The sequence below is a fragment of the Motiliproteus sp. SC1-56 genome (assembly GCF_017309075.1).
Classification (GTDB): domain Bacteria; phylum Pseudomonadota; class Gammaproteobacteria; order Pseudomonadales; family Balneatricaceae; genus Motiliproteus.
On record NZ_JAEMGS010000012.1, the window covers coordinates 56,540 to 114,210 of the forward strand.

51 protein-coding genes (1 of these 51 cut by a window edge) are annotated in these 57,671 nt (G+C 61.0%); 40 read left to right on the top strand and 11 right to left on the bottom strand.

Annotated elements, in window-relative coordinates:
* The 5 genes from bcrB to had form a co-directional block, all read right to left on the bottom strand.
* Positions 1–427, bottom strand: the 5' end (the start) of a protein-coding gene (gene bcrB, locus JGZ97_RS13765; protein WP_207063224.1) for a benzoyl-CoA reductase subunit B. Its footprint begins 887 nt before the window's first position; the window shows 427 of its 1,314 coding nt (coding positions 1–427); its start codon is at positions 425–427; its stop codon lies beyond the left edge, outside the window.
* A 2-nt stretch (positions 428–429) separates the two neighbouring features.
* The gene (bcrC, locus tag JGZ97_RS13770; protein ID WP_207063225.1) at positions 430–1,590 is read right to left on the bottom strand and encodes a benzoyl-CoA reductase subunit C; all 1,161 of its coding nucleotides are present in this window, start codon (positions 1,588–1,590) and stop codon (positions 430–432) included.
* Position 1,591: 1 nt separating this feature from the next.
* Positions 1,592–2,362: a cyclohexa-1,5-dienecarbonyl-CoA hydratase gene (locus JGZ97_RS13775; protein WP_207063226.1), complete on the bottom strand. Its 771-nt coding sequence runs from the start codon at positions 2,360–2,362 to the stop codon at positions 1,592–1,594.
* A 430-nt stretch (positions 2,363–2,792) separates the two neighbouring features.
* On the bottom strand, positions 2,793–3,926 hold the full coding sequence (gene oah / locus JGZ97_RS13780; protein WP_207063227.1) for a 6-oxocyclohex-1-ene-1-carbonyl-CoA hydratase: 1,134 nt from the start codon (positions 3,924–3,926) through the stop codon (positions 2,793–2,795).
* A gap of 10 nt (positions 3,927–3,936) precedes the next feature.
* Positions 3,937–5,001: a 6-hydroxycyclohex-1-ene-1-carbonyl-CoA dehydrogenase gene (gene had / locus JGZ97_RS13785; RefSeq protein WP_207063228.1), complete on the bottom strand. Its 1,065-nt coding sequence runs from the start codon at positions 4,999–5,001 to the stop codon at positions 3,937–3,939.
* Positions 5,002–5,452: 451 nt separating this feature from the next.
* Here had and JGZ97_RS13790 point away from each other — a divergent pair, with 451 nt between their 5' ends.
* The 10 genes from JGZ97_RS13790 (at position 5,453) to JGZ97_RS13835 (ending at position 17,213) form a co-directional block, all read left to right on the top strand.
* A complete protein-coding gene (locus tag JGZ97_RS13790; RefSeq protein ID WP_207063229.1) occupies positions 5,453–6,655 on the top strand; it encodes an acyl-CoA dehydrogenase in 1,203 nt (400 codons plus the stop codon).
* Between the two features lie 59 nt (positions 6,656–6,714).
* Positions 6,715–7,920, top strand: coding sequence for a 3-oxoadipyl-CoA thiolase (gene pcaF, locus JGZ97_RS13795; protein ID WP_207063230.1), 1,206 nt, complete (start codon positions 6,715–6,717; stop codon positions 7,918–7,920).
* Between the two features lie 149 nt (positions 7,921–8,069).
* Complete coding sequence (locus JGZ97_RS13800; protein WP_207063231.1) at positions 8,070–8,984, top strand: helix-turn-helix transcriptional regulator; 915 nt, start codon at positions 8,070–8,072, stop codon at positions 8,982–8,984.
* 24 nt (positions 8,985–9,008) lie between these two features.
* Entirely contained in the window at positions 9,009–10,043 is a 1,035-nt protein-coding gene (locus tag JGZ97_RS13805; protein WP_207063232.1) for an MBL fold metallo-hydrolase, read from the top strand.
* A 43-nt stretch (positions 10,044–10,086) separates the two neighbouring features.
* Entirely contained in the window at positions 10,087–10,905 is an 819-nt protein-coding gene (locus tag JGZ97_RS13810; protein ID WP_207063233.1) for an ABC transporter substrate-binding protein, read from the top strand.
* A gap of 258 nt (positions 10,906–11,163) precedes the next feature.
* Complete coding sequence (locus JGZ97_RS13815; protein WP_207063234.1) at positions 11,164–12,162, top strand: sigma-54-dependent Fis family transcriptional regulator; 999 nt, start codon at positions 11,164–11,166, stop codon at positions 12,160–12,162.
* A 314-nt stretch (positions 12,163–12,476) separates the two neighbouring features.
* The gene (locus tag JGZ97_RS13820) at positions 12,477–14,057 is read left to right on the top strand and encodes a benzoate-CoA ligase family protein (protein ID WP_207063235.1); all 1,581 of its coding nucleotides are present in this window, start codon (positions 12,477–12,479) and stop codon (positions 14,055–14,057) included.
* 75 nt (positions 14,058–14,132) lie between these two features.
* Positions 14,133–15,173: a TRAP transporter substrate-binding protein gene (locus tag JGZ97_RS13825; RefSeq protein WP_242521779.1), complete on the top strand. Its 1,041-nt coding sequence runs from the start codon at positions 14,133–14,135 to the stop codon at positions 15,171–15,173.
* 73 nt (positions 15,174–15,246) lie between these two features.
* Entirely contained in the window at positions 15,247–15,780 is a 534-nt protein-coding gene (locus JGZ97_RS13830) for a TRAP transporter small permease (RefSeq protein WP_207063236.1), read from the top strand.
* Positions 15,777–17,213 (top strand): TRAP transporter large permease, encoded by a 1,437-nt coding sequence (locus tag JGZ97_RS13835; RefSeq protein WP_207063237.1) that lies wholly within the window; start codon positions 15,777–15,779, stop codon positions 17,211–17,213. Before JGZ97_RS13830 ends, JGZ97_RS13835 begins: the two co-directional genes overlap by 4 nt.
* Before the next feature lie 38 nt (positions 17,214–17,251).
* On the opposite strand, the gene JGZ97_RS13840 is transcribed toward JGZ97_RS13835, so the two are convergent.
* On the bottom strand, positions 17,252–17,536 hold the full coding sequence (locus tag JGZ97_RS13840; protein ID WP_207063238.1) for a hypothetical protein: 285 nt from the start codon (positions 17,534–17,536) through the stop codon (positions 17,252–17,254).
* 76 nt (positions 17,537–17,612) lie between these two features.
* The gene (locus tag JGZ97_RS13845; RefSeq protein WP_207063239.1) at positions 17,613–19,937 is read right to left on the bottom strand and encodes an aldehyde ferredoxin oxidoreductase C-terminal domain-containing protein; all 2,325 of its coding nucleotides are present in this window, start codon (positions 19,935–19,937) and stop codon (positions 17,613–17,615) included.
* 239 nt (positions 19,938–20,176) lie between these two features.
* On the opposite strand from JGZ97_RS13845, the gene JGZ97_RS13850 reads away from it, so the two are divergent.
* The 4 genes from JGZ97_RS13850 (at position 20,177) to JGZ97_RS13865 (ending at position 24,577) form a co-directional block, all read left to right on the top strand.
* A complete protein-coding gene (locus tag JGZ97_RS13850; RefSeq protein ID WP_207063240.1) occupies positions 20,177–22,258 on the top strand; it encodes a CoA-binding protein in 2,082 nt (693 codons plus the stop codon).
* A 125-nt stretch (positions 22,259–22,383) separates the two neighbouring features.
* The gene (locus JGZ97_RS13855) at positions 22,384–23,235 is read left to right on the top strand and encodes a 3-hydroxybutyryl-CoA dehydrogenase (protein WP_207063241.1); all 852 of its coding nucleotides are present in this window, start codon (positions 22,384–22,386) and stop codon (positions 23,233–23,235) included.
* Positions 23,236–23,246: 11 nt separating this feature from the next.
* On the top strand, positions 23,247–24,041 hold the full coding sequence (locus tag JGZ97_RS13860) for an enoyl-CoA hydratase-related protein (RefSeq protein ID WP_207063242.1): 795 nt from the start codon (positions 23,247–23,249) through the stop codon (positions 24,039–24,041).
* A 68-nt stretch (positions 24,042–24,109) separates the two neighbouring features.
* Positions 24,110–24,577 carry a DUF4863 family protein gene (locus JGZ97_RS13865; protein ID WP_207063243.1) on the top strand — a complete coding sequence of 156 codons (468 nt, stop codon included), beginning with the start codon at positions 24,110–24,112 and terminating at the stop codon, positions 24,575–24,577.
* Between the two features lie 92 nt (positions 24,578–24,669).
* Here the strand turns inward: JGZ97_RS13865 and JGZ97_RS13870 are convergent, their stop codons facing one another.
* The gene (locus JGZ97_RS13870; RefSeq protein ID WP_207063244.1) at positions 24,670–25,191 is read right to left on the bottom strand and encodes an SCP2 domain-containing protein; all 522 of its coding nucleotides are present in this window, start codon (positions 25,189–25,191) and stop codon (positions 24,670–24,672) included.
* Between the two features lie 160 nt (positions 25,192–25,351).
* Here JGZ97_RS13870 and JGZ97_RS13875 point away from each other — a divergent pair, with 160 nt between their 5' ends.
* Genes JGZ97_RS13875 through JGZ97_RS13895 form a run of 5 tightly spaced genes read left to right on the top strand, consistent with a single transcriptional unit; the run spans position 25,352 to position 31,039 of the window.
* On the top strand, positions 25,352–25,960 hold the full coding sequence (locus JGZ97_RS13875) for a c(7)-type cytochrome triheme domain-containing protein (RefSeq protein ID WP_207063245.1): 609 nt from the start codon (positions 25,352–25,354) through the stop codon (positions 25,958–25,960).
* Positions 25,961–25,972: 12 nt separating this feature from the next.
* Positions 25,973–26,353 carry a c(7)-type cytochrome triheme domain-containing protein gene (locus tag JGZ97_RS13880; RefSeq protein WP_207063246.1) on the top strand — a complete coding sequence of 127 codons (381 nt, stop codon included), beginning with the start codon at positions 25,973–25,975 and terminating at the stop codon, positions 26,351–26,353.
* 24 nt (positions 26,354–26,377) lie between these two features.
* The gene (locus tag JGZ97_RS13885) at positions 26,378–27,433 is read left to right on the top strand and encodes a 6-bladed beta-propeller (RefSeq protein ID WP_207063247.1); all 1,056 of its coding nucleotides are present in this window, start codon (positions 26,378–26,380) and stop codon (positions 27,431–27,433) included.
* Positions 27,430–30,015: a cytochrome c3 family protein gene (locus JGZ97_RS13890; protein ID WP_207063248.1), complete on the top strand. Its 2,586-nt coding sequence runs from the start codon at positions 27,430–27,432 to the stop codon at positions 30,013–30,015. Before JGZ97_RS13885 ends, JGZ97_RS13890 begins: the two co-directional genes overlap by 4 nt.
* A gap of 19 nt (positions 30,016–30,034) precedes the next feature.
* Positions 30,035–31,039 (top strand): hypothetical protein, encoded by a 1,005-nt coding sequence (locus JGZ97_RS13895; RefSeq protein ID WP_207063249.1) that lies wholly within the window; start codon positions 30,035–30,037, stop codon positions 31,037–31,039.
* 25 nt (positions 31,040–31,064) lie between these two features.
* On the opposite strand, the gene JGZ97_RS13900 is transcribed toward JGZ97_RS13895, so the two are convergent.
* Together JGZ97_RS13900 and ccsA are read right to left on the bottom strand one after the other, a co-directional pair.
* Complete coding sequence (locus tag JGZ97_RS13900) at positions 31,065–31,964, bottom strand: hypothetical protein (protein ID WP_207063250.1); 900 nt, start codon at positions 31,962–31,964, stop codon at positions 31,065–31,067.
* Between the two features lie 42 nt (positions 31,965–32,006).
* Positions 32,007–32,825, bottom strand: a complete 819-nt coding sequence (gene ccsA / locus JGZ97_RS13905; protein WP_207063251.1) for a cytochrome c biogenesis protein CcsA — start codon at positions 32,823–32,825, stop codon at positions 32,007–32,009.
* A gap of 138 nt (positions 32,826–32,963) precedes the next feature.
* Between ccsA and JGZ97_RS13910 the strand changes: the two genes are divergently transcribed.
* From JGZ97_RS13910 to JGZ97_RS13925, 4 genes are all read left to right on the top strand, one after another.
* On the top strand, positions 32,964–34,355 hold the full coding sequence (locus JGZ97_RS13910; RefSeq protein ID WP_207063252.1) for a hypothetical protein: 1,392 nt from the start codon (positions 32,964–32,966) through the stop codon (positions 34,353–34,355).
* Positions 34,330–35,070: a tetratricopeptide repeat protein gene (locus JGZ97_RS13915; protein WP_207063253.1), complete on the top strand. Its 741-nt coding sequence runs from the start codon at positions 34,330–34,332 to the stop codon at positions 35,068–35,070. Before JGZ97_RS13910 ends, JGZ97_RS13915 begins: the two co-directional genes overlap by 26 nt.
* Before the next feature lie 68 nt (positions 35,071–35,138).
* On the top strand, positions 35,139–36,170 hold the full coding sequence (locus tag JGZ97_RS13920; protein ID WP_207063254.1) for a DUF1566 domain-containing protein: 1,032 nt from the start codon (positions 35,139–35,141) through the stop codon (positions 36,168–36,170).
* 55 nt (positions 36,171–36,225) lie between these two features.
* Positions 36,226–37,962 (top strand): PglL family O-oligosaccharyltransferase, encoded by a 1,737-nt coding sequence (locus tag JGZ97_RS13925; RefSeq protein WP_207063255.1) that lies wholly within the window; start codon positions 36,226–36,228, stop codon positions 37,960–37,962.
* 60 nt (positions 37,963–38,022) lie between these two features.
* Here the strand turns inward: JGZ97_RS13925 and JGZ97_RS13930 are convergent, their stop codons facing one another.
* Positions 38,023–39,174 carry a hypothetical protein gene (locus tag JGZ97_RS13930; RefSeq protein WP_207063256.1) on the bottom strand — a complete coding sequence of 384 codons (1,152 nt, stop codon included), beginning with the start codon at positions 39,172–39,174 and terminating at the stop codon, positions 38,023–38,025.
* An 85-nt stretch (positions 39,175–39,259) separates the two neighbouring features.
* Between JGZ97_RS13930 and JGZ97_RS13935 the strand changes: the two genes are divergently transcribed.
* The 17 genes from JGZ97_RS13935 to JGZ97_RS14015 all read left to right on the top strand — a co-directional run bounded on the left by JGZ97_RS13935 (position 39,260) and on the right by JGZ97_RS14015 (position 57,533).
* Complete coding sequence (locus JGZ97_RS13935) at positions 39,260–40,423, top strand: c-type cytochrome (protein WP_207063257.1); 1,164 nt, start codon at positions 39,260–39,262, stop codon at positions 40,421–40,423.
* 3 nt (positions 40,424–40,426) lie between these two features.
* Complete coding sequence (locus JGZ97_RS13940; RefSeq protein ID WP_207063258.1) at positions 40,427–41,428, top strand: cytochrome c; 1,002 nt, start codon at positions 40,427–40,429, stop codon at positions 41,426–41,428.
* Between the two features lie 45 nt (positions 41,429–41,473).
* On the top strand, positions 41,474–41,950 hold the full coding sequence (locus tag JGZ97_RS13945; RefSeq protein WP_207063259.1) for a TlpA disulfide reductase family protein: 477 nt from the start codon (positions 41,474–41,476) through the stop codon (positions 41,948–41,950).
* Entirely contained in the window at positions 41,901–43,457 is a 1,557-nt protein-coding gene (locus tag JGZ97_RS13950) for a sensor histidine kinase (protein WP_207063260.1), read from the top strand. The genes JGZ97_RS13945 and JGZ97_RS13950 overlap by 50 nt, the downstream gene beginning before the upstream one ends.
* The gene (locus JGZ97_RS13955; RefSeq protein WP_207063261.1) at positions 43,454–45,565 is read left to right on the top strand and encodes a nitrogen regulation protein NR(II); all 2,112 of its coding nucleotides are present in this window, start codon (positions 43,454–43,456) and stop codon (positions 45,563–45,565) included. The genes JGZ97_RS13950 and JGZ97_RS13955 overlap by 4 nt, the downstream gene beginning before the upstream one ends.
* An 8-nt stretch (positions 45,566–45,573) precedes the next feature.
* Positions 45,574–46,929, top strand: a complete 1,356-nt coding sequence (locus JGZ97_RS13960; protein WP_207063262.1) for a sigma-54 dependent transcriptional regulator — start codon at positions 45,574–45,576, stop codon at positions 46,927–46,929.
* 182 nt (positions 46,930–47,111) lie between these two features.
* Entirely contained in the window at positions 47,112–47,627 is a 516-nt protein-coding gene (locus JGZ97_RS13965) for a hypothetical protein (RefSeq protein ID WP_242521780.1), read from the top strand.
* Positions 47,582–47,914, top strand: a complete 333-nt coding sequence (locus JGZ97_RS18540) for a cytochrome c (protein ID WP_370584071.1) — start codon at positions 47,582–47,584, stop codon at positions 47,912–47,914. The genes JGZ97_RS13965 and JGZ97_RS18540 overlap by 46 nt, the downstream gene beginning before the upstream one ends.
* Before the next feature lie 5 nt (positions 47,915–47,919).
* Positions 47,920–49,056, top strand: a complete 1,137-nt coding sequence (locus tag JGZ97_RS13975; protein WP_207063264.1) for a two-component regulator propeller domain-containing protein — start codon at positions 47,920–47,922, stop codon at positions 49,054–49,056.
* Between the two features lie 102 nt (positions 49,057–49,158).
* Positions 49,159–50,319 carry a two-component regulator propeller domain-containing protein gene (locus tag JGZ97_RS13980; RefSeq protein ID WP_207063265.1) on the top strand — a complete coding sequence of 387 codons (1,161 nt, stop codon included), beginning with the start codon at positions 49,159–49,161 and terminating at the stop codon, positions 50,317–50,319.
* Between the two features lie 200 nt (positions 50,320–50,519).
* Positions 50,520–51,413: a hypothetical protein gene (locus JGZ97_RS13985; RefSeq protein ID WP_207063266.1), complete on the top strand. Its 894-nt coding sequence runs from the start codon at positions 50,520–50,522 to the stop codon at positions 51,411–51,413.
* 85 nt (positions 51,414–51,498) lie between these two features.
* Positions 51,499–52,488, top strand: coding sequence for a peptidylprolyl isomerase (locus tag JGZ97_RS13990; RefSeq protein ID WP_207063267.1), 990 nt, complete (start codon positions 51,499–51,501; stop codon positions 52,486–52,488).
* A gap of 76 nt (positions 52,489–52,564) precedes the next feature.
* On the top strand, positions 52,565–54,343 hold the full coding sequence (locus tag JGZ97_RS13995) for a hypothetical protein (RefSeq protein WP_207063268.1): 1,779 nt from the start codon (positions 52,565–52,567) through the stop codon (positions 54,341–54,343).
* A 171-nt stretch (positions 54,344–54,514) separates the two neighbouring features.
* A complete protein-coding gene (locus tag JGZ97_RS14000) occupies positions 54,515–54,940 on the top strand; it encodes a c(7)-type cytochrome triheme domain-containing protein (RefSeq protein ID WP_207063269.1) in 426 nt (141 codons plus the stop codon).
* Entirely contained in the window at positions 54,937–55,887 is a 951-nt protein-coding gene (locus tag JGZ97_RS14005) for a c(7)-type cytochrome triheme domain-containing protein (protein WP_207063270.1), read from the top strand. The genes JGZ97_RS14000 and JGZ97_RS14005 overlap by 4 nt, the downstream gene beginning before the upstream one ends.
* Before the next feature lie 121 nt (positions 55,888–56,008).
* A complete protein-coding gene (locus JGZ97_RS14010; protein WP_207063271.1) occupies positions 56,009–57,109 on the top strand; it encodes a hypothetical protein in 1,101 nt (366 codons plus the stop codon).
* Positions 57,110–57,245: 136 nt separating this feature from the next.
* Complete coding sequence (locus JGZ97_RS14015) at positions 57,246–57,533, top strand: cytochrome c5 family protein (RefSeq protein WP_207063272.1); 288 nt, start codon at positions 57,246–57,248, stop codon at positions 57,531–57,533.
* The last annotated feature ends 138 nt before the right edge of the window (positions 57,534–57,671 follow it).

Here is a 57,671-nt window from a genome sequence, read left to right on the forward strand (position 1 = left end):
GGCGCAGCAGCTCGAACCACTTCATGAAGGTGAAGCAGCCGGTGTAGGAGAGCAGCAGCATGTCCGGGTTGGGCATCGGCTTGCCGTTGGGGGCGATGTTGCCCTTGCTCATCATGCCGATGTCGGCCTTGACGTAGGTACAGACATCCTCGGAGTGGCCCTGGCGCTCGGCGGTCTGAATCATGCCGCCGCTCTGCTGGCGCATGGCGTTCTGGATGGCGTTGGTTTCGGGCAGGTTGTTGATCATCCCGAAGCACTGGATCAGCTCGTTGAGGTTGCCGGGGACGAAGGTGGAGCACACCTTGCGACCGGTCTCCGGCGCGCTGGTCAGAGCATCGTAGTTGGAATTGATCATCCGCTTCTGCATCAGCATGGATGAGTCTTTCTGGCTCTCAACGGCCGTTGGGGTTGCGGTTTTCGTGCTCATAACTAGCTCCAAAGCTTGATGGAATCGGCGAAGGTTCCGGCCTGCTCACGGATCGGCTGCATCTGTCCGGAGTTCTCGGCGTACTTGAAAGAGATGTGCGGAATCTCGTGCTCTTTCATGCGCTCGGTCAGCATCGGGCGCTCCAGCAGGGCCGGGTCGCAGAAGCTGGGGGCAGCGAAGATGACGCCCTCGGCGCGGCGTTCGCGGACGGTGCTCAGCAGGTACTGGCCCACATCTTCTTCGCGGTCGCAGTACTTGGCGGCGGAGTCTGCGGACTCATGGAGGAAGGCCTTGGCCAGGTTCTCCAGCGGGTCGCCGTCCACCGGCACCTCGTTCAGCAGCCAGCGATTGATCAGCATGTAGTCGTCATCGACGATGTAGCAGCCGGCCATCTCCACGGAGCGGATCAGGTTGAGGGGGGGCTGTTCGCAGAAGGAGCCGTTGATGATGATCCGGCAGTTGTCGCGCACCGGGTTGTCCTGCTGGGCGGCCTTGTCCATGTACTCGCGCAGGATCTCGTTGTGCTCCTCCACCGGCAGCACCATGCCCGCCCGGTTCAGCAGGTAGACATCGTTGCTGGAGACATTGTGGGGCATCTCGGCGCGCAGGTCGTAGAGCTCGCGGATCAGCGCGCGGTTGATGTTGTAGATAGCGATGGAGTTGCGCAGCGCCTCGTCGGTGATCTTGTTGCCCGAGAGCTTCTCCAGCCCCTCGCGCAGCTCCTGCAGCTCGGCCACGTAGTAGTTGCCGCCCACGTCGTCCTTGTAGTTCTGGGGGACGTCGAAGTAGCGCACGTAGCTGCTGGGGAACATCAGCTTCCACATGCCCGACAGGTTGCGGATGACGTCGCAGATGCTGGGGAAGAGCATGCCGTCGACAAAATCCAGCCGTCCGGACTTACCCAGCTCGATGGTGGAGCGGGGGATGCGGCAGATGTAGCTCTGGTAGTAGGCGTCGCCGTGGATCACCTCCAGCTTGTCGCCGCCGCCGAGAATCCCCAGCGAGAGCATGTTGGCCGCGTGCATGATCTCCCGCGGCACGTAAACCGGCATGTAGCCAATCACCCGGCGAGAGGGATCGGCGGCCTTCCACTCCCGCGCGGCGGTAAAGTGGGTGTCTTCGTACAGCTCTTCACAACGTTTGATGATCTCTGCAGTGCTCATACTATTGGTGCTCCCAATTAGCGGCGCGCTTGTCGACGAATGCCTGTAAGCCTTCTACAGCGTCGTGGGTCGCCATGAGTTCCTGGAGGTAGAGCGCCTCTACCCGGGTGAGTTTGTCCTTGATTCGCGCCACGGCATCAAAGCTGGCCGCCTGCACGGCAAAGCGCAGTGAGCTGGCGCTGCTGGTGGCCAGGTGCTGGTCGAAATAGGCTACGGCGGCGGCGGAAGGGTCGTCGCTGAGGGCATTGACCAGACCGATGCGGTGGGCCTCGTTGCCGTCAATGCTGCGACCCGAAAACAGCAGGTCTTCAGCCTGGTAACGACCGATCCGCTCGGGCAGCAGGCAGGAGGCCGCCGGGGCGAAGACCGCCAGCTTGATCTCGGGCTGGCCGAGGCTGGCTTCGGGGTGGGCGAAAAGCAGGTTGCCGGCCAGGGCCACTTCCAGCCCGCCGCCCAGACACTGGCCCTGGATGGCCACCAGGATGGGTACCGGGCACTCCAGCATCTGGACGATGAGTGCATGAAGGCTCTTGAGCATGTCCGCACACTGGTCGGGCATATGCTCCTCGACGCTGGCGCCGAAGCTGAAGTGAGGGCCTTCGGCGTCCAGGATCACGGCGGTCAGGGTGCAACTGCCCGAATGCTTGTCCAGCGCGCTGCTGAGCGCGGCGATCATCTCGGCATCGACGATATTGGCCTTAGGGCGGGCGAGGCGCAGTCGCAGCAGCCGTCCCTCCTTCTCCACCCAGACTTTTAACGGGCTATCGCTCATTCGTTCGTCCTTTGTTGTTGTTATGGATCGTTGTTGTTGTGGATCCGCGGTGTGGCTCCGCGCCACAGCATGAACTTTAATGCATGTTATTTTAATGTTTACGTTAGCGTCAACATCAACCAGGAGGCTTTGTCGATTTTTCGCTGGCGCCGTTCCGTTAGACGGAACAGCGACCATCTACGGTGGTTTGCGCCTTGTTCTTAGTGGTTTGTGCTGTGGGTGGCAGGCCGTTAACCGGAAGGTGACCGGGTTCCGCGGGGTGATAGAGCCAGCGGAGAGGAGGCAGGTGGGTATTAATGCGTCTGCACTATAGTGCAGGGCTTGTTTCGGATCGCTAGCTGAAACCGGCCATCGGAGGTCACGGGAGGAGGTGAGGTAAGAGCGGCAGGGGCGCCGATGCGGCGGCCATGGGTAGGCCGCCGCGCAGGGGTTACTCGGGCTTGGGCATCAGGTCTTCGATGAGCTCCGGAGTCCAGGGCGTGCCCTGGGCCAGGGCCTGGCGCAGGGCCACGAAGTCGATTTCCCGGCCGACTTCGCGGTTGCCTTCGTTGAAGGCGCGGAAGCCGGTGCGGGCTTCGTTCATCATGTTGAGGGTCAGCCAGGCGCGGGAGTTCTCCTTGTTGCGGTTCCAGGCTTCGAGCTTGGGCTTGCGCAGCTCCTCCAGGGACTTGGTCATGCACTCGGGGAAGGTTTCCAGCAGCTTGCTGGCGAGGCTCTCCACCGCTTCATCCAGCAGGGAGAGGTCAATTTCGCCGCGTTTGAGCAGCGCCTTGCCCTCTTTCAGCGCTTCGCCGGTCTTGAACTCGCCGTGGATGATCCGGCCGTATTCATCGAGGTAGCGGTCGGTGATCACGGTGGGGTTGGGGACGAACTGACCGTCCACCTTCAGCGCCGGTACGATCTGGCAGCAGATCCCCAGTCGGTTGGCCTTGTGGGCGGAAAAGGGCTCGCAGAGGGTGCCGGAGACCATCGCCTGCTCGCAGCCGATCATCACCGGCAGGAAGTCGGTGGCGCCGCCGATCGCCGCCGAGCCGTGCTTGGGGCCGGCCTGGCCGAAGTTGGCCAGGTCCTGGGCCACGGTAAAGTCGGCGGCCATGCCGATCTCCTGGCCGCCGCCGATGCGCATGCCGTTGACGCGGCAGATCACCGGTTTGTCGCAGCCGAGAATCGCCGACACCATGTCGTTGAACAGGCGCATGTACTGGCGGTACTCCTGCGGGTTGCCGGCATAGTACTCGGCGTACTCCTTGGTGTTGCCCCCGGTGCAGAAGGCCTTGTCCCCGACCGCGGTGAACACGACCGCATTGACGTCACGTGACATGGACGCGCGACGGAAGGCCAGGATCAGCCCCTTGGCCATGTCGGTGGTATAGGAGTTGTACTGCTTGGGGTTGTCGAGGGTGATCCAGGCGTTGTAGACCCCCTCGGCGATGCTGCCGTCCAGGCGCCGGGCGGGGCGTTTTTCGTATAGCACGCCCGGTACTTCCTGTTCCGGTACCAGGTTGTGGTCATTGAGCTGCTTTGGAGCCGTCTCTTGGACGATGGCGTGTGTGCTTGCTTTCATGCTGGGGTCCTCAGGGTACAAGAATGGCGCGGGCGCTGAGCTTGTGGTCGTGCGCGGCGGCGAAAATTTGGTTGATCTCTTCCAGCGGGTGCTGCTGGGTGAAGGGTTTCATGGCGATCTTGCCTTGCAGAACCATCTCCAGTGCGTCGGGGTAGTACTCCGGTGAGCAGCCCCAGTTACCCTGGGCCTTGGCGTGGAAAGCCATCAGGTTGGAGAGGCGCAGTTCCTGCTTGGCCATGGTGAATCCCACCACCGCCAGGGTGGCGCCGAAGGTGAGCAGGCTGAAGGCGGTGGCCTGGCCGGCGGCCGTGCCTGAGCATTCAAAGATTTTCCATTCGGTGCTGCGCAGCCCCTGCTCACGGGCAAAGCCCTGGACCGCCTTCTTCAGCGCCCGGGCGTCGTGGTGCTTGGCATTGAGGGTCAGGGCCGCGCCGTACTGGAGGTAGCTTTCCAGCTTGGCGTCGTCCACGTCGATGGCGACCACGGTGGCGCCCATGGCGCTGGCGATCTGCACCGCATAACCTCCCACACCGCCAACGCCGATGACAATCGCCAGGTCGCCCTCCTGGATGGCGGCCTGGGCGGCCGCCTGGTAGGGGGTGGTAACCGCATCGGCGATCACCGAGACGTCGGCCAGCTCCAGCCCGGCTTGCGCCAAGCGCTCCTCGTCCACGTCACAGAGGCAGTGACCGGGAACGGTGATATGGCTGGCAAAGCCGCCCTGGATGTCGTTGCCGGGCATCTTCTGGCCGCGACAGATGTTATGCAGCCCCCGCTGGCAGAGGTCGCACTCGTAACAGGGCAGTACCGCCGGAATGATCACCGCCTTGCCTACGCTCGCCTCGCAGCCCTTGCCGGCAGCGATGACTCGACCGCTGATTTCGTGTCCCAGCGCCAGGGGCAGTTCGCTGTTGGTACGCACACCGTCGTATAGGAATCCAAGGTCGGTGTGGCAGACGCCGCAGCCGGCGACCTCAACGCACACCTCTCCGGGGCCGGGGGCTTCGAGTTGAAACTGGACCTTTTTTAAAGGCTGGCCGACTTCGGTCATCACCCATCGGTACGCTGTGGTCATCGTGTTCGCCTCACGGTTGGTTAAGTTGGACGGCGCGCCCGGCAACCTGCCGAGAGCACGGCATGGGGTACGCCGCAAAAATGAACTTTATTGCATGTTATGACGTCATTAACGTTTACGTCAACGTGTTTGCCGTGCGGGATGTTGCCCTTTCTCGGGCTTCGTTCCGTCTAGTGGAATACGGGCAGGGAGCAGGTAAAAATCTGTTTTTTCGACTTAAGCTCATGTTAAGAATGGGAAAAACTGTCTGCTGGAAGTGCTTTCCGGAAGCGCTCCTTAGACAGGGGGGATTTAGAGATGCAAGCGTGGCATGCAGTATATTGCAGTTTTTGATTGAGTCGGTTTTTTGGCTGCACTATGATGCGTTTTAGCCAGTCTGCCCGCCTGGAGTCCATCGCAGGCGATTTGCGAACTCTTCAGGTGAAGAGGAACAATCAGGAGAATAAGAACAATGACCCAAGCGTTAAAAGAGACCACTAAACCCGCCTTTGATTGGCAGGACCCCTTTCTTCTGGATACGCAGTTGAGCGAAGAGGAGCGAATGATTCGCGATGCGGCCCGGGAGTACTGCCAAAGCCGGCTGCTGCCGCGTGCGCTGGAGGCTAACCGCAAGGAGCATTTTGACGTCGAGATCATGCGGGAGATGGGGGAGCTGGGGTTGCTCGGTCCTACCCTGCCCGAAGAGTACGGCTGCTCCAACGTCAACCATGTCAGCTACGGCCTAGTGGCCCGTGAAGTGGAGCGGGTCGACAGCGGCTATCGCTCCGCCATGAGCGTGCAGTCATCGCTGGTGATGCACCCGATTCACGCCTATGGAACGGAATCCCAGCGGCGGCGATACCTGCCCAAGCTGGCCAGTGGGGAGTGGATCGGCTGCTTCGGCCTGACCGAGCCCGATGCCGGATCCGACCCCGGCAGCATGAAAACCCGCGCCACCCGGATCGACGGCGGCTACCTGCTGAACGGTGCCAAGATGTGGATTACCAACTCGCCGGTGGCCGATGTCTTCGTGGTCTGGGCCAAGCTCGACGGCGAGATTCGCGGCTTTATCCTCGACAAGGGCATGAAGGGGCTGAGCGCACCCAAGATCGAGGGTAAGTTCTCGTTGCGCGCCTCCATCACCGGGGAGATCGTCATGGAGGATGTGGCGGTTCCCGAGGAAAACCTGTTGCCCAATGCTGTTGGCCTCAAAGGCCCCTTCGGCTGCCTCAACAAGGCCCGTTTTGGCATTGCCTGGGGCGCGTTGGGTGCGGCCGAGTTCTGTTGGCAGGCGGCGCGGCAGTACACCCTGGATCGCCAGCAGTTCGGCCGCCCCCTGGCGGCCACCCAGCTGATTCAGAAAAAGCTCGCGGATATGCAGACCGAGATCGCCCTGGGCTTGCAGGGCTGCCTGCAGGCCGGTCGCCTGATGGATCAGGGACGCTGCTCCCCGGAACTGATCTCCCTGATCAAGCGCAACTCCTGCGGCAAGGCGCTGGACATCGCCCGTACCGCCCGGGATATGCACGGGGGCAACGGTATCAGCGACGAGTTCCACGTCATTCGCCATGTGATGAACCTGGAAGCGGTCAACACCTACGAAGGCACCCACGACGTGCATGCCCTGATTCTGGGCCGGGCCCAGACCGGCCTGCAGGCCTTTGCCCCCGCCTAGGGGACAGCGTGCCTGTTCGGAACCGGTCCTGACGGTGACGTCCCCAGGAGGAGAGAAAGATGCAAGATGCCTATATCTGTGATGCCGTGCGCACCCCCATCGGCCGCTACGGCGGCGGCCTGGCCGCCGTGCGCACTGACGACCTGGCGGCGATTCCGCTTCGGGCGTTAATGGAGCGGCAGTCACAGGTGGACTGGCAGAGGGTGGATGACCTGGTGTATGGCTGCGCCAATCAGGCAGGGGAGGATAACCGCAACGTGGCGCGCATGGCAGGTCTGCTGGCCGGGCTGCCGGTGGCGGTACCCGGGGTGACCCTGAACCGCCTCTGCGGCTCGGGGTTGGATGCGGTCGCCACTGCTGCCCGCGCCATCAAGGTGGGGGAGGCCAACCTGATGCTGGCGGGGGGCGTTGAGTCCATGTCCCGGGCGCCCTTCGTGATGCCCAAGGCCGGTGCGGCCTTTTCGCGGCAGGCAGAGATTCATGACACCACCATCGGCTGGCGCTTTATTAACCCGCGGATGCAACGGGAGTATGGCGTGGACTCCATGCCTGAAACGGCCGAAAACTTGGCCCGGGAGTTCGGAATCGCCCGCGAAGACCAGGACGCCTTTGCCTGGCGCAGCCAGCAGCGGGCCGCCCGGGCGCAGGCCGAGGGGCTGCTGGAGGCTGAAATCGTCCCGGTGCCGGTGGCTCAGGGACGCGGTGAGACCCGCTGGATCCGTGTCGATGAACACCCGCGACCGCAGGTGACCCCCGAAGGGTTGGCGGCCCTGCGCGGGGTGGTCACGGCCGAAGGGACGGTCACCGCGGGGAACGCCTCCGGGGTTAACGACGGGGCCTGTGCCCTGCTGCTGGCTTCCGAGGCCGGGGTCAAGGCTGCCGGGTTGACCCCGCAGGCGCGGGTTGTGGCCACCGCCTGTGCCGGGGTTGATCCGCGGATCATGGGCTTCGGCCCCGCGCCGGCCGTGCGCAAGGTGCTCGCCTTGAGTGGTCTCAACTTGGCGCAGATGGACCTGATTGAACTCAACGAAGCTTTCGCGGCCCAGGCCCTGGCCGTCACCCGTGATCTCGGGCTGGCCGATGACGCACCCCAGGTGAACCCGCTGGGCGGCGCGATCGCATTGGGGCACCCCCTGGGGATGAGCGGGGCGCGGCTGGTCACCACCGCCACTCACCAGTTGCTGCGTAGCGGGGGCCGATATGCACTATGCACCATGTGTATCGGGGTGGGGCAGGGGATCGCCATGATCTTGGAGCGTGTCTGAACTCTCTGTAGAATGTCCCGCTTTTACTAATCTGGGAGCGGGCATTCGCGCCCTCGGCGGGATCGGGGCATTATAGGAAAAGGAACTATAGAGCACGCCGAACTATCCAGGTAAGCTGTTATTTGTCAATTTATCTCCAGGGGACCCTCATGACACAAAAGGAGTCGGCGCTGACCATCGCGACCGCCGAAGACAGCCAGCACGCCTTGGACGCCTATATCAACCAGATCGCCAAGCTGGTGCGGGGAATGCGCGCCCAGCGGGGCATGACCCGCAAGGTGCTCTCCCAGCACTCCGGTATCTCCGAGCGTTACCTGGCCCAGGTGGAGCTGGGAAAGGCGAATATGTCGGTGTCCCTGCTGTGGCGACTGGCCGAAGCGATGAACGTGGGGATCAACGACATTCTGCCCTACGATTGCCGTACCTGTATTGAACACGACCCTCTGCAGCAGCTGCTCAGGGGGCTCAACCCCGAGCAGGAGCGGCGGGCCTACGATCTGCTGCGCCAGGAATTTGCCGGCGAGCCCGCGGCCAACGGTGCGCAGGCCTGTCGCGCCGTGGCCCTGATCGGGCTGCGCGGTGCCGGCAAGAGCGCCCTCGGGCGTCTGCTGGCGGAGAAGTACGGGGTGCCCTTTGTGCGCCTGGGTGCGGTCATCGAGACCCTGGGGGGGCTCGACATGCAGGAGCTGCTGACCCTGCACGGGCAGAAGGCGTACCGCAAGCTTGAGCGCCAGGCCATTGATTACGTCCTGGAGAATTACGAACGGGTGGTGCTGGAGATCGGCGGCAGCCTGGTCTCCGAGCGCGAGACCTACGACTACCTGCGCCGGCGCTTTTTCACCGTTTGGCTGCGGGCGCTTCCCGAGGAGCACATGAGCCGGGTCATGGCCCAGGGCGACCTTCGTCCCATGGCGGCCAGCCAGAAAGCGATGGATGATCTGAAGTTGATTCTCAGCGAGCGTGAGCCCTTCTACAGCGAAGCCCACGCGCAGGTCGACACCTCTGGCCGCGCCCTTGAAGCCTGCGCCGAGGAACTGATCGAGAAATGCGCCGCCCGCCTCTGAGGCGGGGCTGAAGCCGAGGTTGTCATGTCCGCAGACGCGCTCTATTTTCCTTTTTCTGAACCGCCCGCGCCGGGCGAACTGCTTGAAGTGGCACCGGGTGTGCACTGGCTGCGCATGCCGCTGCCCTTTGCGCTGGACCACATAAACCTCTGGTTGCTGGAGGACGGCGAGGGCTGGACCCTGGTGGACAGCGGAATCGGTACCGACCAGGTGAAGTCCTTGTGGAAGGCGCTGCTGGACGGTCCCCTGGCGGGGCGCCCGTTGCGCCGCATCCTGGTCACCCATTTTCACCCGGATCACGTCGGCCTTGCCGGCTGGCTGAGCCGGCTGACCGGCGCCGATGTCTGGATGAGCGAGGGTGAGTATGCGCTCGCCCAGTGGCTGCATGGAACCAGCGGCGAGGCGCGCAGTGAGCGTCAAAGGGCGTTCTTCTCGCGCCACGGCCTGGATGCCGAGGCTGCAGCGAAGCAGGTGTCCGGCGGCAATGTTTACCGCGCCCGGGTGCCGGAATTTCCGGACCACTATTTGAAGCTGAGCGACGGCGACGCACTGACCATAAACGGTCACCGCTGGCGGGTCGTCGTGGGCCGCGGCCACTCACCCGAGCACGCCTGCTTTTACTGTGAGGAGCTGGATCTGCTGATCGCCGGGGACCAGGTGCTGCCGAGCATCTCTCCCAATATCAGCGTCACTTTTCTCAATGCCGATGCGGACCCGCTGAGTGATTACCTGGATTCTTTGCAGGCGTTTTACACCCTGCCCAACAGCGTTCGGGTGCTGCCGGCGCACGGGCGGGTGTTTCACGGCCTGCATCTACGCCTGGCGGCGCTGAAGGCCCACCATGACGAGCGCCTGCAGCGGCTGCTGGCGGCCTGTAAAGAGCCCAAGAGTGGGGTGGAGGCGATGAAGGTGCTGTTTGACCGGCGGTTTGGCACCCACGAACTGTTTTTCGCCATCGGCGAATCGGTAGCGCACCTGCATCACCTGAGGGAGAAGGGCTTGGTGACTCGGCAGGAAGATGCCGAAGGCGTGACCCGCTTTTTGAGTAACGTTTCCTGAGTCGCGGTCCAATGGGTAGGCTGCCACTGAGGAGGAGCCGGTGATGAGTCGCTCTCGCAACATCAAGGCCCGGCCGGGGCGCGCTGGCGCCGCTTGGCTGCTGTGGCTGCTGGCGCTCGCCGGTTGCGTGCAGGGAGCCGAGCCGGTGCGGCTGGTTGCCGCGGAGCTTGCGCCTTATGCCTATGAAGAGGCGGGCCAGGTCAGCGGCCTGGGTGTGGCGATTATGCGCGAGGCGGCGCGCCGGCTGGGACACAACGGCGACGTCGACCTGATGCCCTTTAAACGGGCTTACCAGAATGCCCGCCAGGGACACCACCTGCTGATGACCCCCGTGGCCCGCATCGCGGCGCGCGAGGGTGAGGTGCAGTGGGCGCTGCGCTATGTTGACGATGTCTTTTTCTACGTGAGCCGTGCCGGCAGCGCGCCCCTCAACCACGAGCGGGCCCGTCATGGCGCCAGTATCGCGGTGCTGGCGGGCTCCGCGCCCCTGGCGGTGCTGCGCGCTGGCGGCGTCGAAAACTTTTCGGAACAGACCCGTGACATCGCCAATATCAACTTGCTGCGAGTGGGGCGGGTGGATGGCTGGTTTACCTCCGCGCTGCTGCTGAGCGCCGCCTTTGCCGAGAACCCCGAGCTGGATCCTGCCGACTTTATCATCGGCGAGCCCGTCAGCCGTCACTGTGTCTATATTGTCGCTTCCAATGACACGCCGGAGGCGGCGCTGCGTCCCTGGCAGAGCGCCTTTGAAGCGATGCAGGCCGATGGCACCTATCAAACCATCCTCGACCGGTTTCTGGCCCCCGAACTGCGTCGCTTGATCGCCGTGAGCACTCCGATTTCACAGGACTGCGGGTACCTCTAATCCTCTTTGAAAAAGAACCGCGGAAGCCTCCGCCCCGTTCGCACCCGGCGCCGGCTGCTGCCCTGCAGGTTGCTCTCGGCGGTGAGGGGGCGGTGCTCAAGCGCTCTTACCTGAACCTGAATAAACCTGCATAGCGGTAGTTAAGTGTGCGTATAACCTATAGTGCACTTCCTCGTCGCTGTATTTGATATATAGACGTGACAAAAGATTTCGCGTGCAATATAGTGCATAAAACTGATCGTGTAAGGTGTGCGATCCATGACTCAGCACAGACCGCCTCTCCCTGGTTGGATCGAGAATGCCGTGGGCGAAAGCCCGCGTTGGCGTCGGGCCCTGGCGTTGGTGCGCAAGATGGCGCCGCTGGATGCGCCGGTGTTGGTGACGGGCAAAAGCGGCGTTGGCAAGGAGGTGATCGCGCAAACGCTTCACCGTTTGAGCCGGCGCAATGAGGGCCCCTTTATTCCCCTCAACTGCGGCTTGCTGCAGGGAAACCTGCTGGAAAGTGAACTGTTTGGCCATACCCGGGGGGCTTTTACGGGCGCCACCTGCGCCAAGCAGGGCCTATGCGCTGCGGCCGTCGACGGGACCCTTTTTCTCGATGAAATCGGTGAACTACCTCCTTCCAGCCAGGCGATGCTGTTGCGTCTGCTGGAGACCGGTGAATACCGCCCGCTGGGCAGCACCGAGCTGCATCGAACCAACGCAAGGGTGATTGCGGCTACCCATCGTCACCTGCCGCAGATGGTGGCCGAGGGGCGATTTCGGCAAGACCTCTATTACCGTCTGAACGTGCTGTCGATCCACGTTCCCTCCCTGTATCGCCGCCCGGAGGATATTCCGCTGCTGGTGGAACATTTTCTCAGCCAGGGTTGCGCCGGGGCGCCCCGGCGGTTGACGGCGGCGGCGATAGAACGGTTGCGCCGCCATCGCTGGCCGGGGAATGTCAGGGAGTTACGGAATCTGGTGGAGCGCGTGCGGGTGTTGAGCGATAGCTCGGAAATCGACGAGTTTATGGTCGAAGAGGTGCTCGCTTCACCGTCGGCTCCCGCCAGTGCCAGGCTTGAGTCCGGGGCTGGGCAGCTGCCCGGCGGGATGCTTGGCGCGCAAGGGGTGGCGCCGTTGGCGGATATGGAAGCTGCGTATGTGCAGTGGGCCGTTGATCAGCACCGCGGTAACGTTTCGGACGCTGCCCGTTCTCTGGGGGTCGCCCGTTCAACTATCTACCGAATCCTTCATCGTGCCGGTGACGGCCGCTAGTCCAACGCGCCTCTTCCCCTTCCCCTTCCCCTTCCCCTTCCCCTTCCTCTTCTATCCACCACCCATGTTGCACAATGCGACGGCTGTCGCGAATTGCGTCACCATTAGATAATTTGTTGATTAATAGATGTTTAATTGATGGCTCAACGAAAGCTGTTGCGATGTGCAACAGTCTGCGGCCAGGCCGTGTCGCTTCCGGACTTATCGAGATCAAAAGCAACTAATTGATATATAAGCTGAACGCATATCAATAAGTGATATTGGTACGGCTCGTGCACTCAAGGGGAGACGGTTGCCCGATAGAGTGAAGGTGCATGAACGAGCAAGAACCCTACGTCGAAGGGGCGATGAATGCCGCAGATGAGATTCTGGGACCGGCCTTGGTGGAAGGGCGCGAACACCAGTTGGCCGTTATCGAAGGGGATGCAAGCCTCACCTACGGCGAGTTTATTGCCTTAGTGAACCGGTACGGTCACGGCCTGCGTGAGCGCGGTGTCGGGCCGGAAGCCCGGGTACTTTTTCTGACCGATGACAGTGCAGACCTGGCGGCCGCCTATCTGGCGACCATCAAGATCGGGGGCGTCGCGGTGGCGTATAACGTCAGGGCGTCGGCCGAGGATCTGCGCTTTGTCATCAACGAAACCCGCTGCCGGCTGATCTGTGTTGGCGTGGACTACCTCTCGCTCTACCGGCAGGTCGAGCCCTCCCTGGATCATCGGCCCGAGTGCTGGGTGGAGGGGGCTGCCGGGGAGGCGCCGCGTTGTATGCAGGATCTGGCTGTCGGCCAGCCTGATAGGCTTGAGGCGACCCCCATGTCACCGGATGACATGGCCTTCTGGGTATACTCCTCGGGCACCACCGGCAAGCCAAAGGCAGCGGTGCACCTGCACCACAATGTGATGATCGCGGACCTGCACCTGCGTGAAAACCTGGGGGTCAAGCCCGGCGACAGGCTGCTTTGCACCTCCAAGTTGTTTTTTGCTTACGCCCTTGGCCATGGCCTGCTTGCAGGGCTGCGGTGCGGGGCTACCCTGATTCTCAGTCGGGGCTGGCCGAATGCCGAACGGATCGGCCAGGTGGTGGCCCGCCACCGGCCCGACTTTTTCTTCAGTGTCCCGGCGTTTTATCGCACGCTGCTGCGCTCGGGCGTCTGCGACAGCCCTGCATTTAGGCGCATTCGGCACTTTATCTCGGCCGGTGAAAAACTCCCCCTGACACTTTACGAGCGTTGGCATGAGATGACCGGGCGGCCGATTCTAGAGGGTATCGGTACATCCGAAACCCTGTTTCTTTTTATCTGCAATACCCCCGCTCGAAATCGGCCCGGTTCGAACGGAAGGCTGGTGCCATGGGCCGAGCTGAGGCTGTTGGATGAACACGGGGAGCCGGTCAGCGAACCCGACACCCCAGGTGTTGCCTGGATTCGAATGGCATCTGTCTGTGACCGTTACTGGAACCGCCAGGATCAGTCCCGGGCCACCTTCCAGGGGACCTGGTATCGCACCGGGGATGTCTTTACCTTCGATAACGATCGCTGGTTTTACCACCAGGGACGCGCCGATCAGATGCTTAAGATTTCCGGGCAGTGGGTGAGTCCGGTGGAGATCGAGGAGTGCGCCCTGCAGGTGGCGCACGTGCGGGAGGCGGCGGCGGTCGGCATTCCCGACGGGGATGGCCTGGTGCGCACGGCGCTTTTTGTCGTGGCCGAGGGCGCGTCTCAGGAGGCGGGGCTGGCCGAACGGATCCGCAGTGCTCTGCTGGAGCGGCTGTCGATCTATAAGTGCCCGCGGGAGGTCCATTTCGTTGACGAAATACCCCGCACCGCTACCGGCAAGATTCAGCGCTTCAAGCTGCGCCCGCCTCCTGCGATCACGGCTGTGGCGCCATCCGGCTGAGAAAATTCCCACCCGGCGCCAAGCGTAGGTTCGCTCAGGTGCCGGCTTCTTTCCCCAAGACCTAAGGAAACTCGTATGACTACGCGAATAAAAACAACAATGCTTCGAGTCACCGCTGCTGCCGCCCTCTGCCTGGGGGCGACGACGGCCCTGGCGGCGGAATTTACGTTGAAAGTGCACCACTTCCTGCCGCCCCAGTCTGCCGCCCACAGCCAGTTTATCAAGCCCTGGGCCGATAAGGTGGAGGCCGAGTCCGAGGGGAGGATCGAGGTGCAGATCTATCCTGCCATGCAGCTTGGAGGCAAACCGCCGCAGCTCTTCGACCAGGTCCGCAGCGGAGTGGCCGATATTGTCTGGACGTTGCCAGGCTACACGCGTGGGCGCTTCCCGATTACCGCCGTCTTTGAATTGCCCTTCATCGCTGGCAATGCCGAGGCGACCAGCCAGGCCGCCTGGGACTTTTACCAGGAGTACCTGCGCGAGGAGTATGCCGACGTGCATCCTCTGCTGTTGCACGCACACGCGGGTGGCACCCTGCATACCGTCGACAGGCCTGTGAAAAAGCTCGAGGACCTCAAGGGGATGAAGATCCGCACCCCGACCCAGTCGGCGACAGAGCTGCTGGAGCTGGTCGGGGCCGTACCGGTGGGTATGCCCGTCCCCAGTGTTCCCCAGGCGCTTTCCAAAAAGGTGGTGGACGGCGCGATGCTCCCCTACGAGGTGACCATGCCGCTCAAGGTGCATGAGTTGGTCGGCTATCACACGGAGATGTCCGGCGATCGGCAGGTGAATACCTCCGTCTTCCTGTTCGCCATGAATAACAAAACGTACGAGCAACTGCCCGACGATCTGAAGCAGGTCATCGATCGCAATTCCGGCGCCAATATTGCCCGCGAGGTCGGGGCGCTCTGGGACCGAGCCGACCAGCCCGGACGCCAGGCAGCGTCAAAGCGTGGAAATGAAATCACGGTGCTGCCGCCTGAGGAAGTCGAGCGTTGGCGTGAGGCGACGCTGCCGGTGCGGGAACACTGGATCGCGCAAATGGAGGAGCGCGGGCTGCCCGGGCGCCAAATGCTTGAGGACGCAGATCGGCTGGTGAAGCAGTATACCCGCTGATGCTGATCGCTCCGGTGACGGAGCGATCCTGTTCCCGCCCCAAGAGGGCCCAGGAGGCCCGGGAGAGCGTACGGTGAGCGAACATTCCCCGTTTCCAAAGACCCGTTGTTCACGCGCACTGGAATACGGTTGCCGGCTCTTTGCGCTGGGCGGCGGCCTGGTGCTGGTGGCTTTCGCCTGTCTGACAGTGGTCAGCGTCCTGGGCCGCTTCTTTTTTGACAGCCCGGTGATGGGCGACTTTGAACTGGTGGAAGTCGGCTGCGCGATTGCCGTTTTCGCCGCGCTCCCTTATTGCCAGTGGTATCGCGGCAATGTAGTGGTCGACTTCTTTACCCTGCGGGCCCCCGCGCCCCTTAAGGGGATGCTGGATGCTTTGGGCAGCCTGACGTACGGCCTCCTGGCGGCGCTGCTGGCGTGGCGGCTGAGCGTGGGGGGGTATGACATGTGGCGCTACGGCGAAGAGACCATGGTGCTGGGCATGGCGCGCTGGTGGGGCTTTATTCCCATCGTCGCCTCCATGATCCTGCTGACTCTGGTCTGCTTTTATCTTGCGGGCACCCAGCTGCTGGGCCGCCGCCAGGCTGATCGGGAGGAGGGGGCCTCATGAGCGAGGGCAACGCATCGGTGGTGGGCCTCGTCGGCCCGCGAAAGTCCCTGGGGCAGGGAGGCAGCGGCCTGCTCTTGGCGCTGGGCGCAATTTTGGCGGTTGTCGCCTTCCAGAGCGAGGGGGTGGTCTTTGGTCTCGTGCTGTTTGGTGTGTTGCTGGTGCTGATGGGGCTGCGTATGCCCATCGGGGTGGCGATGCTCGCCACCGGCATGGCCGGATACGCCACCCTTTCCGGGTGGGATCCGCTGCTCAACTACCTGAACAGCGCCGCCTACTGGCGCTTTTCTACCTATGACCTCTCCGTGGTGCCGCTGTTTCTGCTGATGGGACAGTTTGCCAGCAAGGCTGGCCTCAGCCGGGCGTTGTTTAATACCGCCAGTTGCTGGGTGGGCCAATACCGGGGCGGCATGGCCATGGCGGCCGTGACCGGTTGTGCCGGCTTTGGCGCCATTTGCGGGTCTTCCCTGGCAACGGCCGCCACCATCGGCCAGGTGGCCTTGCCGGAACTGCGTCGGCACGGCTATGCCGGGGGGCTGGCGACGGGCGCGTTGGCGGCGGGAGGCACCCTGGGCATTCTCATTCCGCCCTCTGTGATTCTGGTGATCTACGCCATTCTGACCGAGGGAAACATTGTCACCATGTTCCAGGCGGCCTTTATTCCGGGTTTTTTGGCCGCGCTGGGGTATCTTCTGGCAATTTCCATTTATGTGCGCCTGAAGCCTGAGGCGGGGCCTTGCGGCCCCAGGTCCGGCTGGGGTGACAAGCTGCGCTCTCTTAAAGATGTGTGGGCGGTTACCCTGATTTTTCTGGTGGTGATAGGCGGCATCTACCTGGGGGCGTTTACCCCCACCGAGGCGGCCGCCATCGGTGCGGTGGCCACGGGGCTGCTGGCGGTGATCCATGGCGGCCTGCGCTGGAGGGGAGTGATGGAGTGCCTCTACGGCACGGGGGCCGCGACGGCCATGATCTTTCTTATCTTGCTGGGGGCGGACCTGTTCAACGCCTTTCTGGCCCTGACCCAGATGCCGGCCGAGGCGGCGCAATGGATCGCACAAAGCAACTTCTCCCCCTACCTGGTGCTGGCGATCATGCTGGGGCTTTACCTGGTGTTCGGGTGCGTGATGGATTCGCTCTCCATGATTCTGCTGACGATTCCCATCTTCTGGCCCATTGTCGGTGCGCTCGATTTCGGCATGGACCCCGAGGCGGTGAAAATCTGGTTCGGCATTATTGCGCTGGTGGTGGTCGAGGTCGGGCTGATTACCCCGCCGGTTGGAATGAACGTTTTCATTATCAATAAGATGGCTGGAAACGTTCCCATGATCGAAAGCTTCAAGGGGGTGGTGCCCTTTTTGATCTCGGACGGGGTTCGGGTGCTGCTGCTGATTCTGTTCCCGGCCTTAAGCCTCTGGCTGCCCACCGTGCTCGGGTAGGCTCTGCCGTTACAGCCTGAAACGCCCTTCAACCGGCTTCAGGTCTCCCGGGCGATGATGTTGGGGTCGGGGTCCTGGCGTGGTTTGATCTCGTACGTGGGGCAGGAACCGCCGCTGGAGCAGGGGCTGGGGGCCGGCAAGGGGGCATGGCCGATGCGCCGGCTGACCGCGTCCGCTTCGCTCCAGGGCAGCTCAAAGCCGCTCTCCTCCTCGGAGGGAAAATTGCGGACCATCCCCTTTTCACCGAAATTCTCCAGCACCTGGTAGCACTCGCCGGCGAGCTCGATAATGTCGCCCGGTACAAAGTCAAAGGTGGTGTTCATCGCTCAGTCCTCAGCAGGGTCAGGTGAGTGGGTAGGGGGAAAGGGCGCGAGCCGCGCCCTCTGTAAGGTGCTCTGTTCAGCCTCCCGAGAGGGTGGGCATCAGGGTCACTTCGCAACCGTTGGGAACCGGCCGCTGGGCTTCCCCGGAGAGCACCAGATCGCCGTCCACGGCGAGATTGAGGTGCTCGCTGTCGAGCAGTTCCGCCGCCTCGGGGAGCTTGCGGCGAAGCGCCCCGCGCAGCTCGGCGACACTGGACAGGGGCTCATCGATCACCACCGCCTGCTCCGGCGCGCCGGGCACGGTCTGGCCAAGATGGACCCGCACGGCGTAGCCGGTGGCCACCTGCGAGAGCCGGGTGTGCCATTCGAGGGCCGGTAGCCCTTCTTCGTTGAGTCCGGTGAGGTCGTAGAAGCGCGCCTTCATGGCCTCAAACTCCGCTCGGTCGATCTTCTCCCCCTTGAACGGACCGGTGGTGATCGGCTCCTGGAACCAGCGCTCCGGCAGGGAGTCGTCCCGGGCCCTGAGGCCGAGGCGGAAGTTGATCATCCGCTCGAGACCGGTGATATTGCGCCCCACCTCGTTCAGGGCGGCTTCGTCAAAAGGCAGTCCCGTGAGGGTGGTGAGCTGCGTGGCAAAGTCCTCCAGACCGGTGGTGGAGGGGGTGTTGAACAGCTTGGTGTTGAAGCGGCAGTGGCCGACGGCATCACCCACCGCGAAGGTGTTTTCGCAGCGCCGCACCGCCACTTCCTTGCCTTCGTAACGGTTGGGTTCGGGGGCTACCTTGCCGCCGTAGAGGGCGGTTTTGAAGTCGGGGTCGTCGTTGATGCGGGCGTTGATCTCCAGGGTCACCCGGTTGCGCAGGTGGTCCATGCCGCGGGTGGCGACGGCCAGGCCCAGGGCGAAGGCCTTGAGAATGCGCGCGTCGTGGGGGTCGGACTGCCCCAGTCCCTTCACCGCCATCAGGTACTTGAGGGCCTCGGGGGGATATTTGCCACGCTCCACCGCCCGGGTCGAGTCGGCGATGGTGTCGCCGAAGCCTTCGCGGCGGGCGGTCAGCTGCAGCAGCTTTTCAATGCTGGCGTAGTTGCCCCAGCTCAGGTCCAGGCCCCCGGTCTGCGCCTGGGTGATCAGCCCTCTCTGATAGAGCTCCATGGCCCAGCCAATGGCGGTTCCGGTGCCCGAGGCGTCCAGCCCCAGGTCGTTGCAGATGTTGTTCAGGCGCAGGACCTGCTCCGGTCGCTTGATGCCCAGGTTGGGACCGAATTTGCCCACGTTCACATACTCCGGCCCTTCGCCCTTGTCGTACTTGTCAAAGACGCCGTCGTTATTGATGCCGTTGTAATCCCGGGCCTTGTTGTGCTCCAGCTCGCTCTGGCGCTTGTCGTAGCTGGCGTTGCCGGCCAGCCCCTTGAGCGCGCCTGCGCCGTAGCCGCCCTCGCTCTCCGGGGTCATGTCATTGTTGGCGCGGCACTTTACCGGGCAGCGAAAGCAGCTGCTCATGCCGGGGCGATAAGGATCAAAGTTGTCCGCGTCGAGGCTGTCGACCCAGGCGGTCTCCTGGTTGTTCTTGGTGCCCAGGGCGCCGAGCACACGGGTGGGCTTATAGAGAAAGGGGGTGCCTACCTTGCTCATGGCGTTTTTGATCACGCTGGCAGAGAGGTTTTTCCTGGACAGGGCGGTCCCTTGCAATTTGTAGTCGCGGCTGACCGCCACCTCGTCGCCTTTTCCGTGCAGGATCACTGCTTTCAGGTGCAGAGAGCCCATTTTGGCGCCACCGCCGCCCCGGGCCCAGATGGCCTTCTCGCCCCCCATGATGCCGCTGGAGAGGACGCCGTTCTCCCCGGCCCGGGTGATTCGGGCCATGGCCATGTCTTTCTGTTCCTGGTAACCAAAGTCCTCGGCGATGCGGTGGCTGAACTCCAGATTGTCCAGGCCCCGGTAAGGTTCGGCGTCAAGGTACTCCACCTGGTCGCGGTCGATGCGCAGCAGCGTCCACTGTTCGCTGCGCCCAAACAGGACCAGGTGGTCGTAGCCGTGGCGCTTGAGAAAGGAGGGGAAGAAGTCGCCGCCGTTGGCGTCCAGCAACGCCCGGCTCTCCGGGGAGCGGCTGGTGACATTGCCACGGGTGGCTGACGGCATGGTGCTGGTCAGGACCCCGGCGCCGAAGATCAAGGGGACTTCTGGGTCCAGCGCCGGCTTTTCTTCGTCCAGCAGGTTGTAGAGCAGAAACATGTTACCGCCGCGCCCGGCGAGAAAGGTGCGGACCACCTCGGTGTCCAGGTAGGCCCTGTGATGACACCGGCGCTCCAGATCCACAAAAAGCACCGCCCCTTGGGTGGGATACTGGGGATTGTCGTGCATGCGCCCCAGGAGCCGTTCAACCCGTTGTCTGATATCCATAGCTGCCTTTCTCTCTCCGTGCCGCGTCCGTCGCCGTTGAGCCGAAGCCGATGGGGCGGTAGTTCCATCTGGTGGAACGTGGGGGCGCGGCGGCATTGTATTTCAAAACGTCAAGGATGCACTATATAACATGTTTTCGTGGCTTATCTAGACTTTTGATCGCTTTTGAGTGATGTGATGCTAAGCGGTGTGCACAATATTACACCTTGGCCGATCGAGGCCACCGAAGGGAATAACGCATGAACGATATGATGACCGAACCGAGCGCTCAGCCGGCCATGGCCCTGGAACATCTGGAAATGGTGCTGGAAGATGGGGACGACCTGCTGGGGTCAGAGGCGCTTGCGGAAGTGCTTCAGTTCTTGGGAATGGAGTCGTTGGCATTAAGCGACGCCGCTTCAGGTGACGGCAGGCTCGACGGCTGGATCCTGGAGGTGCGCCATACCCGCGAATTCGGCATGGTGGTCAGTGCCGGCTGGGCGGGCGTTGCGGATGGAGAGCAGGCCGACTACTTCTGCCCGCAAGGGGCCTCGGTTTCGGTACTGGCGGCCATGAGCAGTGCGCAAGAGCTGTTGAACCTGTTCCGCCGCACCCTCGGTTACCGCCTGATGGCTGAGCGGGTGGACGATGCCCAGCTGGAGCGGATCTTTGCTTCGGCCCTGGCGCTCGCCAACCGCTATGCACCCGGGCAGCCCGAGGCCCCGGCACTGATCGAGCGTCTCTGTGTCGGTCCCATCGTCGCCACAGAGGGGCGGATGGTGCCTTATAACGCCCGCTGTGAGGTCCGGGCGCAAAAGCCGGCGCCGGCGCCGAGACCCATCGAAAAGATCGGAAAACTGCTGCACCCGGCATCAATTGGCCTGGTCGGCGTTTCGGCCAGCAAGATGAATTTCGGCCGCATCATCCTCAAGAACCTGCTGGGCAGCGGCTACGACCCCGACAGAATGACCATTATCCGCCCCGGTGAAGAGGCGATCGACGGCGTGCGCTGCATCGACAGCCTGGATGCCCTGGACCGTCCCCTGGACCTGTTTATTGTCGCGGTGGGAGCCGAGGCGGTGTTTGATCTGGTCGACGAAGTGATCGACAAGCAGGCCGCCGAGGCGGTGATGCTGATTCCGGGGGGGCTTGGCGAAACCGAGGCCAGCCGCCGCCCGGCCGAGGTGATGAAGCAGCGGATCAATGCCGCCCATGCCAGCGAAGCGGGAGGGCCGGTCTTTCTCGGCGGGAACTGCCTGGGGGTGGTCTCCCACCCGGGAGGCTATGACTCCTGGTTTATTCCCGGCGAACGCCTGCCCAAGCCGCAGAAAAAGCAGCGCCGCCACAGCGCCCTGATCAGTCAGAGCGGTGCTTTCATGATTACCCGCCTGAGTAAGAACCCCTGGCTCGATCCTGCCTACATGACGGCGCTGGGCAACCAGACCGACCTCACCCATGGTGACATGCTGACCTACTACGCCGACCGGGACGAGATCGACACCATCGGCGTCTATATCGAAGGCTTCAACGAGCTGGACGGCCTTGCCTTTGCGCAGGCGGTGCGCCGGGCGGTGCGCAAGGGCAAGCAGGTGGTGGTCTACAAGGCCGGGCGCACCGATGCCGGCGCCGCAGCGGCGCGGGGTCACACCGCCTCCGAAGCCGGTGATTACTCCCTCTGCGAAGCCCTGCTGAGCCAGGCCGGGGCGCTGGTAGCCCGGGATTTCAGTGAGTTTGACGATCTTTTCTATATCGCCAGTGCCCTCCACGACAAAGTTGTGGGCGGGCGCCGGGTGGCGGGGGTCAGCGGTGCAGGTTTTGAAACCGTGGGCATCGCCGACAGCATTCGCCGTGCTGATGCGCATCTGGAGGTGGCCCCGGTGATGCCGGCCACCGCAAAACGGCTGGGACAAATCCTGGCGGCCAAGCGGCTGGATGCGCTGATGGAGGTGCGCAATCCCCTGGACATCAACCCCGGTGCCGACGACGAGGCGCATGTGGAGTGTACTCGGGTGTTTGCCGAGGCGGAGAATGTTGATGCCGTGGTGGTGGGGCTGGATCCGCTCTCTCCAATGATGCGCACCCTGGCCAGTAGCCGGCGCGCCGGGTTTGATCTGCTAAGCCCCGAGAGTGTGGCCCAGTTACTGCCGCCGCTTGTGGCGTCGCAGCATAAGCCGATCATCGGCGTGGTGGACGGAGGGCCCCTTTACGACTCGCTTGCAGAAGCTTTGATGGATCATGGGGTTTGCGTTTTTCGCACGTGCGAAAGGGCCACGGCGGCACTGGCACGCTACACTGAATCTCGTCTGTATGCCGATTTTTTGCGGCGGGCGACCCGTGATTGAAGCCGGCAGAGTCGGTTTCGACTACCGGGATTTGGGGCGATCGGCAGGGCTTGGGTTAGGAAAGCGCGGTACTTTCCGAGTATTCACCGGCGCAGATAATCTGTGCAGAGCGTAAGGGTAATGTGATGAAAATCGAACATGTAGGAGTAGTGGGCGCAGGGCAGATGGGCAGTGGAATTGCCCAGGTCTGCGCTGCCGCCGGGCTCAGGGTGACGGTATGCGATCGCCATCAGGAGGCCATCGATAACGGCATCAAGGCGATTCAGTCGAGTCTGCAGCGGATGGTCGCCAAGGAGAAGATCAGCGGTGCAGAGCTTGAAGCAATTTTGGGGCGCATCAGCACCAGCACCCGCACCGAGGACCTGGCCGCGGTGGACATCGCCATCGAGGCGGCCACGGAAGACGAGGCCATCAAAACCGTCATCTTCAAGGACCTGGACCGGACTTGCAAAGAGGGCGCCATCCTTGCCACCAACACCTCCTCGATCTCCATTACCCGGCTGGCGGCCAGTACCCGGCGCCCGGGGCAGGTGATCGGGATGCATTTTATGAACCCGGTGCCGATGATGAAGCTGGTGGAGGTGATTCGCGGGCTGCAGACCGAGGACGCAGTGTTCGAGCAGGTCACCGCGATGGCCGAGGCGATCGGCAAGGTGCCGGTGGACGTCCGGGACAGTTTCGGCTTTGTGGCCAACCGTATTTTGTTGCCCATGATCAACGAGGCGATTTTTTGCCTCTACGAGACTTTGGCCAGTGCCGAGGAGATCGACACGGTGATGAAGCTGGGCATGAGCCACCCCATGGGGCCCCTGGCATTGGCCGATCTGATCGGTCTGGACACCTGCCTGAGCATCATGGAGGTGTTGCACGAGGGCTTTAATGACAGCAAGTACCGGCCCTGCCCGCTGCTTAAGCAGATGGTGGATGCCGGTTACCTGGGCCGAAAGTCCGGCCGCGGCTTTTACCACTACGGCTAAGGAGCGTTGCCATGAGTGAAGAAACCAAAACTTACGACAACATCCTGCTGGAAGCGGTTCGCGATGGCGTCTACCTCCTGACCATTAACCGGCCCAAGGTGCTCAATGCCCTTAATGCGGCGACCCTGGAAGAGATGAATGACGCGGTGTCGGAGGTCATCAGCGACCCCGGCGCCCGGGTGCTGCTGATTCGCGGCAGCGGCGAGAAGGCGTTTGTTGCCGGGGCGGATATCGAACACATGAGCCACCTGAGTCCCATCGAGGGCAAGGCCTTCGCCGAGCATGGGATGCACCTGTTCAGGCGGCTGGAGACCCTCGAAATCCCGGTGGTGGCCCTGGTCAATGGCTATGCCTTGGGGGGGGGGTGCGAGCTGGCGATGAGCTGCGATTTTATCCTCGCTGCGGAGAATGCCAAGTTCGGCCAGCCGGAGGTGAACCTCGGCGTTACCCCCGGCTTTGGCGGCAGCCAACGCCTGACCCGCCTGGTGGGACGCGCCATGGCTATGGAGCTGCTGGTGACCGGTCGCAACATGTCGGCGGATGAGGCCATGCGCCGGGGGCTGGTGAACCATGTCTACCCTCAGCCGGAATTGCTGGACGAAGGGCTTAAGCTGGCGTCCATGATCGCCGGCAAAAGCCGCAGCGCTATTCAGCTCACCAAGCAGCTGGTGCAGCGGGGTCAGGACCTGGATCTGGACAATGCCTGTGTCATGGAGAGCGACCTCTTTGGGCTCAGCTTTTCGACCCCTGACCGCATCGAGGGGATGGCTGCATTTCTGGAGAACCGCAAGCCGAAGTTTGCCTGAGGCTTGGCTACTGGGGCGGCCGAGCCGCCCTTTTTCCTTTGGAAGTAATAAAGTAGGAGGATCGCGCCATGGCACCCGAGCAGTTTCGTAAGCTGATAGCCCCCGTGGCTGAATTGACCGCAGCCCACTCCCTGGACGGGACTCTGGAGAGGGTATTAGAGGCGCATTTTCCCGCCGCGGGGGAAACCTTCAATGCGATTGAAGCGGCTTGCCACCAAGCCATCGAGGCCGGCTGGATGTGCGCTCAGGGAGGCAATGGACGGCGTTTCGGGCGCGTGCTTGAGGCCGGGGAGGACACCTCTGGTCTCAGCGTGGACGTGGTTGACCTGGATGATATCGTCGGGCCCCACCATCGCCATCCCCGCGGGGAGGTCTGCATGGTGATGCCGGTAACCGAGGGGGCCCGGTTTGACGGCAAGGGGCGCGGCTGGTGTGTCTATCCTCCGAACTCTGCCCACCGGCCCACGGTGAGCGAAGGACGGGCATTGGTGCTGTATATGCTGCCGGGAGGAGAGATCGCGTTTACAGGCCAGTAAAGGGCTCGGCGCCGGGCATGCTGAAAAAAGCCGGTCTCGTGAGGCCGGCTTTTTTAGCTTGTATCTAGGTTGTTTCGGGCGTGACTTGAAGGTTACAGAAGCCGGTTTGCCAGCCCCGTGCCCCGGGTCAGCAGCAGGCGCAGAAAGGGGGGCAGGCTGTCGTGGTCCACGGCGTCCATCAGGTTCTTCACCTCAAGGCCGACTTCGGTATCGCCCTCGATCATCAGCCGGCGTTGGAAAAAGAGCGTGTCGGGGTCTTCGCTGCGCGAGGCGAGCAGCAGGAATTCCTTGAGGTTGCCGCGAATACAGGCATCGGCCTCTTCCTCCTGGCTGACGATCAACTGGCCCTCCTCGCTGCAGCTGAAGTACCAGCGCAGGTCCAGATCACTGATCTCCACCTTCATCCACTTGCCTTCAAGAAATTCGAAGTCACCGTCTTCCAGCGGCTCGGCAAAGGCCTGCTCCATCATTTTCAGAAGCGCAGCACGTTGCAGAGCGAAGGGGAGGCGGCGGGACTGACGTACCAGCATCAGGGGCAGCCGTCGGGCCAGCTCGGCGGGTGAGGGCAGGAATTCGAGGGATGAAGGCTGCGGGAGCGTGGGAAATTTGAGCATGATCGTCTTCACCGATGTCAAAAATTGAGGTGATTATGCCACAGACCCTGCAGCCCCCAAAATAACAGGGTGTTTTTAGCGGCTAGGGCACCGTGTTGCTGCTGCCGAGATCAACGATTACTATGGTCTGACAATTTTTGTCGTGGGAATAATGCCTTTTATGAAGCGCTGGTTTTTTGCGGGAGTTGTATTGTGGATATCGACTTTTACCGCCACCGCCGAAGTGATCGACAACGGGCGTAAGTATGTTTGGGAGCCTTTTGACGCCGACTTCCTGCACGACCCGGCAAATCCTGCCTTAGACGAACTGCAGCACCCTGAAGAGGCTTTTCGAAATTTTCCTAAGGACACCCCCACTATTGGTAATCAAGTAGACTGGGTGCGGGCCTTGGAGCAGGGTTTTATCAATCCGCGAACCAACCTTTTCCCAGATACTGAGATCGAAGTGCTGGACTTGGATATTATCATGCCTGATACAGCGGACATGCCGATGGTGCGTTTTCCCCACAGGGCCCATACGCAATGGCTCGACTGCAGCAATTGTCATGATCACCTTTTCGCCCGGGAAGCCGGCGCCACGCCCGTCAATATGTTTTCGATCTTGTCGGGGGAGTACTGCGGGCGCTGTCACGGGGCCGTCTCTTTCCCGCTGACCGAATGCCGTCGCTGCCATAGTGTAAACCGGTCGCGATTCAGGGGTAAGCCGGGAGCTCAGCAACCTCCTGGGCGTATCTATGAGCCAGTTTTGGAACAGCCGATTGTCCGGTAAAAGGTTAGCTATATGATTCACCGATTCGTCTTGGTAGCCCTGTTAACGCTATTCGGGCTAGCACCGCTTACTGCTGCCCATGCTGAGTACGCGGACGTTGTCCTCAACCGTTATGCGGAAAAAAATGGGATGCGTCCGGTGATCTACCCGCACTGGTTCCATCGAATCCGTTTTCGCTGCAAAGTCTGTCACTTTGAGCTTGGGTTCGAAATGCGGGTCGGAAGCAATGACATCACGATGGGAAAAATTATCGACGGTCAGTATTGCGGAATGTGCCACAATGGGGAAATCGCGTGGAGTGTCGAGCACTGTGACCGCTGCCACTCAGGCCTGCCTGGACTGAAAACCGGTATCCAGGGCGGTCACAAAACAGGTGGTCCCGGCATCTGGTGAGCCTGGACCCGAGGGGGCCGTTCTTTGATCAGAAAGCTTGTTATCGGCAGCCTTTTGTTTCTGAGTATCGCGGGTTGCAGCTCTCAGCCCCACGTTCTGCATTTTGAATTTCCCGAGGGTACCCAAGCGGTCTGGCCACCGCCGCCCGAGCCGGCGAAGCTGGCTTACATTGGCGACCTGACCGGAGAGACCAATTTCACCCCCGAAGGCGAGGATGGAGGGTTGTCCCGTTCTTGGGCGAAAGTGCTGTTTGGCGTCGGGCTTGACCCGGAGGCGAAAGAGGTTTTGATACGACCGCAAGGGGTGGTCACGGACGCGAACGGGCGAATTTACGTCACGGATGTGGGCAAGCAGGCGGTCTTTGTCTTCGACCCGGCGGCGGGTGAAGTGAAGATCTGGCTGCATACCGAGGGCACGCAGCGCTTTGGGCAGCCGATCGGTATTCTGGCGCTTCCAAGCGGGGAGCTGCTGGTGGCGGATGCGGAGCTCGGCCGGGTATTTCGTTTTAATGCAGAGGGCGTGTTGCAGGGAAGTTTTGGCCACCAGCTGCTCAAGCGCCCGACCGGTTTAGCCTTTGATCCGCTTCAGGGGCGTATTTTTGTCTCCGATACCCATGGGCACGATATCAAGGTGTTTGACCTACAGGGGGTCCTGGTCGATACCTGGGGCGACTTCGGCGATCAGCCGGGGCAGTTCAACTCACCGGTCTACATGGTCTACAGGGACAACCTGCTCTATGTCGTGGACACCCTGAATGCCCGGTTACAGGTGCTGGACGAGGCCGGAAACTACCTGCGGGGATTCGGTAAGCGGGGTGGATTCGTAGGCAACTTCGTGCGCCCCAAGGGGGTTGCCCTGGACTCCGAAGGCAATATTTACATCTCTGAGTCGTACCATGATTACATGCTGATCTTTGGTCAGCAGGGACGCTTTTTGCTGCCTATCGGCGGGGCGGGGAAAAGCGCCGGAAAGTTTTTCCACCCCTCCGGCATCTGGATTGACTCTCAAAACCGTATCTATGTGGCGGATATGCTGAACGGACGTGTTTCCATTTTCCAGTACCTGGGAGAAGAAGTGTGAACAGGCTGTGGATCCTCTGCCTGCTGACGGCACTCATCAGTGGGCCTGCCCTGGCCGCCACTGACCTGGATACACGGCGGCAGTCCAAGATTGCGGAAACCAAACACAACTTTTCCAGCGCCTCCGGGAACACCGTTCGCTCCACCGACACCGATGAGATCTGTGTTTTCTGTCACACCCCGCACGGGGCGACGGTGCAGGCAGGCGTCCAGGCTCCCCTGTGGAACCGGCGCTTCAGTACCGCCTCTTACGCCACTTACTCGTCGACTTCGATTCAGGCGACCATCGACGCCACGCCCGGGGGCGCCTCCAAGCTCTGCCTCTCCTGCCACGATGGCACGCTGGCCATCGGGGCGCTGGCCAATATGCCAGGCCAGGACGTGGGTAGTGGCAGCCTCTCCATGCAGGGCACGGATGCCGGGGGCACCATGCCGGGGGATCCCGCCTCCGGTTATAGCCGGGATCTGGGCATTGATCTGTCCAACGACCACCCGATCTCCCTGACCTACAACCGTGACCTAGCTCTTGCCGATGGTGAGCTCTATAACCCGGAGAGCACAACCCCGGGGCAAGGGCTTCAGGTGGGCATTCGCAGCCTGGGCGGCGGCGTTCCGCAGCAGCCGCGCTTTCCGCTGGAGGGGAGTCAGCCCAGCAGCGGAAAACTGCAATGCACCAGTTGCCATGACCCCCACCTGTCCGGCGAGGGTGACGACGCCGGGGTGAATATTAAGTTTTTGCGGGGCAACCGTTTCCAGCAGGCAGGGACCAGCCCGCTGCAGGGGAGCTTCAACGAGGACAACGATATCATCTGCCTGGCCTGCCATGATAAAGCGGGCTGGGCGGCGTCGGCCCACGCCATGCAGGGGGTGGCTAACGAGCAGTACGAAGATGCGGCTGCCAACTTGCGGGAGTTTCCTGCCGGGATAGATGTGTACGAGGCTTCCTGCCTTAACTGCCATGATGCCCATACCGAAGCCGGTGCCCGTCGCTTGGCCCGCGAAGGGGCTGATTCGGCGGGCAATTCGGCCATCGAGGAGACCTGTTACCAGTGCCACACGCTGGCGGCTGGCATCATTGATGAGAGCGTGGGCACCGTGCAGGTTCCCAATATAGAGACCGACTTTGGCCTCGCCCGCCATATGCCCATCACCAATGCCGAGCAGGACCTCTCTCCGCCTGAGCAGCACGATATCCGGGATGCGGACTTCAGCGAGGCGCGGGCCACCCTGAACACCCGTCATGTGGAGTGCACCGACTGTCATAACCCCCACCGGGTGAAAAAGACCCGGGTGTTCAGCGATACGCCGCCGGTCAACGGTGCTGCCGCCGGAACCCACCGGCATGAGAACGGGGTGATTCACAACAACATCGCCTCGGGAGTGCTGGCGGGCACCTTCGGCGTGGAGCCCGGCGATTACGAAGAGTTCGAAACGGACCAGAGCGTGCTCAACGGTATCGGCGGTTTGGCGCTGACCCCCAAGCAGGGCACCGGTCTGGGCTGTGACACCGTCGGCAGCGACCCGGATACCTGCTCTCATGTCAGCCGCGAGTACCAGATCTGCCTCAAGTGCCACTCCCATTACGCCTGGGAGAATGGCCCGACGCCCTCATTGCAGCCTGCTGCGGATGGCGGTTCAGACGGAGTGAACGGCTTCTCCTCCACGGTGGGGGTCACCAACCAGGCGATGGAGTTTCAGGCCCCGCAAACCCATCGTGGTGAAGGCCAGAGCCTGGGCGCCGAAGGGGGCGCCGCGGCGGCCTACGACACCAACAACCACCGGGGCTGGCACCCCGTTATCGGTCCCACGGGACGTAACTCCAGCACCCGCGGCGGGGTCAATGCCAATAACTGGTTCCCGCCCTTTAACGCCAGTGGCGCCATGGGCACCCAGACCATGTACTGCTCGGACTGCCACGGCAGCGAGACCCAGTCACCCACCTTGAACGGCGGGATTGGTGGTGGCGGGCAGGGCAGTACTGTGCCCGCCGGCGGCGAGGACGGGGCGCCCTGGGGGCCGCACGGTTCAAGCAATAATTTCATTCTCAAGGGGAGCTGGAATACCAGCGGGTTCAACACCATTAACCGTGGCTCGTTGTGCTTTAAATGCCACGACCCTGATGTTTACGGAACCGGGCAGAACGACATTCGCACCGGCTTTTACGATACCAGCAACGGTCGCGGCGACCTGCACAGCTACCACCAGGGTAAGGCGGTGGCGGACAATAATGATTACCTGCAATGCAACTGGTGCCATACCGCCGTACCCCACGGGTGGAAGAATAAGGCACTGTTGGTCAACCTGAATGACGTCGGTCCGGAAACGGGCAACCCCAAAGGTACCGAAGTGTGCCGTAACGACGGCGATGACGGGTGGGGCAATAGCAACGCGGCAGGCGGTACCTGTAATCTCAGTCGCGGTTACAGCAACGGCCCCTACTACCAGAACGCCTTTTTGAAGGTCATCAACTTCCGTCCCAGCGGGCAGTGGCGAGAACAGGACTGTGGATCGGCCAACGCGGACGACCCGGACAAGGGTCGGGGGGTTCAGTGGATGAAAGCGGCCTGTCAGGCGGTGCAGTAACCTCGCGGCCGTGCTGAGCGTGAGATTGTCCCGCTGGGGCCGGGCCCTGGCCTCGCTTAAGCTCAGCTTCGCCCTGCTGCTGGCGCTGCTGGTTTCGGTCTGGTGGGCCTACCGGAGCAATCTTGCCAGCCCCGAAACCGGCCAGGCCTTTCTGATCCTGGCGCCGGTGCTTGGCGCGCTGACGCTCAACCTGGTCTTGGCGATTGTCTATCACCCTCGCTTTCGGCGGCAGTGGCCGCTGCTGCTGTTTCACCTCTGCCTGGTGTTGATCGTGCTGCTGGTGGCGGTGGGACAGCTGACCCGACTCAAGGGCTGGGTGGAGGTGCCGGTGGGCGGGGCCTTTGAAGGCGAGCTGACCGGTTTCGAGGCCGGGCCGTTGCACCCCTGGGCGATTGAACAGCTGCGTTTTCGCAATGAGGGGTTCGAGATCGACTACGACATCGGCCCCATGCGCTCTCACACCTTCAACCGCCTGTCATGGCCGGAGGACGGCGAATGGCGGCAGACCGTGATCGGGGACCAGAAAGCCCTGAATCTTGACGGTTACCGCTTTTACACCACCCCCAACAAGGGGTTCGCACCGGTGTTTATCTGGAAGCCTGAGGCGGCCAGTACGGCGCAGCGGGGGGTGGTTCACCTGCCGAGCTACCCGGGCAACCGCTTTGGCCAGGCCCAAGCCTGGGTGCCGCCCGGCACCGACGAGGAGCTCTGGGTGCAGCTGGAGTTTGACGAGGTGATCCTCGACCCCCTCAAACCGTCGAAGTTTCGTGCGCCCAAGGAGCATCGGCTTGTCGTCAGGCAAGGCGATACGTTGCGCACGGAGCTGGTGCCCGGCGAGTCCCTGCAGCTGAATTCCGGGCTGTTGGTCTACCAGGGGCTAACCCTGTGGATGGGTTATCAGATCTACTACGATCCCACCTTGCCCTGGTTGCTGGCCAGCTGCTTTTTGGCGGTGGCCAGTCTGGGGTGGTTTTTCTGGGACCGCTACCGCAAGACGCCCTGGCAGCGGCCTGAGGCGTCTTGAGATGAGCAGCTCGATTGAGAGGCGGTTAGCGAACCTGCTGAACGCCCCCGGCAAAGAGAATGGTCTCGAAAGTCTGGTCGAGGGATGCGGCGTGGAAATTACGCATCACCGAGGCGCCGGACCACTGGATGGTGTCGCCTTCTTTCACCGGGCTGACGGGGGCGGCGATCCACTGCTCACCGTTTGCGGTGTTGACCTGGATATAGCTGTAACCGCCGCTCTGCTTGACGCTGACCACCTGCCCCTGGTTGGCGGTCGCCGCCGCTTGCCCGCCGCCGCCATTGGCGACCTGCACCTGAGAGGCGAACAGGATCTGGTCAAAGGTCTTGTTCAGGCTCTTGCTGGTGAAGTTGGTCATCACCGCCGCCTGTCCCCAGCGAAAGCGCTGACCTTCGCTTATCTGGGTGGCGGGTACCGCGACCCAGCGCTGGCCCTGGGCGGTATCGGCGAGAATGTAGGTGTAGCCGCCGGCCTGCTGGACGCTCTTGGCAATCCCCTCGTTGGCGGCCTGAGCGGTGGGCTGAGCCGCAGCGTGGGCAGGTTGCTCCGGGTTCAGTGAGGAGACGAAGTAAATTTCCTCAAAGGTGCGACCCAGGCTCTTGCTGGTGAAGTTTTTCATCGGCGAGGCCTGGCCCCATTCGATGACCGCGCCAGGAGTGGTGTCGAGCTGGCTTCCCGCGACCCAGAAAGTCTTGTCCCCCTGGCGGACCTGCACGTAGCTGTAGCCGCCTGCCTGCAGGGCCTCGACCACTTCGCCCTGGTTGGCGGCCAGTTGGCGGCTGGCGGCGGGGGCCTTGCTTTCTGCGGGCGTCTTGCTTTGCGCGGGAGCACTCGCCTTTTGCGAGGGCTGATCGTCGGAGCAGCCACCGGCCAGAATAAGGGTGAGGGTAAGACCCGATGAGAGAAGTAAACGTGATCTGGACATCAGTGACACCTTGCGTTGAGTCAATGTTCGGGCTGGCCGCCGTTAGACCGCCCCTTGGTGGGGGACCATGGATACAAAAGGTACCCCGTAGAAGGTTAAAAAGGCGACCACGAATACCGCGATCACCATGACCGCCGCCGGTTGCGGAGCCATCCTCCAGGTCACTCTGGCATGCAAACTCAAGGCCAGAAAAAGCCAAGAGAGAAAAGACCAGGTTTCCAGAGGATCCCAGTCCCAGTAGCGGCCCCAGGCATCCTGGGCCCAGATGGCGCCGGCCACCAGCATCAGGGTATGGAACACCAGGGCCAACGCCATGAAGCGATAGGCGAGCTCGGTGAGGCTCTGGTTACCCGGTACGCGCTGCATGGCCTCGTTGAAGGGGTGCAGGGGGCGAAGCAGAATTATCAGCGACAGGCCCACCGCGACCAGAAGGCCCCCCATGAAAACCTTGCCGAAGCCAATGTGGATGTACAGCCAGACGGTGTCGTAGGTCGGCGGGAAAAAACCCTTGCCGGGATTGGTCAGCAGCAGCCAGCCCATCATCAGGAACAGGACCGGCATGATAAAGGCCGCGACCGGTCGAATGGCGCGGCTGCGCCAATAGCAGAGGCTGAAGAAAAGCGTCAGGCTCCAGATATTGCTGGAGAGAATCTCGAACATGGTGAGAAAGGGGCCGTGCTCAAGGCGAATCCAACGGTAGCCCAGGGCGGCGGTATGGGTGAGCAGACCGGCCACCATCAGCCCCAACACCAGATCCTCCAGGTCATAGCGGAACAGCGTGGAAACAATGGCTGCAGAGCCGGCTATCACGTAGATAACCAGCGCTCCCCAGAGAATCATCAGTTCGATTTCGACAGTCATGGCCTCATGCTACCGGCGGGGGAGGGAGGCGACAAGGCGAGGAATCTTTTATCATGGGCGGAGTCTCATCTTTTCGAGCGCTGATCCTCGTTTGATTTCATTTATTTCAATCAGGTAACCACCGGTACCCGCACCCAAGTGACCACAAAGTTTCATCCAGAAAGCGCTTTACTTGCCCGTGGCTGGCTCCAGTTGGGGCTGGTGGCACTCCTGCTCTCCAATGTCCTGGCCCTGGTGCTGGTCGCGGCCCGCCTGCCGGGTATTTCCAGGCTGATTGCAGCACCTGACGCGCTCTTTGGTACCGCCTTGGTGCTGCATGTGGATCTGGCGATCTATGTGTGGGTCTTATCGGCCGCGGCGATGCTCTGCCACCTCTGGCTGCCGGCGCCGCCTTCGCGTTGGCATGGCGGCTGCTTTCTGGCGGCCGTCGTGGCCACTCTAGCTATGGTGATTACCCCCTGGCTGGATAGTTCCCGTGCGCTTTTGAACAACTACCTGCCGGTGCTTGAGTCACCGCTGTTCCTGTCCAGCGCGGGTGTGTTTCTCGCGGCCTGGCTGGGGGGGCTTGGCGCCGTGCTTCGATTCAAGGGGGCGCAGCTATCCGCCCCCCCGTGGCGGCGGCTGCTGCTGGGGGTTCTCTGGTTGTTGGTGCTGGTCAGCCTCGTTATCTGGGTGAGAGGCGTACTTCAAACCGAGGCGCTGGGACTGACCGCACACCGCCTGGAGCTTGCGCTCTGGGGGGGCGGGCACATGATGCAGGCCTTCAATGTCGGCCTGTTGGTGTGTTGCCTGGTGGTCATCGCGGGTGAGCGGGAGCCGCGTTCTGCCGCCGCCCGGATTGCGGCGGGGATTCTCTGCCTCAACCTGATTGCGGGGCTTTTTCTGGCCTTCAGTTATGCGCCGGATCAGAGTGCTTATCGGGAGGGGTTTACCGGGTTGATGCGCTACCTGAGCTGGCTGGCATTCCCCGCCACAGCCCTGTTTCTGGTTAGCCGCTGGCGGCAGGGGTACATCAGGCAGGCCCCCCAGGGGCTGGCACTGTTGCTGGCATTGGCGATATTTGTCCTGGGGTTGATTGCAGGGGCGCTGATCCGGGCCGATAACCTGCTTGTACCGGCCCATTATCATGCCATGACCGGCGCTCTTAACCTGGGATTAATGGGGGCCATCTACCATTTTCAGCGCCCCCTTGGGTTGCGCCTGCCCGAGTCTGCCTGGCTTAAGCGGCAACTTTGGCTCTATGGGTGCGGCCTGGTATTGCTGGTCGCCGGTCTGGGTTGGGGCGGCGCGGCGGGCCATGCCCGCAAGGAGGTCGCGGCACACTCGGCCGGTCTGGACTTGCAGGTGCTTCCCATGCTGTTGCTGGGGGCCGGCGCTGCAGTGGCGCTGGCGGGAAGTTTCCTGTTTATAGGAATAATATTCCGATCTTTGAGAAAAAAGCCCGGGCTCGCGGCTGCTACGTATACGATGCCCCTGGTGCCTGCAAGAGAGGTTGTGGAGTCTCATGCCTGTAAAAGCTCACAAGGGTGATCGTCGGCCGCTGGTCTTGGCGGCGGCTCTGCTCTTTGTAGCGGTGGCAGGCGCGCTCATCGGCCTGCTGCCGGGTGACTGGTCGCTGACCACGGTGGATAAAGAGGGTGTCGTGCCTTTGGCGTCGCCGGCGCTGGCTCCGCCCCATGGGCGTGAAAAACGGGAAACGCCCTCGCAGCCGCTTGCAAAAAGCAACGACTGGCGTTTGCAGGAATCGCGGCCAGCCACCGTGGCAACGCTCGGCGATCATGCTCTTAGCGCCCGTCGGGAGCAGGTGGATATTCTCTTTGAGCATGGTGTGGCGATGCTGAGAAAAGGGGACACCCAGCAAGCGGTAACCCTCTTTGACCAGGTGTTGAAACTGGCCCCCCGTATGAGCGAGGCGTACGTCAACCGGGGCTACGCCAGGGCGGTCGAGAGTGAGCATGAGTTGGCGTTGGTGGACTTTCACCGCGCGATTGACCTTTATCCTTCCCAGGCAAACGCCTACTATGGGGCCGCCCAGAGCTACGAGGCGCTGGGAGACCTTGAGGCCGCCCTCGGTGCCATGCGCAGTTTTATCCATCTTTCCACCGAGGACAGCGTGTTTATTACCCGGGCGCGATCTGCGATCTGGGAATGGGGGGAGCAGTTGCGCCTGCACCGTCAGGAGGCCGTATCAAGCGGCGATCCGGCGTCCCCGCAAGAGTCGGAAGAAGGAAGGGGAGACGCTTGATGCAGTTCCGAGTTGTACCTTGTATGCGTCAAAAATATAACTGTGTTTTGGGCGTTACTTTGCTGGCCATGAGCGCTGTCGCCTCGGCGCAGACCTGTGACCCGGAACGTCTCGGTAATACCCCCACCAAGCGCTTCATCATCCATGATGACGCCACCGTGACGGACCGTGTCACCGGCCTGGTCTGGACCCGCTGTGCAGTCGGGCAGACCTGGGCTGATGGCACCTGTAACGATACCTCCATTAAGCAGTTGCGTTCATGGTTCAGCTGGCAGGGCGCGTTGGACTATGTCGCCAACATGGATCACAAGCGACCGGGATGGACAGGCTACAGCACGCCGATCGCCGGGGTGACGAATAAAGAGGAGCTGAAGGAGTGGCGGCTGCCGACGATCCAGGAGTTGCGCACCCTGATTGATCGCCATTGTGAAAACCCGGCCATCAACCTCGAGGTGTTCCCTAACGCCCCCGCCTGGGGGTTCTGGAGCGCCAGCGAGTTCAGCGAGGGTCCCGATTACGCCTGGCAGGTGGACTTCAAGACCGGCGAAACCAGCGCCCACCTGAAGGTGGGGGTGAGTTACCATCTGAGGCTGGTCAGCGGCAGCCTGATTCCCACGTCGAAGAAGCGTGAGGCAGCGACCGAAAGCGCGGCGGCGCGCTGGGATGACGGCATCCATGACCCGGCAAATCCGGATCTTGAGTTGCTTCAGCACCCTGATGATGTCACCGGTACGCTGCCGCGGGATGGCCGCGGCGAGGAAGACTGGGCCAAGGCGTTGATCGATGGCGTGATCAAGCCTCGGGCATCAAGGGATGGTGCGGCTGAAATGGTGGTCTGGGATCAGGACCTGATCTTCAAAGAGACCGCCACCATGCCCCACGTGCGCTTTCCGCATAAGCTGCACAGCATGTGGCTGGCCTGCGAGAACTGCCATGATCAGATTTTTCCCGCCCGTTTCGGGCAGAGCGATATCAGCATGGCCAGCATCTATCAGGGGAGAGATTGCGGCGTTTGTCACGGGAAGGTTGCCTTTTCACCCAATAACTGTGAGCGCTGTCACAGTATCGAGCATGCCGGGTCGGGACCGCGCTGGTGGTAATTTCTGCTACCTTGGTGTGGATGCAGCCGCTCCCAATGGGTGTGGGTAAATCCTGATGCCGTTTTTTACTCGCGAAGTAAACCGCGCCCGCCTCGACAAAACATTCCTGTTTTTGACCGGTGTGATGTTTCTGGTCGCCCCCTCTTTCTACCATGTCAATCTCGGTGAAGGGGGGTTCTATCTGCCATTTAACGCGCTTACCTGGCTGTTTGCCGCCTTTTTAGCAGGTGCTTCCCTGCTGGTGGCCGCTCATAATGGCCGGATCACCTTTCCGCCGCTGTTTCTCTCCTTCGCGCTTTTTGGCTTGGCGGTGCTGGTCCTTGGGCTGATAGGAGAAAAGCCTGTAATGGAGACTTGGGCCTTCAGGCTCTTGACGATTTTTTCCGGCCTTTTGCTCTATTGGGCTCTTTGCCAGTTTGACATTGATGAACGAAAGGCGGATTTATTGATCTTGATTGTCGTCTGCTCTGCTTCCTTGCAGGCGATATATTGCTGGCTCCAGCTGTTGTTGGGCGAAGGGGTGCCTTTGTTTATTCCGGTCTCGCCGGATGTTCCCCGTGGCATTTTTCAACAGCAGAACTTGGCTGCGACCTACACGGCAACCGGGGTCATGGGCTGCCTGTACCTTCTCGCTAAACCAAGGGGGTGGCTGGGTGCAGTATTGGCTTTTCTCCTTTGTCTCAACCTTTCCGTTGTTTTGATGTCGGGCTCCCGGATAGGGCTGCTGGCGGTATTCCTGGGTGTGCTTTGTTTTTTTCTTTCTTCTCCGCGCTTGCGGCATCCTAGAACGCTGATTCCGTTGCTACTGGCGTTCTCGCTCGCCATGCTGGCGAGCGTGACGTTCAACGACGGAGGAGGTATTGGGCGGGCCGTTTCCAAGTTCAATGCTGTTGTTCAGGCCGATACCCTTGGTAGGGGGGATGTAAGGAAAACGATTTACGACTCCAGCTTTGATCTGTTTCTTCAAAAGCCCTGGCTTGGTCACGGGATAGGAAATTTCGAGCGGGTTTGGCAGGATTACAAACCTGAATACCATGCCAAGAACCCGCATGCGGCTCATGTCGAAAAGCGCCTCACTCACCCTCACAACGAGCTGCTGCTATGGGCGGTCGAGGGGGGCGTGGTGTTATTTCTTTTTCTGGGCTTGATCGCTTACGGTGTGGTAAGGCTCCTGGCCTCGCTTGGATGGCGCGAAGGGCTTCGTTGGTTAGCAATACTCTCACCAGTGGTTCTTCACACCCAGGTGGAAAAGCCTTTCTATATATCCCACTTGCACCTCGTCCTGTTGGTTTTCCTGCTGGTGATTCTGGTCAGGGGGCATGACAGGGGGCAGGTGTTTGAGCTCGGTTTTTCGGGAAAAGTGGGTTCTCTGGTGCTGGCGGTATCGGTTCCGGTGTTTGGTAGTGCAGTACTGAGTCACACGATGCTGGCCAACTATTACATAACCCAAGCGACCTTCTTTCAGGCCACACCGATGGAGCTTGTCCGGTTTGCGAAAGGCAATCCCTTTTTTAACCGCCGCGCCGGATTTTTGGAGAAGCAGGCACAACTGCGCACTGGACTCCGAAGTGGGGACAGGGGGCTTTTGGCTGACTATGTGACATGGGGCAGGGCCTACCTGGAGCAGGTGCCCTCCCCCGTTGTCATGGCTGACGTGGCTGTGGCGCTGTATGAGCTGGGGCGTATCTCCGAGACCCGGGCGCTTCTGAACCGGCTGCAGGAAATTTATCCTTTCTCACCGTCGGTTAACGATGCCCGGGATTATCTCGCCCGACGCGGTTTCTATTTTTAATAGTTTGACCTTGGCCGTCAGTTTGTCTGGCAGCCCGGTCGAAAGTTAAGTGACCTTCGTTCAGTTCGCTTTCTTTTCCGGCGCCAACGAGGGGTCTGCGAAATAGCCTTCGTATTCGGCCACGGAGGCGGGTCGGTAGACCTCTACCTTGCGGAAGAACTGATCGACGACGTAAACGCGACCGTCTTCGTCGACTTCAATTCCGGCCGGAAGCATGTAACTCGCCGACACGTTGACCCCCCCCCGCTCACCGATGAACATTAGCAGTTGGCCTTCCTGGTTGAAGATTTGGAAGTTACCGAAATTGGAGTCCATGACGTAGATGTTGTTGTCCGGATCTAGAGCAATGCCCTTCGGGCGTGCGAAGCGGCCAAACTCGACCCCCAGCTCGCCAAAGCTTTTTACGTGAGTTCCATCGGGCTCCAGAATACTGACTCGAAAATTTCCACTGTCGACCACGTACAATCGGCCATTTTGGCCTATCGCGACATCCTTAGGGAGGTTGAACTGCCCCTCGGCTGTTCCACGCTTGCCGATGGTATAGAGAAGCTCACCGGAGTTGAGATCAATAACCTTTATGTTGTGTTCTTCGCTGTCAACGCCTCCTGTATTTACAACATAGGCCCGGGTGCCTTCGCTGTTGACGGCGATACCGGTCGCGCGGTGGAAGCTGTCCGGTTTTGCGATCTCTCGTAGAAAGACTCCATCGCGATCGAAGATGGCAATTGACTCTTTGACGGTATCAATGACATACAGATTGCCTTGTCCATCGTTGTCCAGCCCCATGGGCTTTTTGAAGGCGAAAGGGCCCTCTTCCGGAAAAGTTGTGAACTTACCCTCGCGCCGGTCAATAAGATATATCTGGCGTTTGTTGGTGTCCGAGACAAAAATTCGCCCTTTGTGGGCGCTGACATCGTAGGGTTTCATGAACCCTTCACCTGTGCGCGCGGCACCCGCGAGTACCCGGGACATACGCGCGTCTTCATCTTCGGGAATGATGTCGGCGCTGGTATAGATCAGGTCCTGGAAGTAGAAACGGGCCTCGTCCGGCGGCTTGGGAAAGGGAATGATGGGCTTTTCTACTTTTTGCGGGGCGGAGCAACCAAACAGCAGTACGAGGGTCATACAGGTTGTCAGCCGCGAGATGGTGTTCAGGGTATTGGTTATCATATTGGTTTCTCGGCCAAAGTCGTCCATGCTTTCAGCGGTCATTTTAACAGCGGCGACAGGATATCAAAAGGTGATCCAGTTCTGCTAATATTGATGCCGCCATGGCTCAGTTATCTACGTGGATTCTATGAAAAAAAATCGAATTGAGAAATTTTTTGCCGCCGCCGCCGTGTCGGGCTTGATGGCCTTGAGTGGGTTGCTGATGGCGGCAGAAGAACATGATCATGGCCACGCTGCCGCCGGGCATGAGTCCATGGCCGGTCATGGCGGCCATGGTGGGCATGGCGCAGGTGAGGCGCCTGACGTCGACGCCGAGCGCCTCTATCTGGAGTACTGCTCGGTATGCCACGGAGACGCGGGAGACGGTAAGAGCCGGGCCAGTGGCGGTCTGACGCCTCCGCCCCGTGATTTTACCTCGCTGGATAGCGCGTTGACCTTGACCCGGGAGCGGATGGTTGAGTCCGTGAAGCATGGCCGGCCGGGAACGGCCATGGCGGGGTGGGGCAAGCGCTTGAGCGATGCCGAGATCGAATCGGTCGTTGACTATGTCCGCAATCGCTTTATGCCCGCCGTCTCGCGCGAGAAGCTGGCGGAGGGCCGAAAAATCTTCGCCGAGTATTGTTCGGTCTGTCATGGCGACCAGGGGCAGACGGCGGTCTGGGCGCAGAGCGGGCTGACACCGCCGCCGGCTAACTTCACCGACCCCCGAAAAATTGAGGAGCTCAGCCGCAAGCGGATGATTTTTTCAGTGACTTACGGTCGCCCGCAGACAGCCATGAGCGCTTGGGGGAAGCGGTTGAACGATGAGCAGATCGAGGCGGTGGTCGATTATGTGCGCCTAGCCATTATGGGGGTCAATGACAAGCAGGCCGAGGCGGTGGCGCAGGACGCAAACGGCCACGGAGGTCATGATGACCACGGCGCTGGCGACGGTGGGCATGATCATGACGCGCACGGCCTTGAAAATCTCGATGACCCGCTGCCCTACGGATTGGAGGGTAACGCGCAGGTCGGGGAAACCCTGTACGAGGACAATTGCACCGCCTGTCACGGAACTAAGGGGGATGGTAAGGGGCCTCGTGCTTACTTCATCTTTCCCAAGCCCAGGGATTTCAGCCACCCCGCGGCAAGAGCCAAATACAGCCGGCCACACCTTTACGAAGTGATTTCCAAGGGTGAGCTGGGCTCCGAGATGCCCGCCTGGAACAAGGTGATGACTGAGCAGGAGATCGGTCACATCGCCGAGTATGTGTACACTGCCTTTATCAACCCGGAGGCGGAGTCGCAGTAAGTAATGAAAGTGCAGTTGTCCCGGTATTTTGGGAGTTTTCTCCTTGGGTGGGGGCTGTTTTTTCAGCCCCCTTTGCTATGGGCCGAACAGGAGCTGGCGGGAGAGTCTGAGTCACGTCACGAGGCGGGAAGGGCGTTATACAATTATCGCTGCTACTACTGTCATGGCTATTCCGGCGACGCCAAGACGCTGGCTGCGACCTATATGGATCCTATGCCGGTGGATTTCACCGCCGCCAGCCCGGACGAGCTGACCCGGTCCCGCATGATAAAGGCCGTCACTGACGGCGTACCCGGGACAGGGATGAAGAGCTTTACCCACTACCTGAATGCTGACGAGATCGCGACGGTGGTGGATTTCGTGCGTCGCGAGTTTATGGTGGAGGGCCGGGTGAATACCCGCTATCACACCCCGGAGAACGGTTGGCCGAACCATGAGCGTTATCGAATCGCCTTTCCCTTTGCTACCGGTGAACTGGCGTTGGATGCGCCCCAGGAGCGCTTGAGCGAACTGCAGCGCAAGGGGCTGAGGCTCTTCGTCACCTCCTGTATTAGTTGCCATGATCGATCTCGGGTTGAGGATGAGGGGCCGATCTGGGAGCTGCGGGCTATCTCCTACCCGCGCAACAATTTCTCCTACTCACAGTTTGACGGTGTGACGTCGGCTAGCGTTTATGTAAAGCATGATACGCCGAAGGCGCTCGAGGGCCTCACCACCGAGGAGCGAGAAGGTGAGGTGTTGTTCCAGGACAACTGTGCCTTTTGTCATGGCGCGGATGGGACGGGGAAAAACTGGATTGGCAGTTTCCTGGATCAACACCCTCGGGATCTGACCGACGAGCGCTTCATGGAGGCGGTAGACCGTGAGCGTCTGGCACAGGTTATTCGCGACGGTGTGAAGGATACTTCCATGCCGGCCTGGAAGGATGTCTTGAGTGATGCCCAAATTCAGGCCATCATCAGCTATATTTCCCGGGCTTTTCATCCGGTTAAACCCGCGTCCTGAACGATGATTAAGAACGCTTTTGGCTGCTGCTTTGCCGTTGTCTTGATGATGCTGCTCGGCTGCTCGCCGAACGAGGCGCCGCGGGCGGAGGATCAGGTTGACCTGCAGGGGTTGGAACTGACCCGGCTGGACGGCACGTCGGTGCCGCTGCAGCATTGGAAAGGGCGGGTGTTGATCATTAACCTCTGGGCTACCTGGTGTGCCCCCTGTCGTGAGGAGATGCCGGCCCTGCAGGCGCTCAGCGAGCAGCTGGACCCTGAGCGCTATAAGGTGGCGGGGATCAGCGTGGATCGCGATCTAAATCTGGTTAAAGAGTTTTTACTGAAATATGGAATTGATTTTGCGGAGTTTCGCGATCCGAATATGAAGATGGCAAAGGCGCGTTTGGGTGTCGAGGTGCTGCCCGAGACGTTGATTATTGATAGCGACGGTCGTCTCCATAGGCGTGTGACCGGTATCCGTGACTGGTCCGATGCAGATTTCCTGGAAAGCATCCTGCCTGGGGGCCTGGCGGGTGGCTGAGGCGAGGCAGCGCGAAAATCGCGAAATTCCTTTTTGGCGTTCATTGAAAGGCAAGAGCCTGGTCTTTCTGGCATTGCTTTTTATCTACTGCCTGGTGCTCACCGTCTACGTATTCAGCGAGAAAGCCAGCCTGATTCGCGAGCTTGAAGCCCTTGAGCTGATTCGCGAGCAGGAGACGGTGATCGTCGAAGCGGATCTGGCCGCATTCTCGGCCATCACGGATCTCTTCATGATGGTGGACCCCGGCGGGCGTGACGAGGTGCTCACCCGCGTGCACCGCCACTTCACCCAGCTGCAGCAGAAGTACAGCCGCTTGTCCGAACTCTACCCGGATCGTGCCCCCTCCTTTCGCGATATCGCCAAGCAGCTGGCCGAAGCGGTGGTACAGCCGACCCCGCAGCACCTGGGGGCGCTGCGCGTTTCCCTGGCGGAGAACAAGCGCCGTCTCGATGCGCTGATGGCGCAAAATCGACAGCGACGCGAAGATGCCCTCGATGCCTACTTGGCTCACAGTGACCGGGTCGCGATGGTCTCTTTATTTTTCGGCGGTGCCGGGCTGCTGGTCCTGGGGATTATCGTGGCGCTCTTTTTCGGTCGTCTGACACGGGAGCTGCTGCAGCTTCACAGCCGTGTCGGGCAGGTGGTCAAAGGCTTTCGCGGCACGCCCCTTGAAACTTCCCGTAGTGACGAACTGGGGGGGCTGATCCATGGGGTTAACGACATGGCCGATGACTTGCGGCTGCGCGAGCAGGAGCTGGAGATCGAGCGGCAGAAGCAGTTCCACATGGACAAAATGGGCACCATCGGCCATCTGGCGGCAGGTGTCGTCCATGAGGTGGGCAACCCGGTGGCGGCCATACTGGGGCTGGCCGAGGAGGCCCGGCAACAGCTTGACGACCCCGAGGCCGTACATCAAAACCTGGACTACATCATCGAATATACCAATCGCCTGCGCCGAATTTCTGAGGATCTGGCTGCCTTTAACCGGCCCCAGCGAGACCGCTACGAGCTGTTGGACCTGAACGAGGTGGTGAGCAGCGTGGAAAATATTCTCCGTTACGACGAGCGTTGGTATGGCATTGGCCTCACGGATCGCCTCGACCCCCAGTTGCCGGCAATCGTTGGAGCCTCGGATCAGCTTTCCCAGCTGATAATGAACCTTGTACTCAATGCCTTTGAAGCCACCGAGGCCGGCGAGGCTTCGCCAGCAGAAGTCAGAATCGAGACCCAGGCTGGAGAGGAGGGCGTCTGGTTGCGTGTGGTGGATAACGGGGTCGGAATCTCCCCCGAGGAGCAAGGTCGTATCTTCGACGCCTTTTACACCACCAAGGAAGGAAAAGGCTCCGGATTGGGGCTGCTGCTGTGCTCGTCGATTGTGACCGCCCATGGCGGTTACATCCAGGTTGACTCTTCGCAGGGAGAAGGGACCCGCGTTGAGGTTTTTTTACCGTTGAATCCGGGTGTGGGCGCTGAGATCGACAACGCTGAAAAGGCTGTTCTGTCATGAGCGCCGCTGTTGCCCTGAAGCGCTCGCTGCTAGAGCTGCGCAGTCATTTTCGCGCTAACCCGCTCTCCTGGCTGGTGGCGGTGCTGCTGCTTTTACTGGTGGGGATGGTCAGCTTTTTCATTTACCACATGGACGTGGAGATGCGCCGAAACATGCTGCACCACGACCAGCGGCAGCATCTCCAGCTGCGCAGGCTCTTGCTTGAACAGCAGGTGGCGCAGAGTGTGGCGGACTTGCGGCTGCTTTCAGAGCGGGCGCCAAACGCCTCGCCCCGGGCTCTGGAGTCGCGGTTGCAGCTGATGTGTGACAACCAGCCCCACTACGCACGCTTTGGTGTCTACTACCCCGACAGCGGAACGGCTATCGAGCGTGCCTGCGCCGAGCCAGCTGTTCAAGGTGAGGTGGGCGTTGATGCCCGGGCAGAGGGTGGCGTCCTTTTTGCCGCGGCCGGTGGACGGGGCGTACGTCAACTTGCAGTGCGCTTGATCAATCCCGGTTCGCTTGAGGGCGCGCAGGTTCAGGTGTTCTGGCCGGGGCTGGCCAGTCAGGGGCGCGTCGCGCCGGTATGGGGACTGAGCTTTTCCCTGGCATCGCTCTCCGCAGAAGCCGGGATTGCGCGCCATGCCGTTGAGCGGATGTTCGTAGTGGCGGGTGCGGTCGACTGGCAACGGGCGGTTGTCCCCGCTCTGGCTGCTGGCGCGACGGCCCCGAGCTGGGAGCGTCTGAGCCAAAATGCGCAGTTGGAGGCAGATATCGGGCTGTTGCTCACGGAGCCGGTGGCCTTGCGAGATCCGGTAAGCCTGGGCCTGATCGCCGAATGGAAGATGATTGCCCTGACCCCCGCGGAGCGATTGCAGGCGGATTACGGACGTTTTGCCCGTCATATGGCCTACTTGGCCGGCGTTTTCCTGTTGCTGCTGGCCGCGCTCTACTTTTATTCCCGTGGGGTTATCGGTAAGCAGTTGCAGATGCTTACCGATCTCAAGCGCAAGCAGGCGTTCTTGGACAGTCTGCTCGACAGCAGTTCGGACGCGATGCTCACCCTGGACCTCGACGGGCTGATCCTTAGCTGCAACGCGCGCGCCGAGAACCTTTTTGGTTTTCGGCCCAGCGAGCTAAAAGGACGCACCGTGGAGGATTTGCTTCCCTCCGATTACCAGATCACGGATCAGGACTACGGAGAGGTTTTCGCGCGGCTGGAAAAAAGTGGTGTTGAATACGAGCGCCGTGAACTGGTGGGGGTGCGGCGCAACGGTGAGGACTTCCCGGTCGAAGTGACCTACTGCCGTTTGAAAATGCAGGTTCAGTCCCGGTTGCTGTTGACCATCCGTGAAATCACCGAGCGCAAGGTGGCGGAGCGGGAGCTGGACAGCTTGCGGATGCAATATTTCCAGCAGGAGAAAATGGCCCAGATCGGCTTGCTGGTTGCCGGAATACTGCACGAGGTGGGCAACCCTCTGGCGGCCATTCGAGGTCTGCTGGAGCAGGTGCTGGACGATGACCGGGACCGCGAACAGCCGCAACTTGACGCCTCGGCCCGGGCCAGCCTGGAGATGGTGTTGGAGCAGACCGACCGCATCCGTACCATCAGCCACGAAATTTCAGGTTTTGCCTCGCCCCACCAGAATGAGCGTGGACCGCTGAGCCTCAATGCCATTCTCGAGGGGGCCGCCCGCCTGCTCTCTTATGACAAGCGCTGGCGGGAGATTCAACTGGATCTGGATCTGGATCCCAGCCTGCCGGCGATGGAAGGGATTGCCGACCAGCTCACCCAGGTCTTTATGAATCTGCTGGTAAATGCCTCCGATGCCTTTGAGCCCGGCATGGGGGCGCGGCCCCGGGTGGAGATTAGAACCCGTCACTTGGCCGAGGGGGTTATACTGGTTTCGGTAAGTGATAATGGCATGGGAATTGACGAAGAGACGATGACCCATATCTTTGACGCCTTTTATACCACCAAGCCCAAGGGCAAGGGGACGGGGCTCGGGCTCTCCATTTGTGAAAAGCTGATCGCCGAGCACCGGGGGGCGATGGAGATGGAATCCCAGCGGGGCGTGGGGACTGAAGTGCGAATTTTCTTCGAGTACGAGCCGTTGAGCTTTAGCTAGGGGTGGCCATGCGCTTTTTGAATGTCTTGATCATCGATGACGAGCCGGCTTTGCGCCAGATCCTCGGCAATGCCGTTTCCAAGGCGGGGCACAAGGTCCAGCTGGCGGAGAACGGTACCCAGGCACTGGAGGTGCTCGAAAAAGAGTCGATTGACGTCGCCATCTGCGACATTCGCATGCCGGACATGACCGGGATCGAAGTGGTGAGCAAGGCCAAGGCGGCGGGAATTGAGACCGCCTTTCTGGTGATGACCGCCTACGCGTCGGTGAACACGGCCATCGACGCCATGCGCTGCGGGGCTTACGACTACATGATCAAGCCGTTGCGCAACGAGGACGTGCTCAACCGTCTGTCGCAACTGGCGGCCATGATTGGCCTCAAGTCAGAGAACCAGACCCTGCGCCGCCTGGTGCTGGGGCTCGAGGGCACCCAGTGCACCATGGACTCCCCGGCCATGCAGCGTATCGAACGGCTGGTGGCCAAGGTGGCGGTGACGGACAGCACGGTGCTGATTACCGGTGAGAGCGGCACCGGCAAGGGGGTGACCGCCCGTGCCATTCACCAGGCCAGCCTGCGCGGCGATGCCCCCTTTATCCCCGTCAACTGCGGTGCGATTCCTGAAAATTTGCTGGAGAGCGAGTTTTTCGGTCATACCAAGGGCGCTTTCACCGGCGCCACCAAGACCAAAAAGGGGCTGTTTCAGGAGGCTGACGGCGGCACCTTGTTTCTGGACGAGATCGGCGAGCTGCCGCTGAGTCTGCAGGTCAAGCTGCTGCACGTGCTGGAACAGAATGAGGTGAGGCCGGTCGGTTCCGAAAAAATGGTGCCCGTGGACGTGCGGCTGGTGGCCGCCACCAACCGTGACCTGGACAAGATGGTTGAGTCCGGTGAGTTTCGGGAGGATCTCTTCTTTCGCCTGAATATCTTCAATATCGAGCTGCCGCCGCTGCGCGAGCGTAAGGAGGATATCTCCGCGCTGCTCGATTTTTTTCTCCAGCGTGAGGCGAAAAAGCTTGGTATGGGCAATGAGTTAGGCATTGATCCCGATGCTCGCGAGCTGCTCTGTGCGTATAATTGGCCCGGCAACATTCGAGAGCTGGAGAATGTGATCGCCCGCGCGTTGATCCTGGTGGACGACAATGAAATTCAGGTCACCGATCTGCCGCAACAGCTGCTCAAGCCTGTACGTGGCCAGGGCAGTAGTGCCGTAAATGACGAGACGCTGCGGGAGCAAGTGCGCCAGTTTGAAATCGAGGTGATCAAGAAAACCATCGACGAGCAGGGGGGGGACCGGCGCAAGGCGGCAAAGGCGCTTGGGTTGGGGCTCTCCAGCCTGTATCGCAAGCTCGAGGAGAGTGCTTGACGCGTTTTTAGGTACGACGGGGGCTAATGACTATGAAGCAATATTTACCAATTGTACTTGCTGTTTTGTGTTCCACCGCGTTTGGACAGGGCCAGGGGAGCGATGCCTCGGATGAGGCTTCGCCGCAGGTTAATGTCGCCGCTGCATCTCAAGATAGTCCGCAGGCGATCTTTGAGAAGGGGATGGAGCGGGCTCGGCGTGGCGATTTTTTCGGGGGGATTCGTATTCTGGAGCAGGCAGCCGAGCAGGGGCACCTGGATGCCATGCTGGTCGCCTCGTCCATGCTGATCGATGGCACCTACTACGAGCAGGGGCTGGCATGGCTCGACAAGGCGGTGGCAACCGGCGCGCCGAAAGCCCGCTTGGAGATGGTCAAGCTGCTGCTCGCGCGGGATCCGGAAGTCCAGCGCCCGGCGGAGGAGGCGATTCCATTACTGGATGCCCTGGTGAGCGAAAACTATGCCCCGGCCCTGCATTTGCGAGCGGCGCAGGCAGAGGCCGGAAACGTGCCTTACGAGCAGGACATCGCGCTGGCCGTTCGCTTATACACGCGAGCGGCGGAACAGGGCTTTTCTCCCGCCATGGATCGGCTTGCCGATGCTTACCGCAAGGGGGAGCTGGGACTGCCGGTCGATCTGCAGCAGGCTGAGAAGTGGGAGCAGCAGAAGGAGGGAGCGTTATCGCAGCCCGAAGCCTGATCACAGGCCTTTTGCTAGGATTGTTTTTCTCGGGCTCGGCATTCGCCGTAGACCTGAGTAACGGTGAGAAGCTCTACCAGCGCCACTGTGCAAACTGCCACGGTACCGACGGTCGTGGTGTGCACCCTATGGCGCCTAACTTTCGCAAACAGCAGGGGTTGCTGACCTCAGACCGCCAGCTGGAGAATCACATTCGCCGGGGAAAAGGGGGCTGCCCCTCTTTTGCCGGTATTATCAAGGACGCTCACCTCTTTGACGTGGTGACTTATTTAAGGGTTTTTAGGTAAAAACTATGAGGCTTTTGACGCTGGTGTTAACCGCGCTTTTTCTGTGGGGCTGCTCGGGTGAGGATGAGTCGGCCGGTGGCCCTCCACCCGGACCGGACCAGGTGGCGCAGCAGGGCGCCGCGTCCACTATGGGCGAGGTGGTCGAGGACCAGGTGCTGGATGTGTTTGGCGTCGGCGACACTGTGTACGTACGCTCCCTGGCGGTCGAGTCTGAACGCGGGCGGCTTTGGGTCGGCACGTCATCCGGGGTGCACGAAATTGACCTTGGAAACCACGCGGTGCTGAACACCTTTACCCGCGATCACGGTTTGGCCAACGAATATGTGTTTGCCATCGGTATCGACCCGGATGGTTACAAGTGGTTCGGTACCAACGCCGGAGGGGTAAGCCGCTATAAGGACGGTGAGTGGAAAACTTTTTTCCCCATGCACGGACTCGCCGACTACTGGGTTTACTCCTTCGCTAACGGTCATGACGACTCCCTGTGGATCGGCACCTGGGCCGGGGCCAATCAGGTGAACCGGAAGACCGAAGAGTTCACCACCTACGTCACCGAGCTGATCAACGAGTGGGTTTACGGGTTGGGCGTGGATGCACAAGGGCGGGTATGGTTTGGTACCGAAGGCGGCGTATCCATGTTTGACGGAGAGGCTTGGCAGTCCTGGACCCACGAGGACGGAATGGGGGCGGAGAACAAGGGGGCCTTGCCGTTCAGCACCAACACCGGTCTTGGCACCCGCAACCGTCACGACCTGGGTGTGTTGCAGGGCGGCCAGGCAACGTACAACCCGAACTATGTGTTCACCATTACCGTGGATGACAACAACCACATCTGGGCCGGCACCTGGGGTGGTGGCGTAAGCCGTTTTGACGGGGAAAACTGGCACAACCTGACCACGGAGGACGGCCTGGCGGGCAATATCGTTTACAGCAGTTTGCAGGCTCGGGACGGCGTGTTCTGGTTTGGTACCAACCAGGGGCTGTCCCGTTACGACGGCAAGGAATGGCAAACCTACAACAGGGCTCACGGGCTGAAAAATCTCGACGTTTATGCCCTTGTCGAGGCGCCTAACGGCGATATCTGGGCGGGGACCCGGGGAGGGGTTGTTCGGGTCGGTGAGCGCACCACCCCCTTCCACTGAGTGACAACGAGATCCGTTTTAGAAACAAGGTAGAGAGTTATGGATTGGAAAGCATCAGGAACAATCGGCGTCGTCGTGGGCGGCTTAGCGGTGGCCGCGATAATGATGGCGAGTTACGAGACTCCCCAAAAGCAGCAGACGCAGCAGCAGGCGCCAGCACCGACGGCCGCCGCTCCCGCGGCGGTTTCTCCCGAGAGCCTGGTCGCCCCACAGGCGCCGGCGGCGGAAGCGCCCGCTTCCAAATTCACCCACTTTCGCGTGGGGCAGCGTAACGTCAAATCGATCTACGCTGCAGATGACGGCATTGTCTGGGTAGGCACTTCAGGCGGACTGGTGCGCTACGACACCAATCTGAATGATTACCAGCATTACAGCGTGAAAAACGGCCTGTTGGCCAACGGCGTTTTCCACGTTAGCGCCATTAACGATGCCATCGCAGTGGGGACCTACGGGGGCGGGCTCTCACTTCTTGACCCCCGCACCGGCGACTGGCAGAACTACAACGTGCCGGACGGGCTCGGCGATGCCTTTGTGTATGACGCCCTCGAAATGCCCAACGGCGATGTCTGGATCGCTACCTGGACCGGGGTTAACCGGGTCGTCGGCGGTGCGCTGGACCAGGCGGATGCCTGGGAGGTTTATACCGTAGAGAATACCGGCGGCGGTCTGCCCAACGACTGGGTTTACGCCCTGGCCGAAGGTAAGAGCGGCGAGGTCTGGCTTGCCACCGAGGGCGGCTTGGCCCGCTATGACTACGCCGACGGCTCCTGGCAGCACTGGACCCACGCCGAGGGACTCGGCGCGCCCTACGAGCTGGTCAAAGCGGACAACAAATTTGACCGCGACCCTGCGCAGTTTTCCGAGCATCACGCGCGGCAGAAGGTGGAGCAGGGGCTGGAGCATGTGACGACCGCCTATAACCCCAACTACATCGTCTCGCTCGAGGTGGATAAGGACGGAAATGTCTGGGCCGGCACCTGGGGCGGGGGGCTGAGTCGTTTCGACGGTGAGGCCTGGAAAGTTTACACCGAGGCGGACGGCCTGCCTTCCAACCATATCTTTATGCTCCACGAAGATCGCGGAGGCCAACTCTGGGTAGGCACCAGCCACGGCCTGGCGAAAATGCAGGACGATGGTTTTGCCATCTACTCCCCCGAGGACGGCCTCTACTCGCCCCAGGTGTTCTCCATGGCGACCCAACCTGACGGCACCTTCTGGGTCGGCAGCTTCGGCGGCCTGGCCCGCATCTCTTCCCTGGATTAGGGTGACCGGAAGCCCCCGCAGCGGGGGCTTCCCACTTTTTAGAAGTGGCTTTCCCAGAACTGAGAACTCCTCCCGCTTTTTCTTCTCTATTCTCTCTCAACTCGTTGTTATAGCTCTGTTTTGTTTTTTGGCACGCACCCTGCATTCTAAAGGGCAGACGCCGTGAGTCGGTGCAACTAAAAGGAAACGAGGATTCGATTATGAACACTTTCAAGAGCAAATGGCTGGTCGGCTCAATGGCAGCAGGTATGCTGGCCCTGGGTTCACAGGCCGCCGTTGCCGGCATCGCCGGCAGCCAACACGACTTCACTCCCAGCGGCGCGGCCCAAGGTGCCGGCGGTAGCAACGTAGAAATCTGCGCCTTCTGCCACACCCCGCACGCCGCGGACGCCTCCTTTGTCGGGGCGCCTTTGTGGAACAAGAGTTTCGACATTGCGGGTAGAAACTATGGCGGGGGCGAGTCCGGTCGTTACAGCGCTCTGAGCACCTCCACCCTGGATGGTTCGGAAGCGGTCGTCGGTTCGGTCTCTCTGGCCTGTCTCTCTTGTCACGACGGCTCCCAGGCCATGGACGTAGTGATCAACGCCCCGGGTCAGGATCTGGGGGGCGGTACCTATAACCCCAGCGGCACCATTGCTGCTATGACCAGTGGCGGCCTGAACTCCATCGCCGCGATCGGGGCCGATAGCGCCCAGCTGAAGAACGATCACCCGATCAGTATCGAGTACGCCGGCGGTAGGGGGACGACTGCACTCCCGGCGGGCGGGGAGCAAACCTACAGTGACTTTGTGGACCCGGACTTCAATCCGATGAAATCCGCGCTTAAAAACAGCACCCAGTACTGGTACTTTGACGACGACAGCAACAACCGTATCGATAAGGACGAAATCCGTCTTTATAACCGTTCAGATGTCGCCGGGGCAGACATGCCTTACGTAGAGTGTGGTAGCTGTCACGATCCGCACAACACTGCCAGCAACTACGACACGGGTATCGCGACTTCGGCTGACAGTCTTGCGGACGGAACCACCACTGACTTCCTGCGTAAGAGCAACGCCAACAGCGATATCTGCCTGACTTGTCACAACAAGTAACGGCAGGCAAGGGAAAAGCCAGGCGCTCGCCTGGCTTTTTTTTGTTAGTATCCTTCCGGGCTAGGAATTGGCAGAGGATCAATCAATGACAGGCTGGTGGCGAAGCAAGGCGCTCTCTTCTTTTTTGGTGGGCGCTCTTTTTTGGATTATGTCGGGCTTCAGTGCTGCGGCTGTGGCCGAGCCCGAAGCGATACTGCTGCAGGTGGGGGACTTTGAAGTTTCGGCAGAGGCGTTCAGCCAACTGGCGGCGCGGGAAAGTCGCCGTCGCTTTTATCACTTTACGCCGCCGGAGGGTGAGCGGGAGGCGTTCTACCGCGAGCTGGTGGATGAGCTGATTGATCAGGAATTACTCGCTCACGAGGCGGACCGTCGGGGCGTGGTGCCGGACGGGGACTACGTGGTGCAGCGGCTGGTGGCGGCTGAACGCCGTTTTCAGGGCGAGCCGGAGCAGTGGGCTGAGATGGTGCCAAAGATCAAGGCTGACCTTGATGCGCGAGCTTCCATTTTGGCCCTGCAGGAGGCGGTGGAGAGTGCCGTCACCGTCGCCGAAGAGGAGGTGCGTGAATTTTATGCCAGCAACCTCTCCTTGTTCGAACAGCCGCCCCAGTACCGGGTGGGGCTGATTCTTAAAGCCGTAGCGCCCTGGGAAGGGAGCGCTGCATGGCAGGCTGCGGAGCAGGAGGCGGCCGCGCTGGTTGAGGCGCTGCGCCAGGGCGGGGATTTTGGCGAGCTGGCCGAGGAAGTCTCAGATGACCCCACCGCCGCCAATGGCGGGGACATGGGGTACCTTCACGAAGGGATGCTGGGCAATGAAATCCAGGAGACAGTGGTCTCTCTGGCAAAGGTGGGTCAGGTTTCCGATCCAGTACGGGTTTTGGAAGGGGTTGCCATCGTCAAGCTGTTGGATAAGAAGGAGGCGCAGCAGATGTCGTTTGGCTCGGTCGAAGCGCGAGCCCGGGGACTGCTGTTGCGCGAGCGGCGGGAGGCGGCCTGGGCTGAGTTGAAGCAACGGCTGCGCGACGAAGCGGATATCGAATTTAACGAGGCGCTCTTCGCCCAGCTTCTCAAAGAGTGAGCGGGCCGCTCTTGGGGCTTAGCTGGGGGCTGTTGTCTTCAGGTGTCTTTCGGTTTGTCTGATCAGTTGGTTGTGGATGGCAGAAAAGTGGCTTAAACCAACACTTGCCCTGTTGCTGGCGGCGGGGATGGGTATGCCCTCGGAAATGGTCTGGGCGCAGGGGCTCGTGCGTCTGGCGCCTTTTAACTACCGTTTGACTGGCGAGACCGAATTCACCATTGAAACTGCCGGTTCGGACGGTGATGAGCAGACGTCCACGCGACTGACTAACGAGCTCGAGACGTTGGCCCGCACCAGGGGTTATCTCTGGAAGCCCTGGTTTTCCCGTCTGGATCTTAATGGCGACGCCACGGTGGCGCAGTCTTCCAGTTCGTCTTCAGGGGGCGGCGGTAGTGAGGCCGCCAGTCTGAGTTTTGGAGCGGGCGGGACTCTTGCGCTCTTTCCAACCAGTTGGTTCCCCACGACCCTCAGCCTGAATCACGGGCGCTCCTTTGTTGATAGCGGGGGGCGGGGAAGAGGGCGTACTACGGATACGGCGCTGCTTATCACGCAGACCTACAACAGCCGCCGTGGCCTGCTTCCCGATCTGTACGCCTCCTATAATTTTGTCACTTCGGAAACTGACGGCGCGGAGGAGCGCTCGCAGCTATTCACGCTGATTGCAGATAAAGAGGTGGCCGGGCATCGTCTAGAAGGCCAGTTTACCTGGAACAATACGGAGGGTGGTCAGCTGGAGGAGGATACCAGTTATGTCCTGACGGGAGATCATGACTACGCCTCCTCCCATAGGGCCTCCTATTCGGATTTTGTCAGTTATGTCAGGTTGGAGAATACCCTCGGAGACACCAATATCCGCCAGTACTCCAACAACTATAGTTTTTGGCTGCCGGGCGATGTGGCGTTGACTCTTTCCGGTCGAATCTCGGACACTGATCAGCAATACCGAGGGGAGAGTGAGGAGTCTTCGACGCTCGCCATTAATGCCTCTGTTTCCAAACGTTTTTCGCCCTATTGGTATGGAGCAGCGTCGACCAATTATGACAGTATTGAACAAGGTAGCGGGCGGAAGGAAACTTACGATCTGGGCCTGTTGGGGCGTTACACCTCGCCGATTCTCAGCTGGCGGGGCTGGGATGGTGTGCTTCAAGGGGATGTTGATCTTCAGGCACAGGATCAAAAAGATGTTTCTGGGGTCGGCTACGGTGTCTCGTTGGGGCATGGGTGGAACCGGGAGCTCGGGGATTGGGCTGGCAGCGGTGCCAGTGTCACTCTGTCATTCGATCAGGATGTTAGCTCACGTTTCAAATCGGTTGAGGGGGCGGCGACTGATGGACGTGTTTTTCTGACCCAGTCTTTTACCTACTCTCGCACCGATGCGGCCGGCGGGCGCCTGGTGGGGCAGGTCTCTGACAGTCGAGCGTTTAACGGGGCGGGGCGCGAGCGGCAGCGGCTGCAGGTGGTGTTTGACCGCGATTTTTTGGAGGGGGGGCGAGACTCGCTTTCAGGCGGCTGGACGGCTTTCGTGGTGCGGTCTTCAGGACAGGGAGACAACGAAGACGACGTAAGCGGTGGTGCGGCAGGGGTTTTGCGCTTCACCCGACTGAATCTGTTCTATGTGCCGCGGCTGCGCTATACGGCTTCGTTGACCATGAATCTTACCAGGCAATTTTCAGGAGGGGATGCTCGGAGCAGCGAGCGTAACTCTTACCGGATTGACCAGGGGGTTTTCTGGCTCTTTGGCCGTCTTTCGGTGGAAGGGGAGATGTTCTACCGAATGGAAGGTGAGCCAGGAGAGGAGGGCAGGGATCAATACGGCGTATCCCTTACCGTCACCCGCCGCTGGGACTCCCTCTGATCATCAATTCGCAGCGAAATCTTTGTTAGTATGACCTGGATCATAAAAAACGCGGGAATGACCGTACGGATAATATCGGTTTTAGCTCCGGCGCGTATAATTTTCGGCCTTATCGGCTCAAGGTGGGCGTACAGCGCCTGATCATTAAACCTTAATGGTGAGAGTAATCGCATGATAGAAACAGCGAACAGGTTGATCGGTTTGCGCAGGCTGGTGCTTGCCCTGCTGATCGCCTTCGGCGGCATGCTGGGAAGCACGGCTGCTCAGGCGGAGTATGGAGACATCGTCATTAACAACTATTCCGACGAGGCGGGCATGCGCCCGGCCATCTTTCCACACTGGTTCCACCGGATCCGCTTTCGCTGCAAGGTCTGTCACGCCGACCTGGGCTTTAAGTTCGAGGCCGGGGGCAACAAGATCAACATGCTGAAAATCATCGACGGCGAGTTCTGCGGCGCCTGCCATAACGGCGAAATCGCCTGGTCGCCGGAGAACTGCAACCTCTGCCACTCGGGCAAGCCGGGCACCCCGACACAGGTGCATCACAGCACTGTTCAGAAACTGGTGACCGAGACGAACAAGGAGGCAGGGCAGTGAGTAAGCATCTTATCAAGCGATCGGCTCTGGTCGCATCCGTACTCCTCTCCGGGGTCGTTGCCAGTTCGGCGCTGGCCGCCGACATCAAGGCCGGCAAGGCTGTCTACGACAAGGCCTGCTTTGCCTGCCACAAGTCCGGCGTCATGGGCGCGCCTAAAGTGGGCAGCAAGGACGACTGGTCGCCGCGCGCGGCGCAGGGGCGCGAGACTCTGCTCGATCACGCCCTCAACGGCCTGAACAGCATGCCCGCCCGGGGGGGTAATCCGTCCCTGAGTGACGACGACATCACCAATGCCGTGGCTTACATGCTGGACAGCGCCGGGCTTGAACTCCCGGCTGCCGGCGGCAAAGCAGCCAAGCCGGCGGAAACAAAGGCTGAGGCACCGAAGCCCGCCGCCGCTCCCGCGCCGGCCCCGGCTCCCGTTGCCAAGGCACCGGCGCAGAAGCCAAAAATTCAGTTCAACCGGCTGATGAAGGGGCGTGACGAGTGGAATCCGCCGCCGGCCGAAGACGGCATTCATGACCCGGACAACGAAGGCACGTACATGCTGCAGCCCCCGCGCGAAGGAATGGCGGGCTTTGCCTCCGGCATCTCCGGCAACCGGGTTGATTGGGTACAGACCCTTGACAGCGGCGCCATCGCGCCCCGTTACGATCGTACCGATCCCAACAAGAAGCCGTTCGTGATGGATTTGAACATCGTGCGCGAAGTGAAGGGGTCCATGCCCGACGTGGTCTATCCTCACAAGCAGCACACGGAATGGTTGGACTGCTCCAACTGTCACCCCGATATCTTCATTCCGAAGAAGGGGGCCAACCAGATCAGCATGGCCGCCATTCTGCTCGGACAGAAGTGCGGTGTTTGCCACGGCAAGGTCGCCTTCCCGGTGACAGAGTGTAAGCGCTGTCACTCCAAGAAGAAAAAGGCGACGGCTTTCAAGGAGTAAGGTCGGAAACTGAAAGCCGGTGGGCCCTGTTCACCGGCTTTTTGCCATCCGCCGAACAGCGTCTTTCAGCCAGTGCCCGCCATTCAGCGGGCATTCAGTTTTTCTAAGCGAGAATAGCGTTATGAAAAAGGTGATTGTCCTAGTTTTGGGGGGCGTGCTGGCAGGCTGCCAAGCGACGCCGGAGCGTCAGGCGACGGATGCGCCAGCGGCCCAGCCGGCACCGGCCACGGCGAGCCTCACATCGGCGCAGGAGATCCAGGCCGCCGCCCAAGAGGCCCCGGTGGCAGAGGCTCCGGCTGCGCCGGCACCTGAGCAAACGCCGGCCGAGCCCGCGGAGCCTGTGCAGCAGACCACTCAGGCGGTCGCCCAGGTCGAAGCGCCGGTGGCGGCGCCTGCGCCCAAACCCGCCGCAGCCTCTGCCACGGCTCCGGTCAGCCAGCGGGCGATGGGCATGGACTCGCGGATGGATAAGGTGGTCAAGCTGATCAACAGCTCGTCGGGGGCGCGTCAGGTGATGGCGAGCGATAATCCCGAGGCGCATCAGCATCATGCGCGGGCCAAAGCGCTCTATAATGAAGCGCTGAACGCCACGGATAAGAGTGAAGCCTCGCGGCTGCTCAACGAAGCGGTCAAGGCGATGTACAGCGCAATCCGCGCAGCTTCTCCGGCCTCGGTGCTGGCCGAGAAGAAAAAGCGCGATTACCAGAAGCTTCACCGTTCGGTAAACACCTTTCTCGAGCAGCACCAGCGGATCAGCGATGAGAAGCAGGCCGGGGCTGAGGGCGAGGCGCTGCGCGGGCAGGTGAACCTGCTGGTGGCCGAGGCCGATGCCAAGTACGAGAAAGGGCAGTATGACGAGGCGCAGCAGCTGCTTCGTGAGAGTTTCGAGATGCTGCGCAACTCCATCGAGGGCATGCGCGGCGGCGATACGCTGGTCCGTACGCTCAATTTCGCCACCAAGGCGGATGAGTACAACTACGAGTTGGAGCGGTATAAGTCGCAGCGCTTGCTGGTAGACGTGCTGCTCAAGGAGAAGCGCAAATCCTCGCCCTACGTGGCCCAGCAGGTGGATAAGTACATCGCTCTGGCCGAAGAGGGGCGTGAGCAGGCCGAGAGAGCCGCGGCGGGGGGAGATCACGAGGCAGGCATTAAGTACCTCGAGGACGCGCGAAAGTATATTGTACGGGCCCTGCGCACCGGAGGTATCTACGTACCCGGTTGATCTCAGGGGAGAAAAGGTTCGAATAGACCGGCCGCTGAATGTGACTAAGGCATAGTTATTCATCCAGCAGACGTTCTGGTATATTCACTCGCTGCTCAATTTGAGCATATTTTGAAATCGGTAATAGGTTGGAACTATGAAAAAAGTAATCGCTTTTGCTGCCGCTGCTCTGCTGAGCTCTGGTGTCTTCGCTGCTGACGGCGAAGCTGTCTACAACAAGGCCTGCGTCAACTGCCACGCTGCTGGCGTAGCCGGCGCTCCCAAGACTGGCGACGCCGACGCCTGGGCACCTCGCCTGGCGCAGGGTATCGACGCGATGGTACAGAGCGCCATCAACGGCAAAGGCGCTATGCCGCCCAAGGGTCTGTGTGCCGACTGCTCTGCCGACGACCTGAAGGCCGCCATCGAGTACATGACCAAGTAAGGTCATAGGGCCACGCCGGCTCCGGCGTGGCTCTCTCCCCCGCTCTTTTCCCGCTGCATCTACCTCTCTCTTACCTCCCGATTGCTTGCTTTTCCGTCGAGGCCGTTCGGTCTTGGTCATGCGCTGACGTCAAGAATC

Coding starts and splice junctions, on each gene's coding strand:
- JGZ97_RS13980 (WP_207063265.1), top strand. CDS start 49,159: ATGATGGCGAGTTACGAGACTCCCCAAAAGCAGCAGACGCAGCAGCAG.
- JGZ97_RS14010 (WP_207063271.1), top strand. CDS start 56,009: ATGAAAAAGGTGATTGTCCTAGTTTTGGGGGGCGTGCTGGCAGGCTGC.
- JGZ97_RS13805 (WP_207063232.1), top strand. CDS start 9,009: ATGTCCGCAGACGCGCTCTATTTTCCTTTTTCTGAACCGCCCGCGCCG.
- oah (WP_207063227.1), bottom strand. CDS start 3,926: ATGAAAGCAAGCACACACGCCATCGTCCAAGAGACGGCTCCAAAGCAG.
- ccsA (WP_207063251.1), bottom strand. CDS start 32,825: ATGACTGTCGAAATCGAACTGATGATTCTCTGGGGAGCGCTGGTTATC.
- pcaF (WP_207063230.1), top strand. CDS start 6,715: ATGCAAGATGCCTATATCTGTGATGCCGTGCGCACCCCCATCGGCCGC.
- JGZ97_RS13955 (WP_207063261.1), top strand. CDS start 43,454: ATGAGCGCCGCTGTTGCCCTGAAGCGCTCGCTGCTAGAGCTGCGCAGT.
- JGZ97_RS13840 (WP_207063238.1), bottom strand. CDS start 17,536: ATGAACACCACCTTTGACTTTGTACCGGGCGACATTATCGAGCTCGCC.
- JGZ97_RS13825 (WP_242521779.1), top strand. CDS start 14,133: ATGACTACGCGAATAAAAACAACAATGCTTCGAGTCACCGCTGCTGCC.
- bcrC (WP_207063225.1), bottom strand. CDS start 1,590: ATGAGCACTGCAGAGATCATCAAACGTTGTGAAGAGCTGTACGAAGAC.
- JGZ97_RS13820 (WP_207063235.1), top strand. CDS start 12,477: ATGAACGAGCAAGAACCCTACGTCGAAGGGGCGATGAATGCCGCAGAT.
- JGZ97_RS13985 (WP_207063266.1), top strand. CDS start 50,520: ATGAACACTTTCAAGAGCAAATGGCTGGTCGGCTCAATGGCAGCAGGT.
- JGZ97_RS13815 (WP_207063234.1), top strand. CDS start 11,164: ATGACTCAGCACAGACCGCCTCTCCCTGGTTGGATCGAGAATGCCGTG.
- JGZ97_RS13950 (WP_207063260.1), top strand. CDS start 41,901: ATGCAGATTTCCTGGAAAGCATCCTGCCTGGGGGCCTGGCGGGTGGCT.
- JGZ97_RS13850 (WP_207063240.1), top strand. CDS start 20,177: ATGAACGATATGATGACCGAACCGAGCGCTCAGCCGGCCATGGCCCTG.
- JGZ97_RS13990 (WP_207063267.1), top strand. CDS start 51,499: ATGACAGGCTGGTGGCGAAGCAAGGCGCTCTCTTCTTTTTTGGTGGGC.
- JGZ97_RS13995 (WP_207063268.1), top strand. CDS start 52,565: ATGGCAGAAAAGTGGCTTAAACCAACACTTGCCCTGTTGCTGGCGGCG.
- JGZ97_RS14015 (WP_207063272.1), top strand. CDS start 57,246: ATGAAAAAAGTAATCGCTTTTGCTGCCGCTGCTCTGCTGAGCTCTGGT.
- JGZ97_RS13875 (WP_207063245.1), top strand. CDS start 25,352: ATGAAGCGCTGGTTTTTTGCGGGAGTTGTATTGTGGATATCGACTTTT.
- JGZ97_RS13835 (WP_207063237.1), top strand. CDS start 15,777: ATGAGCGAGGGCAACGCATCGGTGGTGGGCCTCGTCGGCCCGCGAAAG.
- JGZ97_RS13870 (WP_207063244.1), bottom strand. CDS start 25,191: ATGCTCAAATTTCCCACGCTCCCGCAGCCTTCATCCCTCGAATTCCTG.
- had (WP_207063228.1), bottom strand. CDS start 5,001: ATGACCACAGCGTACCGATGGGTGATGACCGAAGTCGGCCAGCCTTTA.
- JGZ97_RS13975 (WP_207063264.1), top strand. CDS start 47,920: ATGAGGCTTTTGACGCTGGTGTTAACCGCGCTTTTTCTGTGGGGCTGC.
- JGZ97_RS13880 (WP_207063246.1), top strand. CDS start 25,973: ATGATTCACCGATTCGTCTTGGTAGCCCTGTTAACGCTATTCGGGCTA.
- JGZ97_RS13935 (WP_207063257.1), top strand. CDS start 39,260: ATGAAAAAAAATCGAATTGAGAAATTTTTTGCCGCCGCCGCCGTGTCG.
- JGZ97_RS13810 (WP_207063233.1), top strand. CDS start 10,087: ATGAGTCGCTCTCGCAACATCAAGGCCCGGCCGGGGCGCGCTGGCGCC.
- JGZ97_RS13900 (WP_207063250.1), bottom strand. CDS start 31,964: ATGTCCAGATCACGTTTACTTCTCTCATCGGGTCTTACCCTCACCCTT.
- JGZ97_RS13960 (WP_207063262.1), top strand. CDS start 45,574: ATGCGCTTTTTGAATGTCTTGATCATCGATGACGAGCCGGCTTTGCGC.
- JGZ97_RS14000 (WP_207063269.1), top strand. CDS start 54,515: ATGATAGAAACAGCGAACAGGTTGATCGGTTTGCGCAGGCTGGTGCTT.
- JGZ97_RS13945 (WP_207063259.1), top strand. CDS start 41,474: ATGATGCTGCTCGGCTGCTCGCCGAACGAGGCGCCGCGGGCGGAGGAT.
- JGZ97_RS13920 (WP_207063254.1), top strand. CDS start 35,139: ATGAGCGCTGTCGCCTCGGCGCAGACCTGTGACCCGGAACGTCTCGGT.
- JGZ97_RS13915 (WP_207063253.1), top strand. CDS start 34,330: ATGCCTGTAAAAGCTCACAAGGGTGATCGTCGGCCGCTGGTCTTGGCG.
- JGZ97_RS13940 (WP_207063258.1), top strand. CDS start 40,427: ATGAAAGTGCAGTTGTCCCGGTATTTTGGGAGTTTTCTCCTTGGGTGG.
- JGZ97_RS13925 (WP_207063255.1), top strand. CDS start 36,226: ATGCCGTTTTTTACTCGCGAAGTAAACCGCGCCCGCCTCGACAAAACA.
- JGZ97_RS13965 (WP_242521780.1), top strand. CDS start 47,112: ATGGAGCGGGCTCGGCGTGGCGATTTTTTCGGGGGGATTCGTATTCTG.
- JGZ97_RS13790 (WP_207063229.1), top strand. CDS start 5,453: ATGACCCAAGCGTTAAAAGAGACCACTAAACCCGCCTTTGATTGGCAG.
- JGZ97_RS13845 (WP_207063239.1), bottom strand. CDS start 19,937: ATGGATATCAGACAACGGGTTGAACGGCTCCTGGGGCGCATGCACGAC.
- JGZ97_RS13930 (WP_207063256.1), bottom strand. CDS start 39,174: ATGACCGCTGAAAGCATGGACGACTTTGGCCGAGAAACCAATATGATA.
- JGZ97_RS13800 (WP_207063231.1), top strand. CDS start 8,070: ATGACACAAAAGGAGTCGGCGCTGACCATCGCGACCGCCGAAGACAGC.
- JGZ97_RS13855 (WP_207063241.1), top strand. CDS start 22,384: ATGAAAATCGAACATGTAGGAGTAGTGGGCGCAGGGCAGATGGGCAGT.
- JGZ97_RS13860 (WP_207063242.1), top strand. CDS start 23,247: ATGAGTGAAGAAACCAAAACTTACGACAACATCCTGCTGGAAGCGGTT.
- JGZ97_RS13775 (WP_207063226.1), bottom strand. CDS start 2,362: ATGAGCGATAGCCCGTTAAAAGTCTGGGTGGAGAAGGAGGGACGGCTG.
- JGZ97_RS13865 (WP_207063243.1), top strand. CDS start 24,110: ATGGCACCCGAGCAGTTTCGTAAGCTGATAGCCCCCGTGGCTGAATTG.